Below are 57671 nucleotides of genomic sequence, written 5' to 3' on the forward strand. Positions count from 1 at the left end.
GCACGTCACGCCCGGATTCAGCCGGCCCTGCCGCGACCTGCTGGCCTCCGACATGACACCGTGGATGGCCGGCCGGACGCGGTCCTTCTTCGACTCGCGGATCGCCGCGCAGGGCTGCGAGCTGCTGCTCCAGCACGTGACCGGGTGGCCGCGGACAGGGTTCCTGCACGCCGCGTACCCCGATCTCAAGGTCGTCAACGTGGTCCGCGACGGCCGCGCGGTGGTCAACTCGTGGCTGCAGATGGGCTGGTGGGACGGCTGGCGCGGGCCGGAGAACTGGTACCTCGGCCCGCTGCCGCGGCCGTTGCACGAGCGGTGGGAGACCTCCGGGCGATCGTTCCCGGTGCTGGCCGGGCTGGGCTGGGCGATGCTGATGAGCGCGTACGCCGAAGCCCGCGCCCAACTGCCCGGCCAGTGGCTCGACATCCGGTACGAGGACCTCGTCCTCGACCCGCGCAAGGAGCTGACCCGGGCGTGTGAGTTCCTCGGCCTCGACTGGACCCCAAGCTTCGAGCGGGGCTTCCGCAAGCACGAACTGCACGCCGGCCGGGGCGACGCGTACCGCCGCGAACTGACCCCTGACCAGGTGGCCGACGTCGAAGCCGTGATCGCCGACCACCTGGTCCAGTGGGGTTACCCGGCCTGACACCGCCAGCCACCGGCTCGTCGCCGACCGTGTCGCCGTCGGTGAAGACGGCGGGGGCACCGCTCGGACACGGCGACTTCGCGCTGATCCGCGCCCGTCGGGGGAGTCAACGACGAGGTCCGGGGCGCGTTGGTTAGCCTTGACCGGAACACCCGACATGAACTAAGAGGAGCCACTATCGTGTTGCGTACGCACGAGGCCGGGGCACTCCGGGCCGAGCACGCCGGGCAGACCGTCACCCTGACCGGGTGGGTCGCGCGGCGGCGTGATCACGGTGGTGTCATCTTCATCGACCTGCGTGACGCCAGCGGCATCGCCCAGGTGGTCTTCCGCGAGGGCGAGATGGCCGAGCGCGCGCACAAGCTCCGTTCGGAGTTCGTGGTCAAGGTCGTCGGCACGGTCACCCCGCGGCCCGCCGGCAGCGAGAACGCCGATCTGCCCACCGGCGACATCGAGGTCTACGCCAGCGAGCTCGTCGAGCTCAACGAGTCGGCTCCGCTGCCGTTCCAGATCGACGATCACATCGAGGTGGGCGAGGACGCCCGGCTGCGCTACCGTTACCTCGACCTGCGACGCTCCGGCCCGGCGCACAACCTGCGGCTGCGCAGCGAGGTCAACCGCCTCGCGCGGGAGGTGCTGCACGCGGAGCGGTTCGCCGAGATCGAGACACCCACGCTGACCCGGTCGACGCCCGAGGGCGCGCGTGAGTTCCTGGTGCCGGCGCGGCTGCGACCAGGCTCCTGGTACGCCCTGCCGCAGTCGCCGCAGCTGTTCAAGCAGCTGCTGATGGTCGGCGGCCTCGAACGCTACTACCAGATCGCGCGATGCTACCGGGACGAGGACTTCCGCGCCGATCGGCAGCCGGAGTTCACCCAGCTCGACATCGAGATGAGCTTCGTCGAGCAGGAAGACATCATCGAGCTCGGCGAGAAGATCCTCACCGCGGTGTGGAAGGGCACTATCGGGTACGAAATCCCCCGGCCGTTCCCGCGCATCACCTACGCCGACGCGATGGCGAAGTACGGCTCGGACAAGCCCGACCTCCGCTTCGACCTCCAGCTCACCGAGCTCACCGACTACTTCAAGGACACGCCGTTCCGCGTGTTCCAGGCGCCGTACGTCGGGGCGGTCGTCATGCCCGGCGGCGCCGAGCAGACCCGCCGCGCGCTCGACGCCTGGCAGGACTGGGCCAAGCAGCGTGGCGCCAAGGGCCTGGCCTACGTGCTGGTCAACGCGGACGGCACGCTCGGTGGCCCGGTCGCGAAGAACCTGACCGACGCCGAGCGTGACGGGCTGGCCAAGGCGGTCGGCGCGAACCCCGGTGACTGCGTCTTCTTCGGCGCGGGCGATCCCGACGACGCCCGGTCGCTGCTGGGCGCGGCACGGGTGGAGATCGGCCGCCGGGTCGGCCTGATCGACGAGAGCGCCTGGTCGTTCGTGTGGGTCGTCGACTTCCCGATGTTCGAGTCCACCGCCAAGCTGGGCTCCGAGGACGTCGCCGTCGGTGGCGGCAAATGGACCGCGCTGCACCACGCGTTCACCTCGCCGACACCCGAGTGGATCGACCGCTTCGAGGAGGACCCGGGTCGCGCCCTGGCCTACGCCTACGACATCGTCTGCAACGGCGCGGAGATCGGTGGTGGATCCATCCGTATCCATCGCGCCGACGTGCAGCAGCGAGCCTTCAACGTGATGGGGATCGGCCCGGAGGAGGCGCAGGAGCGGTTCGGCTTCCTGCTCGACGCGTTCAAGTTCGGCGCCCCGCCGCACGGCGGCATCGCGTTCGGCTGGGACCGCGTCGTCATGCAGCTCGTCGGCACCGAGTCGATCCGCGAGGTCGTCGCGTTCCCCAAGAGCGGCGGCGGCTACGATCCGCTGACGGCGGCCCCCACTCCGATCTCCCCGCTGCAGCGTAAGGAAGCCGGCGTCGACGCGAAGCCCGAACAGAAATAGGGTCTGGAGTCCGACAACGCCCCGGCCCACGGCCGGGGCGTTGTTCGTCGGCCGTCGGTCGTCTGTTCCTTGGCCGGCCGTCCGGGCGTACGCCAGGGAGGTCGACAGTGGATCGAAGGGCGATACATGATCGGTGTAGGGTCACCGGCACCAGTGGCGTCGCCGTCATGCAGGAGGTTTATCCGTGGAAAGCCGCGACCAAGATACTTCCGGACTGCGAACCGACGTGGCGCACGGCGCACGCATCTACGACTACATCCTGGGCGGCAAGGACAACTTCGCCGTCGATCGTGAGGCGGGCGAGAACTCGCTGCGGATCTGGCCCGCGCTGCGGGTGCACATGCAGGCCAACCGCTCGTTCATGCACCGGGTCGGGCGTTACCTGGCCGACGAGTGCGGGATCCGGCAGTTCCTCGACATCGGCACCGGGCTGCCGACCTCACCGAACCTGCACGAGATCGTGCAGTCGGTCGACCCGGCCGCCCGGGTCGTCTACACCGACAACGACCCGCTCGTGCTGGCGTACTCGCGCGCTCTGATGCTCGGGTCGGAACAGGGCCGCACCGCCTATGTCGCGGCCGACATGCGCGACCCACAGTCGATCATCACCTCGCCGGAGTTCGTGCGGACCCTCGACGTCACCCAGCCGGTCGGGCTGCTGCTGATCGCGATCGTCCACTTCATCCCCGACGACGCCGAGGCACTGCGGGTGGTGCGGCAGGTGCTCGACGTGCTGCCGTCGGGCAGCTACCTGGCCATGTCGATCGCGACCGACGACTTCGACCCGGTTCCGCTGGCCGAGGTCCAGCGCGAGTACAACCGGCTCGGTGAGACCCTGTTCTTCCGCGACCGCGCCAAGGCGCTGGCGTTCTTCGACGGCCTCGAGCTGGTCGAGCCAGGTCTGGTCCAGGTCCACAAGTGGCGGCCCGACGGCTCCGACGCGACCGAGATCGCCGACAAGGACATCGCCATGTACGGGGCGGTCGCGCGCAAGCCGTAACCCCGGCCGCTCCGCATCGAGGGCGTAGCCCCGCAGCACGTCGAGGGCGACGACCCGGCCTGGGCACCCAGCCCACGGCGTGATCCTCGCTCGCCCCGGAACCAGTCCGGGGCGGGCCTTCGCCGGCCGTCACCGGCTTCTTCACCGACCCGGTTCCCGGCGTCCGGCCGAACCGTCGGATCACAGTGCATCCAGGGTTCAGGTTCGTGGCGTCGCACACACCGCCGCGCAATCGATGATCATCACACATAGTCTGGAACGCCCTGGATTGCCGCCTGTCGGGAGATTTGTTCATGGTCGCCGCCGCCACCAACCGAGACACCAGGCTCGGCCGGCGTGTGCTGCGTCGGAACCGGATCGCCATCAGCGCCGCGTTCATCATCGCCGGGGCGGCGATCGGCAGCTGGACCGGCCGCATCCCCGCCGTTCAACACGACCTCGGCCTGACCGACGACCGGCTCAGCATCGCGCTGCTCGCGCTGGCCGGTGGGGGACTGGCCGGGATGCGCCTGGCCGGGCGGCTCGGTGACCGCCTCGGCCCGTCCAGGGTCATGACCGTCGCCGCGCTCGCAGTCGGCGCGACGCTCACCGCTACGGCGTTCGCCCGGGACGTGTGGTCGCTGAGCGTCGCCCTGGTGATCTTCGGGGTGGTGCACGGCGCCCTCAACGTCACGATGAACGCCGCCGCGGTCGTCTGCCAGAACGGCTACCAGCGGCCGATCATGACGTCGATGCACGCCCTGTTCAGCATCGGCGGGGCGATCGGCGCCGGAGCCGCGGCGGTCTGCGCCCACACCGGCCTCGACCGCATCGCCACCTTCGGCATCGTCGGCTTCGCGCTCACCGTGGCGGCGGCCTGGCTGGCCCCGCGGGCCCGGCCACCCCGGGCTCACGTGCGCGGCGTTCAGCACCCGCCGGAGCAGGCCGGCGCGGCACCGACCGGCGTCGGCCGCCGGGTCTGGCTGCTCGGCCTGCTCGCCTTCTGCGCCCTGCTCAGCGAGGGCGCGGCGGCCGACTGGAGCAGCGTCTACCTGGACCGCATCGAGGCCGGACCGGCGGCCGCCGCCACCGCGTACGCCGCCTTCGCGGCCGCCATGACCATCGGGCGGCTGGCCGGCGACCGTCTCGCGACCGCGTTTCGCCCGCACACCCTGCTCCGGGTCGGCGGGCTGATCGCCGGCGTCGGCATCGGCGCCGGCGTCCTGGCCGGGACACCGGTCGCCGCGATCGCCGGGTTCGGCCTGCTCGGCGTGGGCCTGTCCTGTGCCATCCCGCAGCTCTACAGCGCCGCCGGTAACCTGCACCCGACCCGGCCCGGCGCCGCCCTGTCCCGGGTGGCGGCGCTGGGATACCTCGGCTTCGTCACCGGGCCGGTCGCCATCGGCGGCGCCGCGGCGCGGGTCGGCCTCGACCGGGCGCTGCTGCTGCTTCCCGTCCTCACGATCTTCCTGGCCGCCGCCGCCCACGTGATCAAACCCGCCGCAACGGCCGCCGTGCCGCCGGCCGCCGTGCCGCCGAGCGCGCCGCCGGGAGAGCGGGCGGGCGTGCCGGCGGGAGAGCGGGCGGGAGAGCGGGCGGGCGTGCCAGGGCAGTCTGACGGAGCCGCGGGCGCTGAGCGGGGGCGGCCAGCCGGAGCTCCGGCCGCTGAGCCGGGGAAGTCGGCCGGTTCGACCGACAGCCAGCCCGGGGACGCGCCACCACCGATGCTGGGCTCGTCGCCGGCTGGAAAGACCTCCGGGTGAGGGCCGGTGCGGAGCGAGCGGAGATGGTCAGCGCGGGGTGAGGAGCGGGCGGCGACGGTTGGCGGGGGTGGGTGAGGGGCGGACGGGTGCGGAGCGAGGGGCGACGGTTAGCGCGGGCCGGTCCGCTGACGCCGTGGGTGGCCGTGCCGTCGGGGTGCGGAGCGGGCGGTCACAGCCAGCAGGGTGCGGAGCGGCCGGTTACTGCCGGCGCGGGGTGAGGAGCGGGCGGCATTACGGCTTGCGGGCGACGGCTCCGTAACCGTCCACCGCGACCGCGTCGTCCGACTCCGGCCGCCACCGGGAGATCGACACCAGGCCGGGCTCCAGCATCTCGAGGCCCTCGAAGCACCGGCCGACCTGCTCGGGGCTGCGCAGCTTGTAGGGAATAGCGCCGGTGTCGTCGTACCCCTGCTGCGCCTCGTCGAAGCCTTCGCTGGTGGCGGTGCTGTCCCAGCGGACCAGATAGCTGCCCGGCGGCACCGCGGCCATCATTCGCGCGATGATCGACAGCACCTCGTCGTCGTCCTCGACGTGCCCGAGGACTCCCATGAACATCACCGCGACGGGCTGGCCGAAGTTCAGGATGTTGCGCGCGTCGGCCAGCACCCGATCGGGGTCACGCAGGTCGGCGTCGACATAGTCGGTCACCCCCTCGGGGGTGGTGTTGGTCAGCAGGGCGCGGGCGTGCGCCAGGACCAGCGGGTCGTGGTCGACGTAGACGATGCGCGCGTCCGGTGCCGCCTGCTGCGCCACCTCGTGCGTGTTCTGCATGGTGGGCAGGCCGGTTCCGACATCCAGGAATTGGCGGATGCCGACCTCGGCGGCCAGGTGGTGGACGGCGCGAATGAGGAACCGCCGGGACTCTTTGGCCAGCGGGACAATGCCGGGGAACGTCTTCACATAGGCGTCGCCGGCCTCACGGTCGGCCGCGAAGTTGTCCTTGCCGCCCATCCAGTAGTTCCAGACGCGGGCGGAGTGCGGCACCGAGGTGTCGATCCCGGCGGAGGCCGGCAGGTCGTCGGTCACAGCGATCTCCTCAGGACGGGCGCCATTCGTTGCCGGGAACAGCCTACACAGTGGATCTTCGATCGGGACGGCCGAGAATGAGCGACCGGGACGACGATCAAGTACCTTGGTGCGGACCTGCGCAAGCGGACCGAGGAGACGCGTCGTGGGTGCACCGCGGCCGGACGGGGGCGGTCGCTGCTCGCGGGATACTGCGCGACCTCGGCTGAACCGGGCGGCGCCTGTGCCCACGGCGACGGTGAGGGCGAGACGCCGATGGTCAGGGCGGCGCCGGTCAATGCGGGGCGGCGACGGCGCTGCGACGGTCAGCGTGGGGCGGGGCGGTGGTGAGGGCGGCGGTCAACGCGAGGCGGCGGTGGTGAGGGCGGCGCCGGTCAGCGTGGGGCGGCGACGGCGCTGTGACGGTCAGCGTGGGCCGGGGCGGTGGTGAGGGCGGCGGCGGTGAGGGCGGGGCGGCGCGCGGGGATGCGGGCCAGGGCGGTCGCGGCGGCCAGCAGACCCGCGGCCCCGGCCAGCACGAAGGCCGCCGACGGGGTGGTGGCGTCGGTCAGGGCGCCACCGGCCGCCGCGCCCAGGGCCGAACCGACCGCGGTCGCGGTGGCCAGCCAGGAGAACGCCTCGGTGGCCGTGCCGGCCGGGGCGGCCGTCGCCGCCATGTCGTAGGCGCTGGCCAGGATCGGGGCGATCATCGAACCGGCCGCGGCGATGACGAGCGCGAAGACGGTCAGCGACAGCGGGCCGGCCAGCAGCGCGAGGTGACCGGCGCCGAGGCCGCCCAGCAGCAGGGCGAACCCGCGCCCGGCGGCCGCGCCCCCGCCCAGCCGGGTGGCCACCACCCCGCCGGCCAGGGAACCGACGCCCCACAGGCCGAGCAGCAGGCCGGCCGACGGACCGGCCGCCGCGGCCACGCCGACCTCGGTCGCGCCGAAGACCACGCCCACCGCGACCAGCACCGCCACCAGCGTGCGCATCGCAGGGGCGGACAGCGCACCGGCCCGGCGTGGTCCGGCCGCCCCGGGGCGCCAGGTGCGCGACGCCGGGGCCAGGGCGAACAGCGTGGTCGCCACGGCGACCACGGCGGCGGCGAAGAGCAGGGCGGCGCCCGAGCCCGCCGCCGCGCCCAGGGCCAGGGCCAGTGGCGGGCCGAAGACCCAGGTCAGCTCGGTGGCGGTGGCGTCGGCGGCGTACGCCCGCCGAATCGCCGAAGGCGCCTCGAAGCGCAGCGGGATCAGTGTGCGCATGCACGCGCCGACCGGCGGGGTGGCGAAGCCGATCACCGCGGCCAGGAGCAGCAGCGGCGGCAGGGGGGTGCCGACCGGCAGCGTGGCCACGACCGTCAGCGCCGCCCCGGAGACCAGTGCCGCGCCGAGCAGCGGCTGCGTCTGGCCGCGGCGGTCGACCAGGCGGCCGAGCAGCGGGCCACCGGCGCCCTGGGCGACGGCGAGGGCGCCCGAGACGGCTCCGGCGGCGGCGTACGAGCCGGTCAGGTGGTGGGCGTGGACGAGCAGGCCGATGCCGAACGTGGCCAGCGGCAGCCGGGCGAGGACCGGACCGAGGTGGAGAAGAGCATGTGGCTACCGTCCCGCCGAACTGGTACCAAGGACAGGTCCAGTCACACCATCGAGGAGGGGTCCAGTTGGAGTTACTCCTCGCGGTGTCGCGCGAACGGCCGGGCACCTTGCGCAGCCAGGTGGAGAACGACCTTCGAACGGCCGTGCGCGACGGCAGCCTGCGGGCCGGGGCCACGCTGCCCTCGACCCGCGACCTGGCCGGGCAACTGGGGGTGTCCCGCAAGATCGTCGTGGACGCGTACGCTCAGCTCGCGGCCGAGGGCTACCTGGCCATGCGGCAGGGCGCGCGCCCAACGGTGGCGTCCGGCGCGAACCGGCCGGTCGTGGCCCCCGAGCCGGCCGGCCCGGCCGAGACGATCCGGTTCGACTTTCGGCCGTCCCGCCCGGACGTCTCCGGGCTTTCCGCGCGAGGCCTGGTCACGCTGCTTGCGCGAGGCGGTCGGGGAGATCAACACCGAGGAGCTGGGGTACGGGGACCCGCTCGGCGTCCCGGCCCTGCGTGGTGTGCTGGCCGACCATCTCGGGCGTACCCGCGGGGTCGTGGCCACACCCGGCACGACGGTGATCACCCACGGCTACCGGCACGGCCTGGGCCTGATCTGTCACGCCCTGAAGGCCCGCGGCGCCCGCACCGTCGCCGTCGAGCACCCGAGCAACCCGGAGCAGGCGGCCATCGCCGAGCGCGCCGGGCTGACCGCCGTCCGCGTGCCGGTCGACGAGCTCGGCCTCCGGGTCAGCGACCTGACCGACGCCGACGCGGTCGTGCTCACCCCGGCGCACCAGCACCCGACCGGCGTGGTCCTCGCTCCGTCCCGCCGGGCCGCCCTGGTCACGTGGCTCCGCGACCGGCACGCGCTGGCCGTCGAGGACGACTACGACGCCGAGTACCGCTATGACCGGCCGGCCGTGGGCGCGCTGCAGGGACTGGACCCGGCCCACGTGGCCTACTGCGGCACGACCAGCAAGGTGCTCGCCCCGGCGCTGCGGCTGGGCTGGCTGGTCGCGCCGCCGTGGCTGGCCGCCGCCCTGCGGACCGCGCCCGACCTGGGCTCGCCCCGGGTCGAGCAGCTGGCCCTGGCCCGGTTCGTCGAGCGCGGCCACCTCGACCGGCACCTGCGCCGGATGCGGCTGAGCTACCGCCGGCGCCGCGACGCCATGGTCTCGGCCCTGGCCCGGGCCCTGCCCGGGGCCGAGATCGAGGGCATCGCCGCCGGCCTGCACGTGAGCGTGACGCTGGCCGCCGGTGTCGACCCGACGGCGCTGCGGCGCGCCGCCCGTTCCCGGGGCATCGCCCTGGACACGCTGGCCGACTACGACATGGTGTCCGACCGGCCGACGCTGATCCTGGGCTACTCGCAGATGGCGGAGTCGCGGATCACCGCGGGAATCACCGAGCTGGCCGCGACAATCCAGGGATGCCCGCAAGCACCGTCGTGACCGTCCTCGAACTCGCCGGCCTCTACGTCTTCGCGACCTCCGGCGCGCTGCTGGCCATCCAGAAGGGCTTCGACCTGGTCGGCATCCTGATGCTGGCCCTGCTCACCGCACTCGGCGGCGGCATCGTCCGCGACCTGGTCATCGGGGCGGTCCCGCCGGCCGCCTTCACCCAGGTCTCGTACCTGGTCATCCCGCTCGTCGCCGCGACCGTGACGTTCTTCGCCCACCCCCTCGTGCAGCGGCTGAACTTCATGGTCCTGGTCTTCGACGCGGCCGGGTTGGGCCTGTTCTGCGTGACCGGCACCCTCAAGGCTCTCGAATTCCACCTCGGCGCGATCCAGGCCGTCCTGCTCGGCATCACCACCGCGGTCGGCGGCGGCGTGCTGCGCGACATCACCGCCCGCGAGACCCCGAGCCTGGTCCGAACCGATTCCGATTTGTACGCTATCCCGGCCGCGTTCGGCGCGACGCTGGTGGTCATCGCCGACCGCCTCGACCTGTCCATGCCGGCCGTGGCGGCCGGGGCGGCGATCTTCGTCTTCGTCCTGCGGGTGGTGGCGATGGTCCGGCACTGGCGCGCACCGCACGCTCGCCTGCGGTCGCTTTAATGGGCGCGTGGCTGACAAGGTTCTGGTGACCGGTGGGTCCGCCCGCTGTCCACGCCGTACCGCCGGTCGAAACCGATCGCCGAGCGCGCCGCCTGGGACTTCATCGCGGCCGAGGGGCGCGGCACCGAGCTGACCACGGTGTTGCCGGGCTGGGTGCTCGGGCCGTTGCGGCCGCCGGTCGGCCCCCTGGGCTCGGTGCAGGTCGTGCAGCGGCTGCTGAGCGGGACGATGCCGGGGGTGCCTCGGGTCGGGTTCGAGGTGGTCGACGTCCGGGACATCGCCGACCTGCACGTCCGCGCGATGGTCGAGCCGGCCGCGGCCGGTGAGCGTTTCCTCGGCACCGGCCCGTTCCTGTGGCAGGTCGAGATCGCCGAGATCCTGCGGTCCCGGCTCGGCGAGCGGGCGGCCCGGGTGCCGACCCAGCCGATCCCGGACGAACTGGTCCGCGCCGCGGCGGCCACCGACCCCGACCTCGGCACGATCGTCGTCAACCTGGGCCGCCGCCGGATCCGCTCCTCGGCCAAGGCGCAGCGGCTGCTCGGCTGGACCGTCGGCGACCCGGCCGACGCGATCGAGGCCAGCGGCCGCAGCCTGATCGAACTCGGTCTGGTCTGAACCCCGGCCGGCGACGTCGACGGTCATGACGGGCCTGGCGGTGACCGCGCTCCTGCTCGCCGGCCCCGCACCGCCGTCGGCGCTGCGCTACAACGACCGGGAGGTGACCTCCCGGCCGGCGTCGCTCGACCTGTTCGTGCCCCGGGGCCAGGCCGACGACCGCCTCAGCGACGATCACCGGGGGACCGGCGATTAGCATGGCCGGATGCGCGAGCCCAAGATCGGCCGGGTAGCCGCCGCGGCACTCTGCGTCATCGCCCTGGTCGCCGGATGCGACTCGTCGGACGACGCACCCGATCCGCCGGACGGCGGGAACGTCTCCGTCACGACCATGCGCGGCGCGCTGCTGCAGGCCGGTGACCTCGGCGGCTCGTGGGCGGCACCGGAGGCCTCCAGCGACCCGCAGCGGCTGGTCGCGCTGTGTGGCGGCGTGGCCACCGCGCCGCCGGTGCCGCCGGGCGCCGAGGTGGTCAGCGCGCCGCTGGCCGACGAGGGCCAGCAGGGCGCGCAGACGCTCAACCAGACGGCGCTGGTCTACCCCGACCCGACCGGCGCCCGGGCCGCCCTGGCGTCGCTGCGCGCGGTGGCCGACAAGTGCCCGGCCTCGGTCGAGCAGGGGCAGCAGACCACGGCCGAGCGCAACGAGCCGGCGTACACCGAGACGGCCAAGACGCTGGAGATGAGCGAGGGCGGCTGGACCGGCTTCATCGTCACCCGGCACAAGGCCTACGAGTCGAAGCACCCGGGCACCGCCGACACCGCGGTGTCGGTGGTCAGCAAGGCCAACGTGGTGATCGTGGACGCCTACGCCGTCTATCGCCTGGGCAACGCCAGTGGCTCGCCGCAGTTCGACGAGGACTGGAAGAAACTTCTCGGCACAGTACTCAACCGGGTGGGATAGACAGCGCGGAACCCGGTGGTCTAACGTGGCTGCAACGCCGTTGCGAGTTCTTCCCCCGTGGAATTCGCAGCGGCGCCTTATTTTCCCTGGCGACGCAATGGCGATGTGCGATCTTCAGTTGGTGCGTACGGGCATCGCGGTGAAGCCCCGAAGCGTCAGACTGTCCCGCCGGGTGGGCTCCGACGCAAGATCCAGATGGGGGTACGCCGCGCGGATGGCGGGAAACGCGATCTGCGCCTCCAGGCGGGCCAGCGGCGCACCCAGGCAGTAATGGATGCCGCCGCCGAACGAGAGCGGGCTGTTGTCCGTACGCCGAAGATCAAGGGTGTTGGGGTCGGTGAAGCGTGTGGCGTCGCGATTGCCGGCGCCGAGGTAGGCCACCACCCGCTCGCCCGGCTCGACCGTGACGCCGCCCAGCTCGACCGGCTCGTAGACGACGCGTGACACCAGCTGCACCGGGCTGTCCCAGCGCAGCAGCTCCTCGGCCGCGAGCGCCGGATCGGTGATCGTGGCGGCCGGGTCGGCCAGCAGCGCCACCAGACCGTTGGCGAGCAGGTTGGTGGTCGTCTCGAAACCGGCCGCGAACAGGAACGCCGCCATCGTCAGCAGCTCGTCCTCGGTCAGCCGGTCGCCGTCGGCCTCGGCCGCGACCAGGGCGCTGAGCAGGTCCTCGCGGGGGCGGGCGCGGCGCTCGGCGACCAGATCGGCCAGGTACGCGCGCAGCGTCGACGCGGCCGGATCGGCCTTGGCCACTACCTCGGGCGTGACCGTGTCGAGCAGCGCCGACCAGTCCCGGATGAGCGACTGGAATTGGGCCCGGTCGGCCGCCGGGATGCCGAGCAGCTCGCCGATCACGTTCACCGGCAGCGGGAAGGCGAACGCCTGGATGAAGTCGCTCACACCGGCCATGCCGTCGAGGAGCTCGGCCACCAGCTTCTCGATCGACGGGCGCAGCGCCGCCACCCGCCGGGCGGTGAAGGCCGAGCTGACCAGCCGCCGCAGCCGGGTGTGGTCCGGTGGGTTCAGGGTCAGGACGCTGGTGAACAGCATGTAGGTGCCGGGGTGGTCGGCCCAGTCCTCGAGGCCGACGAGCCCCAGCATCGTCTTGGGGAAGTGCCCCAGCCGGCCATCGCGGACCACCGTCTGGCAGTCGTCGTAGCCGGTCACCACGAGCGCGCCGTCGTCGGCCCGGATCAGCCGGGAGATCTCGCGCAGGCGGTCGTAGCGGGGGTACGGATCGTCCCGGCCGACGCTGCTGGTGAGCTCGTCGAGCAGGCGGTGCGTTTCGTCGGTCTCCACAATGGCAGCCACGATCTTCAGGCTAACCGTGCTCGCACGTGCTCGGAGAGAGCGCATTCCACGCAATACAAATCTCACACCTGTGGAATTCGACACCGGCTGGTATTCGTCGGCGGAAAGGTCACCTAGCCTTCGGTTCCCGGGGCGTGAAACCGACCGTGCCGGGGTAATCGAAACCCGGAGGTGCATCCGCATGGAGGGCAAGGGACCGGCCGACAAGTTCGTCTACGACTTCGCCGAAGGCAACAAGGACCTCAAGGATCTGCTCGGTGGCAAAGGCGCCAACCTCGCCGAGATGACCAACCTGGGGCTGCCCGTGCCCGCCGGGTTCACCATCACCACCGTCGCCTGCCAGCGCTATCTCGCCTCCGGGGAACACGTCGACGGGCTCGACGAGGAGATCACCGAGCATCTGGAGAAGCTCGAGGAGGCGATGGGCCGCAAACTCGGCGACCCGGCCGACCCGCTGCTCGTCTCGGTCCGCTCCGGCGCCAAGTTCTCCATGCCCGGCATGATGGAGACCGTCCTCAACGTCGGCCTCAACGACGAATCCGTGGCCGGGCTCAGCGCCCAGGCCGGCGGCAACGACCGGTTCGCCTGGGACTCCTACCGCCGGCTGATCCAGATGTTCGGCAAGACCGTGTGCGACGTGCCCGGCGACGAGTTCGAGCAGGCGTTGCACAACGCCAAGACGGCCAAGGGGGTACGCGACGACACCGACCTGGACGCCGACGACCTCAAGAAGCTGGTCGGCGTGTACAAGGAGGTGTTCGCCAAGCACGTCGGGCACGACTTCCCGCAGGACCCGCGCGAGCAGATGGACCTGGCCGTCGCCGCCGTCTTCCGGTCCTGGAACGCCGACCGGGCCGTCCTCTACCGCCGCCAGGAGCGCATCCCGGCCGACCTCGGCACCGCGGTCAACGTGGTCGCGATGGTCTTCGGCAACCTCGGCGCCGACTCCGGCACCGGCGTCGCCTTCACCCGCGACCCGGGCACCGGCGAGCAGGGCATCTACGGCGACTACCTGCAGAACGCGCAGGGCGAGGACGTGGTCGCCGGCATCCGCAACACCGTTCCGCTGCAGGACCTGGAGCAGATCGACAAGAAATCGTACGACGAACTGCTCGGCATCATGGCCACGCTCGAAGGCCACTACCACGACCTGTGCGACATCGAGTTCACCATCGAGCGCGGCAAGCTGTGGATGCTGCAGACCCGGGTCGGCAAGCGCACCGCGGCGGCCGCGTTCACCATCGCCGCCCAGCTGATCGACGAGGGCGTGATCGACCTCGACGAGGCGCTGCGGCGGGTCACCGGCGCCCAGCTGGCCCAGCTGATGTTCCCGCGCTTCGACCTCGACGGCGAGCCCGAGGTGCTGACCCGGGCCGTCGGGGCGTCGCCCGGCGCGGCGTACGGGGAAGTGGTGTTCACCTCGGAGAAGGCCACCGAGCTGGCGGCTCAGGGCAAGAACGTGATCCTGGTACGCCGGGAGACCAACCCCGACGACCTGCCCGGCATGATCGCCGCCCAGGGCATCCTGACGGCGCGGGGCGGCAAGACCAGCCACGCCGCCGTGGTGGCCCGCGGCATGGGCAAGACCTGCGTCTGCGGCGCCGACCAGATCGAGGTGTCGCCGTCGTCGTTCACGGTCGGCGGGCACACCGTCAACGAGGGCGACGTCATCTCGATCGACGGCACCACCGGGCGGGTCTACCTGGGCGAGGTGCCGGTCCGGCCGTCCGAGGTCGTGCAGTACTTCGAAGGCGACCTCGACCCCGCGCTGGCCAACGAGCCGCTGGTCGCCGCCGTGCACCGGCTGATGACGCACGCCGACGAGCGGCGGCGGCTGGCCGTGCGTACCAACGCCGACACCGGCCCCGACGCGGCCCGCGCCCGCCGCTTCGGCGCCCAGGGCGTCGGCCTGTGCCGCACCGAGCACATGTTCCTCGGCGACCGTCGCGAGCTGGTCGAGCGCCTGATCCTGGCCGAGGGCGGCAAGGAACGGCAGGAGGCGCTGGACGCGCTCAAGCCGCTGCAGCGGGCCGACTTCCTCGCACTGTTCCGCGAGATGAACGGGCTGCCGGTCACCGTCCGGCTGATCGACCCGCCGCTGCACGAGTTCCTGCCCTCGCTGGAGGACCTGGCCGTGCACGTCGCGGTGGCCAAGGAGCGCGGCGAGAGCGCCAAGCGGTCGGAGAAGATGCTGGCCGCGGTGCGGCGGATGCACGAGCAGAACCCGATGCTGGGCATGCGCGGGGTGCGGCTGGGACTGGTCGTTCCCGGGCTGTTCGCGATGCAGGTGCGCGCCATCGCCGAGGCCGCCGTCGCGCTGGCCGAGGAGGGCGGCCGACCCCGCCCCGAGATCATGGTGCCGCTGGTGGGCGCGGTGCAGGAGCTGGAGACGGTACGCACCGAGGCCGAGAAGATCATCGCCGAGGTGGTCGGCGACGCGCCGGTCGAGATCCTGATCGGCACCATGATCGAGGTGCCGCGGGCCGCCCTGACCGCCGGGCAGATCGCCGAGGCGGCCGAGTTCTTCTCCTTCGGCACCAACGACCTGACCCAGATGGGCTGGGGCTTCTCCCGCGACGACGTCGAGGGCGCGTTCTTCTGGCGCTACCTCGAACTGGGCATCTTCGGCATCAGCCCGTTCGAGTCGATCGACCGCGAGGGCGTCGGCCGGCTGGTCCGCATCGCCAGCGACGAGGGCCGGGCCGCCCGCCCCGGGCTCAAGCTCGGGGTGTGCGGCGAACACGGCGGTGACCCGGAGTCGGTGCACTTCTTCCACGAGGTCGGCCTGGACTACGTGTCCTGCTCGCCGTTCCGCGTACCGGTCGCCCGGCTGGAAGCGGCGCGGGCCGTGGTTCTCGCTCAACCGGCCGGCTGATCAGCCGATCACCCGGCCGCGTCACGTCGGCCGCGGCGGATGGCACGCCGGTCGCGAACAGTCTCGCGGCCGGCGTGCCCCTTTTCTCGCTCGCCGATAGCCGCCCGGGCCCGCCGCGCCGTCACGTCGGCCGTGATCGCCCGCGGGCGGTGAGCACCCGGGCGACATGGCCGGGGGCCAGCATCGCGGACGCCGGGTCGAGCATGTTCGCCACCCGCAGGAAAGTGCGCGCGAGGACCGGATCCGACCATGCCGCGGCCCGGTAGCGGTCCAGGTAGCGGCCGATCACCCGGTCGGCCCGGCCGCGCGGCCCGGTCACCCCGGGGAAACGCAGATCGCTGCCGGCGGCCAGGATCCAGGCGTCGTCCACGATCCGGGCCGCCGCGCGGTAGAAGCGGCCCGGCAGGCCCGGCCCCGGCGTGGCGGCGAGCCGGCGCAGCGCCAGAGCCTCCATCGCGGCGACCGAGATGCCCTGGCCGTAGGTCGGATTGAAGTGGCACAGGGCGTCGCCGACGACCAGGTGGCCGTCGAGGTGGGAGCGCTGCCGCTCGAAATGCCACCGCTCGCTGGCCGGATAGCGCATCTTGACCGCGGCACCGACCGGCTCGGCCGCCCGCAGCAGATCCGCCACGTCGGGGACCGGCAGGGATTCCGCGTACGCCAGCATGCCCCGCTCGTCGGCCGGTGGCTCGGTGCCCAGCAGCCCGAACAGCACGACCGCCCACCGTTCGTCCTCGACGCGCATCACGGCGGCGCCCCGGGGGCAGCCCGGGAACGGGACGATGACCAGGCCGTCCAGGCCGGCCAGCTGACCGGGCCGCCGGTGGCAGAACCGGGTCACGTAGACCACGTTCGCGCGGACCCGGGACACCTCGGGCTCCCCGGCGCCGTGCCCGGCCAGCCAGGCGCGGGCGCGTGAACCGGTGCCGGCGGCGTCCACGACCAGGTCGGCGGGCAGATCGCCGTGCGGTGTGCGTACCCCGGTGATCGCTCCCGCGGCCGCGGTCAACCCGATCGCCTCGCCGTGGACGACGCGCACGCCCGGCGGCCGGCCGGTCCAGGCCCGGATCACGTGTTCGAGGGCCGGCCGGGTGACGCCCCACCCGAGAACGCCCGGCTCGGCGGCAGGCACCGGCCGGCCGTCGACGTAATACCGGGTGCCGTGGAAGATGTCGACGCGGTGCGCGCCGGCCGCCGCCAGCTCGGTGCCGAGCCCGGGGAACAGCTCCTCGAGCGCCTCCGAGCCACGAGCCAGCAGCACGTGCAGCTGCCGGCCCTGCGGGACACCGCGGCGAGGTGCGGCGGTGTCCGGCAAGGTGTCGCGTTCCAGGACGGTGACCCGGTCGTACGTCTCGCACAGCGCCCGCGCGGCCGAACAGGCCCGCCATGCTCGCGCCGATGACCACGGCTTCCACAGTCACCCATCGTTGCGTGACGGGAAGGTCACTTCAAGTAGCGCCGCGCCGGGTGGACAGCTGGTAGCGCTTCACCTGGTGGACAGCTGGTAGCGCTTCACCCGGTGAACAGCTGGAAGGTGAACAGGGCGGCCTGCACGCCGATGGCGTTGCCGCCGGCGATCAGCAGCAGATTGAGCGCCGGTGACGCCCGTCCGGGCCCCTCCGCGCCGTGCCGCTCGCGGGTCACGTCCCTGAGCAGGGGGACCACCAGGGGCCAGCACAGGGCGACCGCGACCAGCGTCATGAGGGTCACGGTGTCGCTCACCGTGCCGAGGAGTTCGGGGAAACCGTACCGGGACGGGTCACGCCCGGCCTCGGCGAACAGGTGCGAGCCGACCCGGAAACCGAGCGTCGTGCCGAGGATCGCGCCCACCGCGGAGAAGCTGCCGATCGTGGACAGAAATCTCTTGGCCGACGGCGACGACACCGAGAACATCAGAATGCTGGTCAGCTGGGTCAGGGTCGAGACCGACAGGAAGATCACCACGGCGGCCAGAAGCGCGGCCGGGATCCGCCACGGGCCCGGAATGGTGCCCGGATCGGCGACGTATCGATAGCCGAGGTGGCCGCCGACGATCAGAAGGGTCGCCAGGACCATGATGGCCAGCCGAGCCGGCACTTCGGGGTAGCGACCGCTCGGCTCGGGGATGGTGGGCGGTGCCGCGGGCGGCGGCGTGGATCGGGGTGTGCGCTCCCCGGCCCGAGTTCGCCGTTTTCGGGAAGCCATGAGGCCAGCCTAGGCGGGTGCGGCAAGCGGGCGGCGGCATACGTTAACATCCGTCAATGCGTAGTCGCGCTCTGACCGTGCTTCTCCTCGTGCTCGCCCTGCTGACGCCGGCCTCGGTCGCGTCCGCCCGCGGTGGTGCCGATCTGGCGGCGCGGCTCGCCGCGATCCCGGGCCTGACGGTCGTGTCGCGGACCGCACCGGCCGGCTACCAGTTCTTCGTGCTGACCTACCGGCAGCCGGCCGACCACCGGCACCCGGGCGCGGGCACCTTCGAGCAGCGGCTGACTCTGCTGCACCGGGCCGGCGACGCGCCGGTCGTGCTCGCCACCGGCGGGTACGGGCTGCCGGCCACGCCCACACCGTCGCGTACCGAACCGACCGCGATCCTGAACGCCAACCAGGTCTCGGTCGAGCACCGGTTCTTCAGCCCGTCGCGACCCGCCCCGGCCGACTGGTCCGACCTGGACATCTGGCAGGAGGCAAGCGACGAGCACCGGATCGTCCAGGCCCTCAGGAGCGTCTACGCCGGAAAGTGGATCCAGACCGGTGGCAGCAAGGGCGGCATGACGTCGGTCTACCACCGCCGCTTCTATCCGGACGACGTGGACGGCGTGGTCGCGTACGTCGCCCCCGACGATCCGGTCAACGACCTCGACGGCGCGTACGACCGGTTCTTCGCCACGGTCGGCGACGCCGCCTGCCGCGGTGCGCTCGACGGCGTGCAGAAAGAGGCGCTGAAGCGTCGCGACCGGCTGGTGCCGATGCTGGCGGCGGACGCCGCCGCGAACGGGTGGACGTTCACCCGGACGCTCGGCACGGCCGACCGGTCGCTGGAACTGACCGTGCTGGACACGGTGTGGGCGTTCTGGCAATACCTCGGGACCTCGTCGTGCGCCGGCGTGCCGCCCGCCACGGCCACCGACCGGGAGCTGTACGACTGGATCGACGCGGTCGCGAGCTGGTCCTTCTACACCGACCAGGGCCTGGAATACTACTGGCCGTACTACTACCAGGCGGCCACCCAGCTCGGCTGGGCCAGTCTGCGCTTCGACCACCTGCGCGGCCTGCGCCGGTATCCCGGGCTCTACACCGCCAACTCGGCCCTGCCCGCGGAACTGCGCCGGGCGCACCACCCGCTGCCGATGATCGACGTCGACCTGTGGGTGCGTACCCTCTCGCAGCGCATGATGTTCGTCTACGGCCAGAACGACCCGTGGAGCGCCGAACGCTTCACGCCCAGCCGCCGTGACTCCTACCTGTACGTCGCTCCGGGCGCGAACCACGGCGCACGGATCTCCGGCCTGAACCCGGCGGACTCGGCGGCGGCCACGGCCACGCTCCGGCGCTGGGCCGGGGTCACCTCCGCGACGGCCGAGCTCCGCACCGCGCCGCTGCCACTCGACGACATGCTCCCGCCGCGCGGCGCCCGCCGATGACCCGGGGGACGACGCGGGTCATGCTCCGGCGAGGTACGCCGTGACGTAGGCCAGCGGCGCGTTCCACCGGATGCAGACGTCGTTGGTCGTCTCGGAGGTGTCCTCGTCCAGGTAGCGGCACTGCGCCGGCCGGCCGGCCAGCCTCGGGTCGTCCGGCCAGCCCGGCGTCGGAATCGAGTTCGCGCCGCCGACCACCGCCCCCGGGCCGTCGAGCTTCTGACGGGTACGCGGGTGGGCGGTCGCGTCGGCGCCGTAGCCGGTGACGTAGCACTGCCCCAGCGCGTTACGCCCGAACAGGTAGTCGACCCCGGACACCAGGCCGTCCCAGTACCGCCGGTCGCCACTCGCCTCGTGCGCCCGCGCCAGGACGACCAGGTTGTTGAGGAGGCGGCCGTTGGAACCCCAGTGCCAGCCCTGCTCCGGGGCGTAGGGCTGACCCCACGGCTGCCGGCTCCGCAGGTCGAGCAGACGATCCGCGTACGGCCGGACGTCCACCCCGGCGTCCAGCATCGCCGGCAGTGCCACCCGGTCGAAGTCGAAGCCGTCCAGGTCCCGTGGCGGCGCGATGTCCGTTCCGGTCGCCCAGGCGAAGTCGTCACTCAGGTCCGGATCGCCGTACGGGCCGCCGCCGAACCGGCCCTCGTCGTCCGGGGCGATCAGGTCCGGGTGGTCCAGCGCGGCGCGCACGGCGGCGTCGGCGGTGGCGTGGTCGCCGGCTTTCCGGCACACCGCCGCCAGGTGCAGGGTGGCCGCGGTGGAGGGCCGGTGCAGCACCCGCGTCGTCGGGTCGTCCTCGGGGCGGCCGGGGATCGGCGACCATCGCGTGCCGTGCACCCGATGAAAGACCATTCCCGGGTACGCGTGACCGCCCGGCACCCGCATGCGCCGCAGCCAGTCCAGCTGCCACCGGCACTCGGCGGCCACGACTGTCGCGTCCCGGCCGCGTGCCTCGAGCATCCGGGCCAGGTCGAGCAGCTGCCACAGGGCGATCGCGCCGCTGACCGCGTACTTGCCGTAGTCGCCGGCGTCGTACCACCCGCCGGACACGTCGAAGACGCCGTCCTCACGCCAGCCCGGGTACAGCCGCTCGGCGTCCGGTCCCGTCCACGCCGGCACCGCGACGTCGCCCGCGTGCCGGCAACGCATCGACGTGAAGAATCGCAGCGCGTCGACGCTCAGCCTGGCGTAGAGATCCGCCGCCACCCGGAACGGATGGCTGCGCTGACCACCGGCCACCACCCGGTAGCCCTCGCCCGGCGGCAGGTCGCCCAGGTCGAGCACGTGCACGTTGAGGCCCGAGGTCGGCTCCGGCCGCTGGTGCCACGGTGTCGATCGGCCACGCGTCCTCGTCTCGCCCCCGGCGTCGACCACGGCGAACGGCTCCGCCCGGCCGGAGTGGTCGACCCAGGTGGCGTGCTGCGGGGCGCCCGGCAGGTAGCCCACCTGATTGATCCGGATCCGCGGCCGGGCCGTCTCACGCATGCCCGTACGGTCGCACGAACCGGCCGCCGTCACATCGCGGCGTCACCCCGCCGGTCCTGATCCCACCGGCGTGGGGGCCCGGCGTCGGTGGGCAGCAGCAGCTGTTCCAGGTCCGGGGGAGCGACCCGCCCGACCATGGCGCGTAGCGTCCCGGCCGGAGCGGCCCCGCCGACCAGGGCACCGCCCAGGATCTCGCCCGTCTCGGGAGTGAGCACCACCTTGGCGTAGCGGTCGCCGCCGTCGGTGAAGGTGATCTCGGACGCCATGGTGCCGGGGTGGCCGACGCCGGCCGTGGTGACCCGGATGCCGGCGACCTTCAGGTTGACCGCGGCGCCGGTGCCGTCGAACGGCTCGGCCGGACGGCCGGTCAGCTGGCGGGCCACCGAGTCGGCCATGCGGAAGCCGGCCGCGACCAGACCGTGGCAGCGGCCCTCGACGGCGGCGCAGTCGCCGGCCGCCCAGACGTCCGGGGCCGAGGTGCGGCAGTGAGCGTCGACCAGGAAGCCACCCCGGTCGCCGCGGGCCAGGCCGCCCGGAGCCGCGGCGGCCGCCAACTCGTCCCGGGGGCGGACGCCGGCGGCGAAGACGACCAGGCCGGCCGGGAGCAGCTCGCCGCCGGCGAGGCGGACACCGGCGACGCCGCCGTCCGCGCCGGCCTCGACCGAGGTGAGCGATGCGGGGCAGCGGACGCGCAGACCGGCGTCGCTGGCCAGGGCCCGCAGAACGCGCGCGGCCTCGGCGTCGAGCTGGGCGGGCATGAGGTGGGGGGCGTTCTCCACGACGGTCGTCGGCCGGCCGAGCAGCTTGAGGCCGTTGGCCGCCTCCAGGCCGAGCAGGCCGCCGCCGACCACCACGGCGGGGCGGCCTCGGACGGCGTACCCGCGGATCTCGTCGATGTCATCGAACGTGCGGTAGACGAAGCAGCCGGGCCGATCGTGCCCGGGCACCGGCGGGACGAAGGGCCGGGCGCCGGTCGCGAGCACCAGCGCGTCGTAGCGAAGCACGTCACCGGCGGCCGTCCGGACCAGCCGGGCGCCCGTGTCGACGGCGACGGCCGGACAGCCGAGCCTCAGGTCGACCGGGGGCGCGTCGGGCGGGCCGGGCGGGGGCAGGGTGAGATCGGCGCGGCTCTTGCCGTCCAGGTACGACGACAGCGCCACCCGGTCGTACGCGGGACAGTCCTCCTCGCCCAGCACCACGACGCTCCACCGGCCGTCCCGGTCGAGCCGGCGCAACCGGTCGACCAGCCGGTGCGCCACCATGCCGTACCCGGCCACCACCAGTCGCCGGGTCACGCCTCCGCCTCCGTCAGCCAGCGGGCGCACCACCGGTCGATCTCGTCCCGGCAGCCGCCGCATCCGGTGCCCGCCCGGGTGTGGCCGGCGAGCGCGTCCCGGCCGCGGTGACCCGATCGCCAGGCGGTGTGCAGCCGCGCGCGGGTCACGTTGTTGCACACGCAGACCAGCGGCTCGGGGCCGGGCGCGCCGTCGTCACCGCGCGTGGCCGGAAGGTCGAGCAGCAGCCCGAGGCGGTCCGCGGGCATCGGCCGCCCGTATCGGTAGCCGTGCGCGACGAGGGCGGCGGCGCGGGGGAGTCCCAACAGGACGGCCGCGACGACCCGGTCGCCGTGCAGGGTGATCCGCGCATAGCGGCGCCCGCGGCGATCGGCCAACCGGATCGTCCGCATTCCGGACTCGGGGCGCTGGTCGACGTTCCCGGCCACCGGCGGGCCGGGGCGGGCCAGGTCGGCATGGTCGGCCATTGGCGGGCCGAGGCAGGTCAGGTCGACGTTGCCCGCGCGCAGCCGCAGGACGTCGGCGGCGACCGGTGCGGGCGGGCAGCCGTGGGCGATCAGACCGGCCAGGGAGTCGGCCTGATCCCACGCCTCGATGGCGCCGACGGGCGGCCGGCCGGGGCGTTCGGCGCATCCGCCGATCGCGTGGATCCGGGGATCGCTGGTCCGGAAGGCGTCGTCGACGAGCACGCCGCGCCCGACGCGGAGCCCGGCGGCGTGCGCGAGCCGGATGTTCGGCCGCGGTTCGGGACAGCGCAGCACGGTCCCGGGGCCGGCCGTGCCCGTGCCCGTGCCCGTGCCCGTGACGACGGTGGCCGGGATGGTTTCGGCCAGCATCGCGGCGCAGCCGTCGTCGATCCGGTCGGCCATCGGGTGCGGACCGGCGCAGACCAGGGTCACCGCGGCGCCCCGGGCGGCCAGCCGAGCCGCGGTCCGCACAGCGGCAACCCCGTCACCGTGGACCGTGACCGTGGCAGGAACCGGGCCGGGATCCGACGTGGGAACCGGGCTGGGATCCGACGTGGGGACCGGGGCGGGAAACGGCGTGGGGATCGGGCTGGGATCCGACGTGGGGACCAGGGCGGGAAACGGCGTGGACGGCCGGCGGTCGGGGCCGGTGGCCAGGACGAGCAGGTCGTAGGCGTACCCGGAACCGTCGCCGAGCAGGACCCGCCGCCCGGCCCGATCGATTCCGCGGACCTCATCGCCGGCCAGGTCGACCCGCCCCGCGTACCCGTGGTGCACCAGCATCTCGGCGAACCGCCGCCCGAGCGGACCACCACCCGCGACCACCACCGCGGCCGGGCCGGTCACGCCGTCTCCGGTTCGAGGCGGACGGCGCAGACCTTGAACGCGGGCATGCCGCAGGCCGGGTCCGTCGCCGGATCGGTGAACAGGTTGGCCCGGCCACCGGCGGGGAAATGGAACGGTACGAACACCGTGTCCAGCCGCATGCCGGCGTCGCAACGGACCCGGGCGGTCATGGTGCCCCGGGCCGAGCGGACCCGGGCCAGGCCGTGCTCGGTCAGGCCGCTGCGCGCGGCGGTGTCCGGATGGACCTGGACGAACGGCTCGGCGAGAACCCCGGTCAGCTCGGCCACCCGCCGGGTCTGCGTACCGGACTGGTAGTGCGCGAGCACCCGGCCGGTCGTCGCGTACAGCGGGAACCGGTCGCTGGTGGGCTCGGCCGGGCCCCGGTGCTCGACGGGCACGAACCGGGCCCGGCCGCCGGGGTGGGCGAACGACTCCAGGAACAGCCGCGGCGTGCCGGGGTGCGCGGTGGCGCCGTCGGGGCAGGGCCAGTGCAGCGCCTCGCCCGCGTCCAGCCGGTCGTAGCTGATGCCGGAGTAGTCGGCCCGGCCGCCGCGCGAGGCCGCCCGCAGTTCGTCGAACACCGGCCGGGCCGTGGCCGGGAACCGCTCCGGCGGCTGACCCAGCCGGGCGGCCAGATCGTGCAGCACACGCAGCTCGTCGCGGGCCTGGCCGGGCGGCGGCAGCAGCGCGCGGCGGCGCAGCACCCGGCCCTCGAGGCTGGTCATAGTGCCCTCCTCCTCGGCCCATTGGGCCACCGGCAGCACCACGTCGGCCAGGGCGGCGGTCTCCGACGGCAGGAAGTCGGCGACCACGAGCAGATCCAGCGAGCGCAGCCGGCGGGTGATGTGGGCGGCGTGCGGCGCCGACACGGCCGGGTTCGATCCGAAGACCAGCAGCCCGCGCGGTCCGCCGTCGCGGCCGAGACTGTCCAGCAGCTGGTACGCGCCGACGCCGGCGCCCGGCAGCCGGCCGGGGTCGACGTCCCACACCCGGGCGACGTGCTCGCGGTCGGCCGGGTCGGTGATCGAGCGGTAGCCGGGCAGCTGGTCGGCCTTCTGCCCGTGCTCCCGGCCGCCCTGCCCGTTGCCCTGGCCGGTCAGGCAGCCGTAGCCGCTTCCGGGAGTGCCGGGCAGCCCGAGCGCGAGGGCCAGGTTGATGAAGGCGGAGACGGTGCCGGTGCCGTCGCGGTGCTGCTCGGCGCCGCGCCCGGTCAGGATGTACGCGTTGCCGGCCTCGGCCAGCAGATGCGTGGCGCGCTGCAGGTCGGCGGCGGGCACACCGGTGACCTGCTCGACCCGTTCCGGCCACCACGACATCACCGGCCCGGCGGCGTCGGCGAATCCCTGCGTACGGCGCCGTACGTACTCCTCGTCGACCAGCCCGTCGACCACCGCGACGTGCGTCAGGCCGAGGGCCAGGACCAGATCGGTGCCGGGCGTGTTCCGCAGGTGCAGGGCGGCCCGGGCGGCGGTGGCACTGGGGCGCGGATCGATCACGACGAGGGCGGCCTGTTCGAGGTGCTGCATCAGCGGCGGCATGGTCTCGGCGACGTTCGCCCCGGCCAGCAGCACGGCCGACGCCCGCCCGAGGTCGGTGATCGGGAACGGCAGGCCCCGGTCGAGGCCGAAGGCGGCGTTGCCCGCGGTGGCGGCGGCCGACATGCAGAACCGGCCGTTGTAGTCGATGCGGCTGGTGCCCAGGGCCACCCGGGCGAACTTGCCCAGCAGGTACGCCTTCTCGTTGGTCAGCGCCCCGCTGCCGAAGACCGCGACCGCGTCCGGGCCGTGGTCGGAACGCAGCCGCAGCAGCCGCTCGGCGACCAGGTCGAGCGCGTCGTCCCAGGACGCCGGGCTCAGCCGCCCGGTCCGGTCCCGCAGCAGCGGCCGGGTCAGCCGGTCCGGTGCGCGGAGAACCTCGGGCGCGGTCCATCCCTTCTGGCACAGCCCGCCGCGGTTGACCGGGAAGTCGGCCGGCCGGACGGCCACCGTGGCCGTGTCCGTGCCGCTGATCGTGGTCCCGCACTGCAGGGCGCAGTAGGGACAGTGGGTCGCGATCTCAGACATGGCTGGTCTCCCGGGCCGGTTCGGAGGCACGGTCCGGCCGTTTCCGCCGCAGGTACACCAGCCGGAGCACGGCCACGCAGAGCGCGTAGTAGCCGAGGAATCCGAGGAACGCCGGGATGCCGGATCCCCGGGCGTAGGCGGCCTTGAAGCAGAGGTTGATCGCCGCGCCGCCGAGCGCGCCGACCGCGCCGGCGAGGGCGATGACGGCCGCGGACAGGCGTCGGGCCCAGGCCCGGGCGTCGGCTGCGCCGGTCCGCACGGCCGTCCGGGCCCGGTGGGTGAAGGCGGCCGGGATCATCCGGTACGTGGAGCCGTTGCCGATGCCGCTGAGCACGAACAGGGCGGTGAACCCGGCCACGAAGAGGCCGAACGAGCCGGCCGCGGCCGCGCCGATCAGGACTGTGGTACCCGCCGCCAGGCCGAGGAAGGTCCACAGGGTGACGCGGGCGCCGCCCCAGCGGTCGGCGGCGAGCCCGCCGAGCGGCCGGCACAGGGCGCCGAGCAGGGGTCCGAGGATGGTGTGGGCCACGGCCTGGCGCGGCGACGCCCCGAACTCGTGCCGCAGCACCAGCCCGAAGGCGAAGCCGTAGCCGATGAACGAACCGAACGTGCCGATGTAGAGCAGGGAGATCCACCACGTGTCGGGATGGCGCAGGGCGTCGCGCAGGGCGCCCGGTTCGGAGCGTACGGCGGCCACGTTGTCCATCCGGCGGGCCGCCACGACGGTGGCGATGACGATCAACGGCAGATACGCGTACGCCAGCAGCTCGGGATGCCCCGGCCCGGCCACGCCGACGACGGCCAGCCCGGCCAGCTGGACCGCGGCCACGCCGAGGTTGCCGCCGCCGGCGTTGACGCCGAGGGCCCAGCCCTGGGCCCGGTTCGGATAGAAGGCGGCGACGTTGGTCATCGACGACGCGAAGGTGGCGCCACCGACGCCGGTCAGGGCGGCGACCACGAGCAGGATCCCCATCGGGGTCCGCGGCCGGGCCACCACGACGGCCGCGAGCAGCGTGGGCGCGGTCAGGGCCAGGGTCGAGACGACCGTCCAGGTCCGGCCGCCGAACCGGACCACGGCCCGGCTGTACGGCAGCCGCAGCAGCGCCCCGACGACGGTCGGCGTGGTCACGAGCAGGAACAGCTCCCCGGGCCGGTGGTGGTAGCCCAGTTCCGGGGTCATGAACAGGACCAGCACCGACCACAGGGTCCAGACCGAGAATCCGATGTGCTCGGTCAGGACGGAGCCGGCGAGGTTGCGGCGGGCGACGAACCGGCCGTGGTCGTGCCACGCTCGTTCGTCCTCGGGATCCCAGCCGGTCAGCCAGCCGGTCGGGCGGGTGGGGGCCGCGGGCATGGTGCCTCCGTTGGTCGGGATGTGCGTCGCCGGCGCGCGAGGATCGCCCGCGCGCCGGCGACGGGTGTGACCCCGGTCAGAAACTGAGATCCAGGGCCTTGACCCGGTCCCTCGTGCGGTCCGGGTGGCTGTCCGAGAACACGAAGCACCGCGTGTTCCGCAGCTGGTCGTCGACGACGTTGGCGGTGGAGAAGATGACCACCGGGACGCGGGCGCCCTTGTTCAGGAAGTCGGCCCGGAAGTCGATGATCGGCGCGTCCTCGCCCCAGCGGCCGAGGAAGTCCTCGACGACCTCCTGGTCGGCGTAGATGTGGCGGATGTGGTGGCCGACGTACGACTCTGGCCGTTCGGTCGCACCGACCAGGGCGATGTCCTTCCAGTTGGCGTACGCGACGGTGCCGTCCTGCTCGATCAGGTGGATGGCGACCGGGCAGTGGTCGTAGTACGCCTCGAGCAGCGGCACCGCCTCCGCACCGACCGGCCGGTAGCCGGCGTCGGGCCGGTCCACCCGCGCGATCCAGGCCCGGGCGGTCGAGGAGCCGTCGGCGGTGGTCGGTGACGGCGTCGGGTGGGTGGTCTCCGGGCGCAGCGCCCAGAAGGCGTAGGACCGGCCGTCGACGGTGGCGAAGCCGATGTTGGCGTACCCGGCCGGGAAGTCGGTGCCGGCGAACGTCACCGGCTTGTTCTCGACCGGGGTGCCGGCCGCCAGCAGGGCCGGGAAGTCGGTGATGCCGAGGGCCGCGGGCAACGCGCTGTCCGCGGCCGCCCCGGCGCCCAGCAGCTCGCCGGCGGCCTTGTTGGCGAGCACGACCGATCCGTCGGCGCCGGTGACCAGCATGCCGGGGGAGGCGTTGTTGAACAGGTCGATGAGCTGGGCCGGGGTGGGGTGGTGGGCCATGACTGCCTGCCTTTCCGAAGGTGGGTCAGAGGGTCTTGCGGCTGTAGTTGAAGACCTGGCCGGTGGGTCCGTTGGCCGGGAACTCGGCGATGGTGGCGATCCACGCGGCGACGGTGCGCGCGGGCTTGAGCCAGTCGATGCCGAAGCCGGCGTTGAGCGCGGCCAGGACCTGGTCGCCGGCCGCCTCGTTGAGTCCGGCCATGGTCATGGCCGTGGCCACCGGACCGGGCCGGACCTCGTTGGCGATGATCCGGTCGGCCGCGAACTCGACCGAGCAGGCCCGCATGAGCGTGGTCAGCGCGGCCTTGGCGGCGGCGTAGGCGAATCGTTCCGGCGCCTGCCCGTTGGCCAGGCTGGCGCCGACGAACGTGTACGAACCGCCGCCCGCCCGCCGGAGCAGCGGCGCGGTGCACTGGACCAGGGACAGCGCGGTGCGCACGTTGTCCTCGTACGCGTCCGCGGCCAGTGACCAGGGCAGCTCGCTCAGCGGACGCGGTCCGGGCGAGACACCGGCGTTGGCCACCACCACGTCGACCCCGCCGCCGGTGATCGGGGCCGCCCGGTCCAGCGCCGCCTCGACCGAGCCGGGGTCGCGCAGGTCGGCGCGGGAGTCGGTGTACCCGCGGTCGGTGGTGAGGGCGGTGTTGCCGCGCCGGGACAGCCCGATCACCTGGTATCCGCGCTTGAGCAGTTCCACGGCGGTGGCCGCGCCGATGCCCGAGGACGTGCCGGACACCACCGCGACCCGGGCGGGCTGGGCGGGCATCAGGCGGCCTGGAAGACGGACTGGTCGATGGCCGCGAGCGAGCGCATCGAGGAGATGGTGATGACCGCCGGGTCGAGTTTGCGCCCGTGCAGCCGCTCGATCTCGATGACCATCTGGACGAACTGGAGGCTGGTCAGCAGTCCGGCGTTGATCAGGTCGGTGTCGGCCGCGATGTCGACCGGCTGCTCGTGCAGTCCGGCGACCCATTCCCGCAGCGCCGCTACCTTGTCGGTCATGTCGGTTCTCCTCTCATCGGGCGCGGAACTCGACGGTGAAGCCGGTCGGCCGCGCGAAGGACTGGCTGGTGGTGCGGTGCTGGTCGGGTCCGAGGACGATGTCGGAGCAGCGTTCGGCCAGCGCCTCGAGCAGCAGCCCGAACTCGGCCCTGGCCAGCGGCGCGCCCGGGCAGGCGTGCGCGCCCGCGGCGAACGGGATCGCTCCGCGCTCACCGCGGCCGAGGCGCAGGCGGTCGGGCTCGGCGAAGACGCGCGGATCGCGGTTGGCCGAGGCGATCGAGATCAGGACCGCGGTGTGCCGGGGTACGGGCACGCCGGCGATCGTGACGTCGTCGGTGGCGAAGCGGACGACCGTCTGCACCGGCGGGCGCAGACGCAGCACCTCGTCGACGAATGCGTCCCGGACCGTGGGGTCGAGCAGCTCGCCGAGCGGGACGTCGCCACCGGCCAGGGTGTAGACCAGCGACGTGATGAAGGCGCTGCTGGTTTCCGTACCGGCCAGGAAGAACAGCAGGGCGGTGGCGCGTACCTCGTCGTCGGTCAGCGAGATGCCCTTGCGGTCGCGGGTGCGTTCGATCGTGGCCAGCAGCGAGCGGTCGCCGGGGCCGGCCGCGGTGCGGTGCCGCTCGATCAGCCGCAGGAGCTCGGCGGTGTCGGTGTGGGTGGCGTCCGTCTCCTCGGTCGGCAGGTCGAGCAGGCCGGCCAGCGGGCGGGTGAGCCGGTGGAAGGTGCCGGCGGCGGCGGTGCCCACGCCGAGCAGTTCACCGACGATGCCGTACGGGACCACGTGCGCGTACCGGCCGTGGAAGTCGTCGGTGGTGACCCCGGCCAGCCGGTCGGCCAGCGACCGGACCAGCGGCGGCATCAGACCGGCGCGATACTCGGCGATCCGTCCGGCGGCCAGGATCGGCGCCATCAGGACCCGGAAGGCGCGGTGCCGCGGGCCGTCGGCGTCCAGCACGTTCGGCCCGAGCACGCGGGCGCTGGCCTTGAGCGGGTGCTCGGCCAGCACGGCGGGGTGGGTCAGCGCCTCCCGGACGGCGGCGTGCCCGGTGACGGCGACCAGCCCGGTGCCCAGCGCGTGCACGTCGGTGCCGGCCGGCAGCCGGCGGTACCAGGAGGGTTCGGCGAGCAGGGCGGCCGGTGGGCCGGTCCCGGTGGTCACGGACATGTGAGCCGGCCTCCCGCGCCGAGCGCCGCGATCCCGGCGAGCAGGGTGAGGGCGTTGCGCCACTCCTCGGCGGTGCGGCCGGCGGGGTCCGGCACCCGGTAGCCGGCCGACAGGGTCGCCGGCACGCCACCGGTGATCTCGGCCCGGAACGTGGTCTCGGCCGGTTCCGGGGTGTCCGGGCCGAGCACGGCCGAGCCGAGGTCGAGGCGGACGTCGGGTGCGAAGTTGCGGCGGATCAGCTCGTGCGTCAGGCGCAGCCGGGCGACCGGGTCCCGCTGGTCGGCGAACCGGTCCAGCAGTGCGGTGGCGGCGGCGACGGTCAGTTCGGCGCGGCGCTTTCCCTGAATTGATTCCAGGGCGATGGAGAATTGTTCGTCGGTGCGTTCTGGTACGGGCACGGTCGAGTCCTCACCGTAAGCGGAATCGGTGAATTGCGAGAGCGGAAAATCAGTGCGGGTAGCCGAATCGGGCGGCGAGCGCGCGCCGGTCCACCTTGGTGTTGTCGAGCAGCGGAATGGTGTCGACGAAATGGATGTGCGAAGGCATCATGTACGCCGGCAGGACAGCGGCCAGCCGGGCGCGGAACTCGGCGTCGTTCACCGCGCCGGCGATCTGCGCAGCGTCGTTCACCGTGCGGGCGGTCTGCTCGGCGTCGTTCACCGTGCGGGCGGTCTGCTCGGCGTCGTTCACCGTGCGGGCGGTCTGTTCGGCGTTGTTCGGTGCGTCGGTGCTCCGCTCGGCGAACAGGATGATCCGCGGAGTGCCGGAGCGGTCCGGGATCGCCGAGACCACGCAGCGGCCGGCCCCCGCGGCCCGGGCCGCGGCCTCGACCTCGGCCGGTTCGATCCGGTGTCCGGCGATCTTGAGCTGGGCGTCGGCGCGGCCGGCGAAGTGCAGTGCGCCGCTCGGGTCGAGGTGGCCGCGGTCGCCGGTGAGGTAGACCGGCACGGTCCGGGCCCCGGCCACGATGCCGGTGAACGCGGCCTCGGTGGCCGCGGCGTCGTCGAGATAGCCGAGGGCCACGCCGGTGCCGCCGATGGCGACCTCGCCGGTCTCGCCCGGTGCGACGGTCACTCCGTCGCGGACGATGTGGATCTCGGTGCCGGGCACCGGTTCGCCGGCCGGGACGCCGCCGGGACCGCCGGTGTCCTCGATCGTGATCCGCCGGGTGGTGGCGAACACGCAGGACTCCACCGGGCCGTACCCGTTGTAGAGCTCGATGTCCGGGTGGGTGTCGAGCAGGCGGCGGCAGTTCTCCGGCGGTGGCCGGTCGCCGCCCAGCAGCAGGGCCCGCAGGCCGGCCAGGCAGTCCAGGTCGCCGCCGGCCAGGACGTCGAACAGGGCCGGGGTCAGGAAGAGGTGGGTGGCGCCGTGGTCCTTGATGTAGCCGCGCAGCGCCGGCGGGGTCAGCAGGTCGTCTTCGTGGACCAGGGCGGTGCCGCCGAGCAGCAGCATCCCCCACAGTTCGAGGGTGAAGGCGTCCCAGGCGACCGCGGCCGCGTTGACCATCACCGGGGCCGGGCCGAAGCGGATGAACGGCTCCGGGGTGAAGAGCCTGGTCGTGGCCCGGTGCGGGGACAGCACGGCCTTGGCCCGGCCGGTGCTGCCGGAGGTCCAGAAGACCGTGGCGCAGGCGTCCGGCGTGACGTCGGGAAGCGACCCGGCCGGCCCGCCGGTGTGCTCCAGGTCGGCGAAGGCGAGGTGGTCGCACCCGGCCTCGTCCAGGGCGGCCGAGCCCGGGCCGTCGGCCAGGACCACCGGGGCCCGCATCGCGGTGACCAGCCCGTGGAGGCGGCCGGCGGGCCAGCGGACGTCGAGCACGGCGTAGGCGGCGCCGGCCCGGAGCACGCCGAGCAGGACGACGGCCAGGTCGGCCGAGCGGCGGGCGGTGACCGGGACGACGTCGCCCGGCCGCACGCCCCGGTTCCGCAGGTGGTGGGCCACCCGGCCGGACCGGTCCATGAGTCGCGCGTACGAGATGTGGTGGCGCCCGGAGATCAGCGCCGTCCGGCCGGGGCACCGCCGCGCGACCCGCGCGACGGTGCCGTGGATGGTGGCCGGTGGTGCGGGTCTGCCGTACCAGCTGCTCATCGTCGTGGCTCGTCAGTCGTCGAAGACCATGGACGACGGGAGGATCGAGCCCGGCGCGAGGTCGAGCCGGGCCGGCGCGGAGAACTCCATGAGCACCGCGCCCTCCGGCCCGACGTACGTGGCGGTGTGCCGCTGACGAGCCGGGATGAACGCCACGTCGCCGGCCTCGAGCTCGTACTCCGTGCCCTCGCAGACGAACCGGATGGAGCCCTCGGTGACCACCACCCACTGCTCGTTCTCGTGCCAGTGCGGCGGCATGTTCAGGTCGCCGGAGCGGTCGGCCACCACCTTGAGGCAGGACATCTGCTGCCCGTACACGAATCGCCGGGAAAGAGCGATCCCCTCTGCCTTGAGTTCCTCGTGCTCAGCCCAGTTGATCTTCACGACGGCCCCATTTCAAAGAAAATGTGAAAGGGATGGTGAAATCGACGGGCAAATAGTCCACCGTCACGAGGGCCGACGTTTTCCGGGCCGATTCGAACGCTACCTATCCGCTCGATAGCATTCAATGTATTTCTCAGATTATGGGCGAGTGTGATTTATGCCGGAAGGGGTTGCGCGACGCGGTCCCGCAAGCGCATGGCGAGCGCCACGCAAACCGCGAACGCGGCGACCAGAACCCAGAAGGTGGTGCCGAGCCCGGCGGCGTCCGCGAGCCATCCGAAGGCGGGGGAGCAGAGGCCACCGGCGGCCATGGCCAGGCCCAGGGTGAGCCCGCTGGCCGTCCCGGGCCGGTTCGGCAGATAATCCTGCGCGAGGGTGACCTGGGCGGCGAACGGCAGGAACATGGCGGTGCCGAAGAGGATCACGCACGCCGTCAGGGCCGCGAACGAGGGTGCCCAGGCGATCCCGGCCAGCGCGGGCAGCGCGACCAGGTAGCCGGCCCGGACCGCGGTCATCCGGCCGTACCGGTCGCCGATCCAGCCGCCGAGCAGGGTGCCCACCGCGCCCGAGGCGGTGTAGCAGGTGAGCACGGTCGCGCCGGCCGCCGCCGATTCGCCCAGATCCCGCTGCGCGTGCAGCGAGATGAGCGAGGTGACGGTGACGAACGGGATCGACCACCCGATGATCACCGCGACCAGACGGGTGAAGGCCCGCCAGTCGTCGGTGGGCACCGGGCCGGCCGCCCCGGCCGCCGCCTCGGCCGGGGCGCCCCCGGTGGCCGCGGCCACCGGAGTCGGGGACCCGGGCTCGCCGGGGGGTGGAGCGAGCCCGGGTGCGGCGGGGCTGGTCGGCATCACCCCGCCGGCCCGCGGCCCGGCCTGACGCCGGCGCTGGGCCACCCAGAGCAGTGCCATGACGGCGGCCGGCACCGCCAGCAGGACGCTGCCCTCAAAGCCGATCCGGCCGATCACGAAGGTGACCAGCCCGGGTGCGAGTGCGCCGCCGAGCGTGCCGCCGACCGAGAACACGCTCATCGCCCGCTGCGACGAACCGCCGGCCGCCCGGGCCTGGCTGGTGGCCGGTGGGTGATAGGCGGCGATGCCGATCCCCGCCAGCGCGAACCACAGCCAGGTCAGCGCGTACGAGGAGGAGAGTCCGGCGGCCACCACGCCCAGTGCCGCCGTGCCGAAGCCGGCGGGCACCAGCCAGGCCCGGTTGCCGCGGTCGGCGATGATCCCGAACACCGGCTGGAACAGGCTGGACACCCCGCTGGCGGCGAAGGCGAGGCCGGACACCGCGGCGTACCCGTAGTGGCGCTCGGCCATCAGGAACGGAAGCATCGCGGGGATGATGCCCTGGTAGAGGTCGTTGACGGTGTGGGTGCTGGTGAGGAAGGCGATGCGGCCACGTTGCATTTGTCTGCTCCTCGGCAGGAGTGGGCTCAGGCGCCGGCACGGTTGACCGCGGCCATCACGCCCTGCATCGAGGCGGCCAGCAGCGAGGTGTCCCACCCGGCGCCCCAGCGCACCAGGCCGTTGACCCGGCACTCCAGGTAGGCCACGGCCGGACTGTCCGGGCCGGCGCCGGCCGCGTGCTCGGTGTAGCTCAGGACGTCGACGACGAACCCGGCGCCGCGCAGGGCGTCGGCCATCGCGGCCAGCGGACCGTTGCCGGTCCCGGCACACGGGACCTCGCGGCCGTCGATCCGCAGGGTGGCGGTGAAGGTGTGCGTACCCGGCGCGGTCTCCGAGGTCCGCCAATCGGCCAGCGTGACCGAGCCGGCGCGGCCCGGGTCCAGGTAGGTGTGGTCGAACAGGTCCCGCAGCTCCTTGGCCGGCAGCTCCTGGCCGGTCGCGTCGGTCACCTGCTGGACCACCCGGGAGAAGTCCGGGCGCATGCGCTGGGGCAGGTCCAGGCCGTAGTAGGTGTTGAGCAGGTGGGCCACGCCGCCCTTGCCTGACTGCGAGTTGATCCGGATGACCTCCTCGTAGGTGCGGCCCAGGTCGGCCGGGTCGATCGGGAGGTAGGGCACGGCCCAGGGCGCGGTCTCCGGCGGTACGCCGTCGTCGGCCGCCCGCTTGGCGTGGTGGGCCAGCCCCTTGGCGATGGCGTCCTGATGGGTGCCGGAGAAGGCGGTGTGCACCAGTTCGCCGACGTACGGATGCCGCGCGTGCACCGGCAGCCGGTTGCAGTACTCGACGACCTCGCGGATCGCGTCGATGTCGGAGAAGTCGACCATCGGGTCCACGCCCTGGGCGTGCAGGTTGAGGGCGAGCGTGGCCAGGTCGACGTTGCCGGTGCGCTCGCCGTTGCCGAACAGGCAGCCCTCGACCCGCTGGGCGCCGGCCAGCACGGCCAGTTCGGCGCAGGCCACCCCGGTGCCACGGTCGTTGTGCGGGTGTACGGAGAGGATGACGCTGTCCCGGCGGGCCAGATGCCGGTGCATGTACTCGATCTGGTCGGCGTACACGTTGGGGGTGGCGACCTCGACCGTGGCCGGAAGGTTGTGGATGACCGGCCGGTCCGGGCTCGCCTGCCACAGCTCGGTCATGCTGTCGCAGATCTCCAGGACGTAGTCCGGTTCGGTCAGGTTGAAGACCTCCGGGGAGAACTCGAACCGCACCGCCGGCCCGCCGCGCCGCTCGGTCCGCCGCAGCAGGTGGGCGCCGGCGTCCAGGATCAGCCGGTGCACCTCGGCCCGGGACCGGCTGAGCACGACGTCCCGCCAGGTCGGCGCGGTCGCGGTGTAGAGATGGATGACCACCCGGGGCAGTCCCTCGACCGACTCCACGGTGCGGTCGATCAGGTCCGCCCGCGCGGCGGTGAAGACCGAGATCGTGACGTCCCCGGGCACCGCGTCGCTCGTCGCCAGGTGCCGGACGAAGTCGAAGTCGGTCTGGCTGGCCGACGGGTAACCGACCTCGATCTCCTTGTAGCCCATGGCCACCAGCAGGTCGAACATGCGGCGCTTGCGGGCGGTGTCCATCGGCTCGGCCAGCGCCTGGTTGCCGTCGCGCAGGTCGACCGGCACCCAGAGCGGTGCCTGGGTGAACCGGGCGGACGGCCAGGTGCGGTCGGTCAGCGGCAGGGCGACCCGGTCCTCGACCGGGCGGTAGCGGTGCGACGGCATCCGGCTCGGCTGTTGCCGGTTCCAGGCCGGGGCGCCGGCCGGAACCTCGCCGTCGGGCGTGCGCAGGGTGGGGAAGGTGGTGCGGGTGATCGTCATGATGGAAGCTTCTTTTTCCTCGGGTCGGCTGGCGACCGGCAGGACCTGGCACCCGCTGCGGGACGCCGGTCGTTTCAGATCCCGTAGCGGCAGGCGAGGAGGAGGCCGAGCTCTGGCATGCTCGGTACGCTAGTCGACCACAACTCCTCAGACAAGCTGATAAGTGAAGGAGATCCTTCATGGCGCTCGACGCCCTTCGCCCCTCGCCTCTGGTCGAGCAGGCCACCGAGCGTCTGCGGGACCAGATCACGGGCGGGCAGTGGGGGATCGGCACCAAGCTGCCGGGCGAGACGACCCTGGCCAAGACGCTCGGCGTCGGCCGGTCGACCGTCCGGGAGGCGCTGCGGGCCCTGGCCGGCGCCGGTCTGGTGCAGGCGCGGCAGGGCGCCGGGGTGTTCGTGATCGCCACGCTGCCGCAGGAGGACTGGGCCGCCGGCATGCGCCGGGCCGCGATCACCGACGTGTACGAGGTCCGCATGCTGGTCGAGGTCGAGGCCGTGCGACTGGCCGCGGCCCGCCGTACCGCCGACGACGTGACAGTGATCCGTGCGGCCCTGCGCCGGCGCCAGGAGGCGGCCGGTGAGGGCGACGCGCCCTTCGTGGACGCCGACATCGCGCTGCACGCGACGATCGTGGCGGCGGCCCACAACCCGGTCCTGACCAGCCTGTTCACCGAGTTCCGGCCGGTGCTGCGCCAGGGCCTGATCGACATGGTCGAGCTGCTCGGCCTGCGCGACGCGCACTCCGACCCCGGCGCCGACGCCCACGCCGTGCTGGTGGAGGCAGTCGCCGCCGGTGACCCGGACGCCGCCGGTCGGGCGCTGCTGGAGGAACTCGAGCGGACGCGGGCGCGGTTGGAGCGACGGTGAAGCGGGGTCTCTGTCCCAGATTGCGGGAAGCGGCCGGATGCCTTTCCCGCCCGTTGTTGCTCCCTGTTTCTCCTCGGTAACGCAGCGCGAGGCCGGGTTGGCGCGGACCACCCCGGCGTCCGGTCGCCGGGTCGAGTCTTGTCGGTCGCCGTCGTTCGCTCCTAAGCTCCCCGGCGACGGTGAAATCGATTGAATTTCGCGTCCACGAAACGGGGGGAGCGGGTCCGTGCCCGCGCATTCCCTCCGGTAGTTCTTGCAGCTCACAGCCGCTAAGAATGCTCAATGCCGAGCTCCCGGCTGCCATTTTCCAGCCAATTACGGCGTGAGCGAATCCTGCGTTGAGCGTGAGGTGACGCGTGCCCGGAAAACAAGATCCCCTATTCGAGGTGGCGGCGGAGTCGTTCGTCGCGGCCAGCCCCGGTGATGCCTACCGGGTGTTCTCCGATCTGCGGAACAGTCCGCTGTGGAGCATCGAGTGCACCGGTGGCGACTGGACCGGCGGTGAGCCCGGCGCGGTCGGTTCCGTCTTCCGCGGCGACAACGTCCGCTCCGGCGACGTCGTGCCCTGGGCGCCGGTGGTGCGCGGGCGCTGGTCGACGTACGCCGAGGTGGTCGCCGCCGTCCCGGGCCGGCGGTTCGCCTGGGCCATGCGCGACGACGCCGGCCGGGCCCAGGACAGCGTCTGGTCGTTCACCGTCGCCGCCGCGCTGGGCGGATGCCTGCTGGCACACCGCTTCCGGATGGGCCGGCCGACCGAGGGCATCCGGAAGATCACCGCCGGGATGACCGACGCCGACCGCGCACGCTTCTTCCGGGAGTGGGCGGCCAAGCTCGCGCACGACCTCTCCGAGACCGTGCACCGGCTCAAGGCGGCCCTCGAGCGGCAGCCCGCGACCGTCCCGGCCGGAGCGACCCTCGGGCTACGGTCCGCGACCGGCACCGGGGAGGCGTAACCGTGCTCTTGCAACGGATCGGCAACCGCGGCATCGGCCTCGGCACCCTGTTCGACCGCGCCGCCGCCCGGCATCCCGCCACCGTCGTGGTGCTCGACCACGACCTCGACGTCGCCACCGGACTCGGCCGCCGGTTCACCGTGGCCGAGATCACCGACCTGGTCGACGACCTCGCCGCCCGGCTGTGGGCGGCCGGCGTGCGCCCGGCCGAGCGGGTGGTCGTGCACAAGTCCGACGGCTTCGACATCCTGCTGCTCGCGGTCGCGCTGGCCCGCGTCGGTGCCGTGCCGGTGCTGCTGTCGGCGCAGCTCGACGGGGCCACCGCGGTCGAACTGCTCCGCCGCGCGGCGCCGGCCCGGCTGATCACCGACCCGGGCAAACTCGCTCACGACCTGCCCGGCGAGGTCTTCACCGCCGCCACGGCCATCCTGGTGACCTCGGGCCGGCAGGACCGTGCCACCAGCCTGGCCGAGCTGGCCGGGGCGCCGCGGGTGCCCTCCGTACCCATGCCGCCCGGACATCCGGCCCTGATCACCCACACCTCGGGCACGACCGGCATCCCCAAACTGGCCGTGCACACCGGGTACACCCTGCTCGCCCGCTACCGTCCGCAGGCGTCGGCGGCGGCGCTGGTCCGGCGCCGGGAACCGGTGGTGATGCACGTGTCGTTCGTGCACTCGCGGGCGTTCAGCGCCACCGCCATCACCATGCTGCGCGGGGTGCCGCTGATCGTCCTGGCCGACGACGACCCGGCCCGGGTCGGGCCGCTGCTGGCCCGGATGCGGCCGGGCGTGATCGAGGCGCATCCCAACACCTTCATGCGCTGGGAGGAGCTCGCCGACGACCCGCGGGGCCCGCTGGCCTCGGTCAAGTACTTCAGCAGCACGTTCGACGCCATCCACCCACGCACCATGCGGCGCATGCTGGCCGCCTCGCGACGTTCCAACCCGCTGTTCCTCCAGCTCTACGGGCAGAGCGAGACCGGACCGGTGGTCGGGCGCTCGTACTCGCGGCGCGGCCTGAGCGGCGATGACGCCGGCCGGTGCGTCGGGATGCCGTTCCCGGGGATGACCGGCGTACGGGTGGTCAGCCGCGACGGGCGCCCGGTCACCGCCCGTTCGCCCGGGCACATCGAGGTACGCAGTGACGGCCGGGCGGTGACCTACCTCGGCGACGACGAGCTGTACCGGCGGCAGTGCGCCGACGGCTGGTGGCGGATGGGCGACCTCGGCTACCTGACCCGCTGGGGCTGCCTGCACCTGCTCGACCGGGAGATCGACCGGATCCCCGGCTTCGGCAGCACCCTCGCGGTCGAGGACGCGCTGCTCACCCGGCTGCCCGACCTGACCGAGGTGGTGATCCTGCCGGACCGGCACGGCCACGCCGTACCCGTGGTCTGCACCCGCGACGACCGGCCGCTGGACCCGGACCGCTGGCGTACCGCGGTGGCCGGCCTGCCGGCGATGGGCGTGCCCCTGCACCGGCGCCTGGCCGACCTGCCGCACACCGCCACGACCAAGGTCCGACGGACCGAGCTGGCCCGGCTGCTGGCCGAGCGCGACACCACCGCCGGGGAGCCGTCGTGAACGACACCTTCACCGCCAAGGTCGCCGTCGTGACCGGCGCGGCCGGTGGCATCGGCGCCACCGTCGCCGCGGCCCTGGCCGACCGGGGCGCGACAGTCATCGCCGTCGACCGGGACGCCGACCGGCTGGGCCGGGCCGACCGGCGGCTGATCGCCATGCCGGCCGACGTCACCGACGCCGGGCAGGTGTCCGCCCTGGTCGACGCGGCCGAGCAGCGGGTCGGCCCCATCGGCCTGCTGGTCAACGCGGCCGGGGTGCTGCACCCCGGGCGGGCCGTCGCCCTGGCCGACCGGGGCTGGCGGGAGACGTTCGCCGTCAACACCACCGGCGTCTTCCTGATGTCGCGAACCGTGGCGGCCCGGATGGTGCCGCGCGGCACCGGCGCCATCGTGACCGTCGGCTCCAACGCCGGCGCCACCCCTCGCGTGGGGATGAGCGCCTACGCGGCCTCCAAGGCGGCGGCCGCGATGTTCACCCGGTGCCTGGGCCTCGAACTGGCCGCCAGTGGCATCCGCTGCAACGTGGTGGCGCCCGGCTCCACCGACACGGCGATGCTGCGCGCGCTGTGGGCGAACGGAGGCGACCGCGCGGCCACCATCGACGGCTCGCCCGACGACTACCGCCTCGGTATCCCGCTGCGCCGGCTGGCCCAGCCCGCCGACGTCGCCGAAGCCGTCCTGTTCCTGCTCTCGGACCGGGCCCGGCACATCACCATGCACGAACTGACAGTGGACGGAGGCGCTTCCCTCGGTGTCTGACCAGCTGACTCCCACGACCGGAATTCCCGTCATCCAGCCGTACCCGATGCCGGTGGCCGACGCGCTGCCGCCCAACACCGCGACCTGGACGCCGGATCCACGCCGCGCGGTCCTGCTCCTGCACGACCTGCAGGAGTACTTCCTGAGCCCGTTCCCGCCGGGCACCTCGCCGGTGAGCGAGCTGGTCAGCAACGCCGCCGCGATCCGGCGGCGCTGCGCCGACCTCGGCATCCCGGTCGCGTACACGGCCCAGCCGGGAGCGATGACACCGCACCAGCGCGGCCTGCTCAGCGACTTCTGGGGGCCGGGCATGACCGCCGGACCGGCCCACCGCGACATCGTCGAGCCGCTCGCCCCGCGACCGGGCGACTGGCGGTTCACCAAGTGGCGCTACAGCGCCTTCCACAACTCGGAACTGCTGCTGCGCATCCGGGGCAGCGGCCGGGACCAGATCATCGTGTGCGGGGTGTACGCCCACGTCGGCATCCTGATGACCGTCAGCGAGGCATTCGCCCACGACATCGAGCCGTTCCTGGTCGCCGACGCGGTGGCCGACTTCAGCGCCGAGGACCACCACATGGCCCTGCGCTACGCAGCCCGGCGCTGTGCGGTCGTCCGGACCACCCAGCGGCTGCTCGACGAGCTCGGGCCGGCCGGGGGCCGGGCATGAGGGAGGCGGCGCGGATCCGTGAGGTGCTGGCCGCGCTCCGCTCGCCGGAGCCGCCGCCGTTCGCCGTACTGCACCGGCCGGAGTCCGCCGCCGACGAGGTGACGGTGCTGCTCGGTGCGGTCGCGGCGGTCGACCGGCTGGCCGACCTGCCGGTGCCCGGCGGCGCCGGCGGCCCGGCCCGGCACGATGTGCTGGCGGTGATTCCGTACCGGCAGATCGCCGAGCGCGGGTTCCCGGCGCCGGACGACGGCGCGCCGCTGCTCGCGATGACGGTGCACCAGCAGGTGACGGTGCCGCTCACCACCTTCCTGGGTGTCGTCGGCGACGCGCCGATCGAGGTCGGCGAGGGGGAGTACGACCTGGACGACGAGGCGTACGCCGGACTGGTCGAACGGATCCGGGAACGGGAAATCGCGGCCGGGGCGGGCGCCAACTTCGTGCTGCGGCGTACCTATCGTGCCGTGCTCGGTGGCCGGCCCGCGTGCACCGGCCTGACCCTGTTCCGCCGGCTGCTCCGCCGGGAGAACGGCGCCTACTGGACCTTCTGCGTGCACACCGGCGACCGCACGTTCGTCGGCGCCAGCCCCGAGCGGCACCTGAGTCTGTCCGGTGGTGTGGCCGTGATGAACCCGATCAGCGGCACCTACCGGTACCCGCCCGGTGGGCCGGTCCGCTCCGGCCTGCTCAGCTTCCTGGCCGAGGCCAAGGAGTCCGAGGAGCTCTGGATGGTGCTGGACGAGGAACTGAAGATGATGTCCCGGATCTGCCCGGACGGCTGCCGGGTCCGCGGGCCGTTCCTGAAGGAGATGGCGCGGCTGGCGCACACCGAGTACCTGATCGAGGGGCGCGCCGGCGGCGACGTCCGGGACCTGCTGCGGGAGACCATGTTCGCGCCCACGGTGATGGGCAGTCCGGTGCAGAGCGCGGCCGAGGTGATCAGCCGGTACGAGCCCGGCGGGCGCGGCTACTACAGCGGGGTGCTGGCGCTGATCGGCCGCGACGGCCGCGGCGGGCGCCGGCTGGACTCGAGCATCATGATCCGTACGGCCGACATCGACCGCCGCGGGCAGGCGCGGATCGCGGTGGGTGCCACGCTGGTACGCCATTCCGACCCCCGCGCTGAGGCGGCCGAGACCCGGGTGAAGGCGGCCGGGCTGCTGGCCGCGCTGACCGACACTCCGGTCGTACCCCTGGGATCCGATCCGGACGTACGCCGGGCCTTGCACGACCGCAACCGGACGCTCGCACCGTACTGGTTCGGCGCGGAATCGGGCGGTCCGCGGCCGTCACCGGCGGCGGCCGGCCGGCGGGTGCTGGTGGTGGACGCCGAGGACACCTTCACCTGGATGCTCGCCCGGCAGGTGCGCTCGCTCGGCCCGCGGGTCACGGTCCGGCGCTACGACGACGCCGGCGACCTGCGCGACAACGACCTGGTGGTGCTCGGCCCGGGGCCGGGTGACCCGCGGCGGACCGGCGACCCCCGGATCGCCCGGCTCGAGGAGATGGTGCGGTCCCTGCTGGCGGCCCGGCATCCGCTGCTCGCGGTGTGCCTGAGTCATCAGGTGCTGGGCCGGGTGCTCGGGCTCGACGTGCGTCCGCTGCCCGTGCCCAATCAGGGCGTACAGGGGGAGATCGAGCTCTTCGGCCGGCGCCGGCGGGTGGGTTTCTACAACTCGTACGCCGCCCGGTGTGATGCCGACCTGCTCACCTCGCCCGCGTTCGGCGAGCCGGTCGAGGTCGCCCGCGACCGCGCGACCGGGGTGGTGCACGCGTTGCGGGCCCGTGGGCTGCGTTCCCTGCAGTTCCACGCCGAGTCGGTGCTGACCCAGGACGGGTTCGGCATCGTCCGGGAGACTGTCGAGGGTCTGCTCCGCGCGCGGGATAATTCTGGACATGTAACATCCAGAATATGCGGATGACGGAGAACGTCGAATGGAGCGCGCACTGCTGCGTGACCCTGGCCTGGCTGGGCGACGAACCCGTACCGGCCGGCATCCTCGCCCGCTTCTTCGACCTCCCCCGGGCCTACCTCAACAAGTGCCTGCAGGCGCTGGTGCGGGCCGGGCTGATGAGCTCGGTCAGCGGCCCGCGCGGCGGGTTCCGGCTGGCCCGGCCCCCGCAGCGGATCACCCTGATGGACATCGTCGTCGCCCACGAGGGCCGCGAGGATGCCTTCCGGTGCACCGAGATCCGGCAGCGCGGCGAGGGGAACGACCCGGCACTGCCGGAATTCCGCACCCCGTGCGCCATCTCCACCGCGATGCGCCGGGCGGAACTCGCCTGGCGTCGCGACCTGGCCACCCAGACCGTGGCCGACCTGATGGCGGCCGCACCCCCGGCCGCCGCCGAACGTGCCCGCGAGCGTCACCGCCGGCTGCGTGGCTGATCGGCCGCCGCCCCCACAGCGAACCACGAGAAGGATCGACCATGTCCGACGTCTCGGCCTCGGCCGGACCCCGGGCGGACACCCGCCCGCCCACCATCGCATCCAGCGGCCTGCGGTCCACCGCGGTCCTCGCCCTCGGCACCTTCGCGGTCGGAACCGACGCCTTCGTCGTCGCCGGATTCCTGCCCGCGATGTCCGCGTCACTCGGCGTCTCCGCGGCGACCGCGGGGCAGTCGGTGACCGTCTTCGCCCTGTCGTACGCGGTCCTCGCCCCCGTCGTCTCCACCCTGGCCGCTCGCGTGCCGCGCCGGCTGCTGCTCGTCACCGCCCTGCTCGTGCTGGCCGCGGCCAACCTCGGCTCGGCGCTCGCCCCCACCCTGCCGGTCCTGCTGGCCACCCGCGTGCTGGCCGCCGCCGGTGCCGCCGGCTACACCCCCAACGCGGGCGCGGTCAGCGCCGCGCTGGTCCGCCCGGAACAGCGCGGCCGGGCCCTGGCCGTCGTCATCGGCGGCCTCACCGTGGCCACCGCGCTCGGCGTGCCGTTGGGCACCCTGCTCAACCAGATCACCGACTGGCGTACCGTCCTCGCCGCCGTGGCCCTGCTCTGCCTGCTCGTCGCGGCCGGGGTCCGGCTGGTGATGCCGGCCCTGCCCGGTGCTCCGCGTACGCCGTTCCGGCAGCGACTGGCCGTGCTGCGCCGGCCCGCCGTGCTCGGCGTCCTGCCCCTCACCACCCTCGGCATGGCGTCCTGCTACACGATCTACGCCTACAGCATCCCCGCGTTGCAGGCGGCCGGATCGCCGGTCGGCTGGGCCGGGCTGATGCTGTTCCTGTATGGAGCGGGCGCGGTCGCCGGCAACCTGTACGCCGGCTACGCCATCGACCGCTGGGGTCCCGTCCCGCTGCTGACCGGCGCCTACGTCCTGATGGCGGTCGTGCTGGCCGCCGGCGGCGCCCTGGCCCTGGCCGGCTCGCGGCTCCCGCTGGTGGTGGCCGCGATCGCCTTCGGCTGGGGTGCGAGCAGCTGGTCGCAGACCCCCGCGCAGCAGCACCGGCTGATCGCCGCCGCGCCCGGGGAGGCGCCGCTGGTCGTGTCGCTCAACTCGTCCGGGATCTACCTGGGGATCGCGCTCGGCACCGCTGTCGGTGGGGCGGCGTACGCCACCGGCTTCCCGGCCATGTACGCCACCGGTGCCGCCGGGGCCGTCATCGCCCTGCTCTTCCTGGTGCTGACGGCCCGGCGGACCGCGACCGGAAAGGCCTGAGGCTCCCGCCGTGCCGCCCACCATGCCCGCCGCCTACGTCGAGGAGCTGGGACCACCCGGCCTCATCCGGTACGGGGACCTTCCGGTGCCCCGGCCCGGCCCCACCGACGTCCTCGTCCGGGTCGAGCTGACCGTGGTCAACCGGGTCGACACGTTCGTCCGCTCCGGCGTCTTCGGCACGCCGGTCACGTTCCCCTTCGTGATCGGCCGGGACTGCGTCGGGACGGTGATCGAGGCCGGTCCCGGCGCGCCCCGCTTCGACGCCGGCGACCGGGTGTGGTGCAACAGCCTGGGCCACGGCGGCCGGCAGGGACCATCGGCGGCGTACGCCGTGATCCCCGCCGACCGCCTCTACCACCTGCCGCCGCGGGCCCCCGCCGCCGACGCCGTGGCCGTGGTCCACCCCGCGGTCACGGCCTACCTGGCGCTGCACGTCCACGCCGGCGTCCGTCCCGGGGAAACGGTCCTGGTGGCGGGCGCGGCCGGCAACGTCGGCAGTGCGCTGACCGTCCTGGCGGCGCGGGCCGGCGCCCGGGTGATCGCCCTGGCCCGCCCGGCCGACGAGGCGTACTGCCGCTCGCTGGGCGCGGCCGAGGTCCTCGACTTCACCGACGACCGCCTGGCCCGCGGTTGCGGTGCCGGGGTCGACGTGTGGCTCGACACCTGGGGGTCCGCCGACCTGGAACGCGCCGTCAACCTGCTGGCCTTCCGCGGCCGCGTGATCCTGCTGGCCGGTGTGGCCGACCGTCCCGTCCTGCCCGCCGGCCCGCTCTACATGAAGGACGCCTCGGTCCGCGGTTTCGTCATCTCCCACGCCACCACCACCGAACTGGCCGAGGCGGCCGTCGCGGTCAACGACCTCCTGTCCACCGCCCGCCTCCGCCCCCGCCGGCTGGAGACCATGCCGTTGTCCGCCGCCGCCGAGGCCCACCGCCGCGTCGAGAGCGCCCCCCTGCACGGCACCCGCCTGGTCCTGCAGATCGACCCTTGATCCGCCGCCTCGTCAGGTGCCGCCCCCTTGCTCAGAGAAGCGCCCTGACGGTCAGGCCGCGCAGACCGTGGAGCAGGTGGTTCAGCAGCCACGCGGGCTCCGAGACCAGATCGAACTTCCGCACCCGTTCAGCCAGCGCGGCGATCAACGACTGCCCTTCCAAGGTCGCCAGGTTGGCTCCGGCGCACAGGTGGACACCACGTCCGAACGCGAGATGGTCCCGAGGATCGCGGGTCACATCGAAGCGGTCCGGATCGGCGAACTGGCGCTCGTCCCGGTTCGCGCTGCCGTACATCAGCAGGACCCGCGTCCGAGGCGGGATCTCGACACCGCCGACATCGACGGCGGCGGTCGTGGTCCGGGTGAAGTAGTGCACCGGGGTGTGCATCCGGATGACCTCGTTGAACGCGGCGGGGATCAACGACCGGTCGTCCCTGAGGCGTTGCCACTGTTCAGGGTGGCGGCCGAACAGGTAGAGGGCGGCGCTGAGCGCGTTCACCGTGGTGTCGATCCCGGGGAAAACGTAGTAGGCGAGGCTCTCGAAGCTGCCGGCGGCGGCCAGTTCGGCCGCCCAGCCGTCGGGTGCGACCCGGCCCGGCTGGGCCAGCTCGGCGATCCGCCCGATCAGGTTCTGCGTCGCCGTCATGCCCCGCGCCGAACGTTCACCGGCCGGTCCGTACTGGTTGAACGATTCGACGCCCCAGGCGGACAGGTTTTCCCGGCCGCGCTCGTCGATGCCGAGCAGATCGCACAGGACCGAGACGCCGTACGGCCGGGCCAGGTCCGTCACCACATCGAAGGCGTCCCGCTCGACCACATCGTCGACGAGCGCCGCCGCGGTGCGTTCGACCCGGGGTGCCACCGCGGCCACGCCCCGGCTCGAGAGATGACCGACCAGTGGCCGCCGAAACGATGTGTGCTCGGGCGGATCGCTCTTGAGGATGTTGGGCGGGCTCGCGGCGTTGAAGCCCGGATCGACGCCGACGCCGGTCGCCGACGAGAACGTCCGCCAGTCGGTGAGAGCCTCCCGCACCTCACTGAACCGGGGTAGCGCGACCATTGAGTGCTTGGCCAGCCACACCGCCGGCGCCTGGTCGCGCAACTGCCGATACGTCGGGTACGGGTCATTCAGAACGTCATCCGACCACAGGTCGACGTCCGACGACGCACCGACGATGTCACCAAGCTCTGTCACGCCCTGAACCTCCGGCCTACCCGCGTCGCACTCGCCCGCACCTCTCAACGGATCCGAGAACCGGCGGTTCACGTCAATTCGTCAGACATCAGACCTTCGGCAGCACCGGCGACACGAACACAAGAACGCGAGGGTTGACCTCTCAAGTGGCGGCTGGTGGCACCGATGGTTGCGCACAACGGATGAGAGGAGTTCCGGTGTTCGGTTCCAGCAAGCGGGCCGCTATTCAGCAGCTCGACGCCGACCTGGCGGAAGCACGGGCGGATGTGCAGGCGGTCACCGCCATCATGCGGGCGATGGACGCGGCCACCTCGCCCGAGCAGGCTATCGGCGCAGCCTTGGAGCTGGTCCGCGACCTGTTCGGGTGGGCGTACGGGTCGTACTGGCAGCTGGACCGGGCGGATCAGGTGCTGCGGTTCTCGCAGGAGAGCGGCACGGTCAACGAGGAGTTCCGGCGGGTGACCTTGCAGGCCGCCTTCGCCGAGGGTGTCGGCCTGTCGGGGCGGGCCTGGCGCAGTCGCGACCTGGTCTTCGTGAGCAACATTGCCGACGTCAGCGACTGTGTCCGCGCCCCGATCGCCGCCCGGGCCGGTGTGCGCAGCGGCGTCTGCTTCCCGCTGGTGGAGGACGGCCGAGTCGTCGGCACCATGGACTTCTTCGCCACCGAGGAACTGGCGCCGTCCGAGGAGCGGCTGTCGGTGCTGCGGGCGGTCGGCCAGCAGGTCTCGGGGGCGCTGGCGCGCCTGCACGAGGCGGTACGCCAGGAGAAGGCGGCCCAGGACGTCGAGGCCGTCTCGACCGTGATCCGCAAGATGACCCAGGCCACCAGCCGCGACGACGCCCTGCGCTCGGCCCTGGAGACGATCCGCGCCGACTTCGACTGGCAGTACGGCTCGTTCTGGCAGCTCGACAGCGACGCCGACGTCCTCCGGTTCGCCTTGGAGTCGGGTGACGCGGGGGCCGAGTTCCGCCAGGTGACCATGTCGGCGTCGTTCGCCAAGGGCGTGGGGCTGTCGGGCCGGGCGTGGGCGCGCGGCGATCTGGTCTTCGTCGAGGACCTCGGCGAGCTGACCGACTGTGTACGCCGCCCGGCCGCCCAGGCCGCGGGCGTGAAGTCGGGTGTGTGCCTGCCCATCCGGGTCGGCGGTCAGATCATCGGCACGATGGACTTCTTCGCCACCCGGACGCTGATCATGTACCCGGGCCGGGAGAGCGCCCTGCGGAACACGGCGTTCCTGGTCGGCCAGGCGCTGGAGCGGTTCGCCTCTACCGAACAGTTGCACACCGCCGGGCGTACCCTGCTGGAATCGATCGGCGAGGTGGAACGCAACGTCACCTCGGCGGCGACCGTGGCGGCCCGCGGCGAGCAGCTCACCGTGGAGGCCAACCAGCAGGTCGCGGCGCTCGGCAAGGCCAGCGCGGAGATCAACGAGGTGGTGAAGGCGATCCAGTCGATCGCCGCGCAGACCAACCTGCTGGCGCTCAACGCGACGATCGAGGCGGCGCGGGCGGGCGAGGCCGGCAAGGGGTTCGCCGTGGTCGCGGGCGAGGTCAAGGAGCTGTCGGGCGAGACTGAGCGGGCCACCACCGAGGTGAGCACCAAGGTCAGCACCATTCAGGCGCGGGTCGACGCGGTGACCGCTTCGCTCGCGGAGATCCACACCGCGGTGGAGGAGATCAACGAGACGCAGAAGCTGATCAGCGGCGTGCTGACCGAACAGGTGGCGGTGACCGATGCCATCCTCAACTGAGCGCCGGCCGTGGGAGCAACTGCTCGACGGCAACCGGCGCTGGGTCGAGGAGTGCAGCACGGCCGGCACCGGCCGCGGCGCCGCTCGCCGGTCCGGCACGGCGCTGACCCAGCATCCGCTGGCGGCCATTCTCGGCTGCTCCGACTCGCGCGTGCCGGCCGAGATCCTGTTCGATCAGGGGATCGGTGACCTGTTCGTGGTCCGGACGGCCGGTCACGTCATCGACACGGCGGTGCTGGGTTCGATCGAGTACGCCGTCGAGGTGCTCGGCGTGCAGCTCGTGGTCGTGCTCGGCCACGACGGCTGCGGCGCGGTCGCGGCGGCCACCGGTGTCGTCGACGGTGGGCCGCTGCCGCCCGGCCACATCCGCTACGTCGCCGAGCGCATCGCACCGCACGTGCGGCGGGCGCGGCAGGCCGGAGCCGTGACCCCGTCCGAGGTCGGCGGCCGGCACTCGGTGCTCACCGCCGAGCTGCTGCGGAAGCGGTCGGTGGTCGTCGGCGACGCCGTCCGCCGGGGAACGCTGAGCGTGCTGGCCGCGCAGTACGACCTCAGCGCCGGCACGGTCAGCGAAGTGGAGCGGGTCGCCGCGTAACCTCCGGTGCGGCCGGTGTCGTGGTCCGGCCCGGCCGCCACCAGTTCCAGCGTCCGAGCAGCGACATCGTCGCCGGCAGCAGGAGCCCGCGGACCACTGTGACGTCGAGCAGCACCGCCACGGCCATCCCGACGCCGATCTCCTTGACCGCGACCAGGTCACCGAGCACGAAGCCGAGGAAGACGATGCCGATGGCCAGGGCGGCCGTGGTGACCACACGGCCGCTGGCGGTGATCCCGGCCAGCACGGCGCGGTCGCTGGCGGCGCGGTCGGTGGCCGTCCGCCGGTCCCATTCCTCTTTGATGCGGGCCAGCAGGAACACCTCGTAGTCCATGGAGAGGCCGAAGGCGAAGACGAACAGCAGCAGGGGAGTGGTCAGGTCGAGCGCGCCCCACGGTTCGAAGCCGAGCACCCCGGCCCCCCAGCCCCACTGGAACACGGTGACCAGCACGCCCATCGTCGCCAGCAGGGTGAGCAGGTTCAGGGCGATGGCTTTGACGGGTACGACCACCGAGCGCGTGAGGGCGAACAGCAGCACCCCGGTGGCCAGCACGATGATGGCCAGGGCGACGGGCAGGCGTTCGGTCACCGACCGTTTCTCGTCGACCAGTTCGGCGGCGGGACCGGCCACCAGAACGGGGGCGGGCGCGTCGAGCGACCGCAGGTCGGTGACCAGGCGCTGGGCCTCGGGGCCGTCCTCGGCGCCGGTCGGGGTCACGTCGGCGATGGTCACCCCGGGCGGCAGGTACGAGCGTACGAACAACTCGGACACCCCGGGCCGATGCCGCATGGTGTCGAGCAACTTCTCGACCTCGGGGCGGGACCGGTCGGCCTCGACCACCACGGTTAGCGGCTGTTTGGGCGGGTCGGCGAAGTCGTGCTGGACCGCCTCGTACGTCTGCCGGGCCTCGCTGCTCAGCGGCAGCGCGCGAACGTCGGAGTTGGCCAGGTTCAGCGAGATCAGCGGTGCGCTCAGCACCAGCAGGCCGGCCGCCGCGGCCAGGGCCACCGGGGCCGGGCGGCGCTGGGCGAACGCGGCCAGCCGGGCCAGCAGGCCGGGGCCTCGCCGCGGCTGGGCGGTTCGCCGCCGGCGGTCGGCGGGCGGGATGCGCCGGTGGGCCACGGCGATCAAGGCCGGTACGAGCGTCAGCCCGGTCGCCGTGGCCAGGACGACGACCAGCGCCCCGCCCAGCGCCATGGCCGCCAGCAGGGGGTCGCCGAAGGCGAACAACCCGACCAGGGCGGCGGTGACGGCCGAGCCGGAGATCAGCACCGCCTTCCCGGCGGTGCTCACCGTGCGGGCCGTCAGCTCGGCCACCGTCGCGTCCGGATCGGCCGCCCGCTCCTCGCGGAACCGGGCGATCAGCAGCAGGCTGTAGTCGACCGCCAGCCCGATCCCGAGCAGGCTGACCACATTGACCGTGTACTCGCTGACCGGCAGGAACCGGGTCAGCCCGGTCAGGGCCAGCAGCGTGGCGGTGATCGCACCGAGGGCCGCCGCCAGCGGCAGCAGCCCGGCGACCAGTCCACCGAGCACGAAGATCAGCAGGATCGACACGCACACCAGGGCCACGGATTCGCCGACGGCCGCGTCCCGGACGGCCAGGTCACCGAATTCCTTCTCGGCGAACATCTCGCCACCGACGCGGATCCGCGGCGCGTCGATGCGCATCAGCGCGGCCCGGACCTGCTCGGCGACTCGCAACGCCTCCTCGTCACTGAGCCCCGGTTTGAGCTCGATCGTGATCAGGGAGCTGCGGTTGTCGCTGGAGATGACCCGCATGGGCGAGGTGTACGCGTCCTCGACCTCGGCCACGCCCGGGATCCGCCGGATCTCGAAGGCGGTCCGGGTGACGCTGTCGACCAGGGCGATCGACCCGAACTCACGCCCGGAGACGACGGCGACCATGTGCTTGCCCTCGGGCGCCAGTTTGTCCAGTTTGGCCTGCGCGAGCGCGGCCGGGGCGCCGACCGGGAGGTTGTCGATGGTCTGCGTCCGGTCGTAGACGCTGCCCCCGATCACCCCGCCGGCCACCGCGACCACCACCAACACGGCGATGACGAGCAGCCGCCACCGGAACACGGCACGACCCAGAGCAGCGAGATCGAAGACCCTCAACACGCGATCACTCTACGGCCGGCCCGGCTTTCACGGCTGGCAGGATGGCGGCATGAGTTACGAGGTGCGGCCGCTCGGGCCGGGGGAACAGCGGCTCGCCTGGGACCTCGCCAGTCTCACGTTCGGCTATCACGACCGGCCGATGCCGGACGGCTGGACGTCGGATTCCACGGGCCGGCGGACGCTCGGCGTCTTCGACCCGGACGGACGGCTGGTCGCCAAGGCGGTGGACCGCGAGCAGGGCCAGTGGTTCGGCGGCAAGGTCGTGCCGGCCTGCGGCGTCGCCGGTGTGGCCACCGCGGCCGAGCTGCGCGGGCGTGGCCTGGGCCGGCTGGTGCTGACCGGCCTGCTGCGGGGCGCCCGGGAGCGCGGTGCGGTGATCAGCACGCTGTTCGACACCACCCCGGCGCCGTACCGGGCGTTGGGCTGGGAAGAGGTCGGCGCGCTGGTCTATCACCGGGTGGCGACCCGCGTGCTGGCCGGAACCCGGCCCGACCCCACGATCACGTTGCGGCCGGCGGCCGAAGCCGACCTGCCGGCGGTGGCCGAGATCTACCGCGTCGCCGCCCGGACGGCCACCGGGATGATGGAGCGTTCCGAGCCGACCTTCGGGCTGGCCGACCACGACGGCTTCACGGTCGCGGTCGATGAGGGCAACACGATGGTGGGGTACGCCAGCTGGAACCGCGGCCCCGGCTACGACGCGAGCGGCCGGCTCACCGTGGACGACCTGATCGGACTGACCCCGGAGGCCACCCGTACCCTGGTGTCGATGCTCGGCGGCTGGGCCAGCGTCGCGCCGACGGTGCTGCTCCGGCTGGGCCCCGCCGATCCGGTGTGGTCGCTGCTGGGCCGGGCCGACGCCACGCCCGAGACCGCGCAGCCGTGGATGCTGCGGGTGGTCGACGCGCCCGCCGCGATCGCTGCCCGGGGCTGGCCGCGGCACCTGACCGGCCGGGCCGACCTGGAGCTGACCGACGACGTGTGTCAGTGGCAGCAGGGCCGCTTCCGGCTGATCGTCGAGGACGGGAACGGTCGGCTCGAGCCCGGCGGCGCGGGCACCCTCCGGCTCACCCCGCGCGGCCTGGCCGCCTGGTACGCGGGCGCGGCCACACCCCAGCATCTGCGCCGCGGTGGCTTCCTGACCGGCGGCGACCCGGACACCGACGAGTTCCTGCGCGCCGCGACCGCCGGCCCGGCGCCGACGCTGCACGATTACTTCTGATCCGGCGCACCCCGTCTTCTGCCTCGGCGCACCGCCTCTTTCTGATTCGGCGCATCGCGTCGTGAGAGGGTGAGGCCGTGGAACCGCAGACGCCCAGCACGGCCCGCATGATCGACTACTGGCTCGGCGGGAAGCACCACTTTCCGATCGACGTGGCCGCCGCCGGCGCGTTCGAGGCGGCGTACCGTCCTTGCGCCGACATCTTCGGTTCGGTCCGCGCCTTCTCCGGCCGGGCCGTGCGCCACGCCACCGCGGCCGGCATCGACCAGTTCCTGGTCTTCGGCGCCGGCCTGCCGACCCGGTCCAACGTCCACGAGACCGCACCGGGCGCCCGTGTCCTCTACACCGACCTCGACCCGCTGATCGTCGAGGCCGGCCGCCGGATCCTGGCCGGTTCGGAGCACACCGGCTACGTCCACGGCGACGTGACCGATCTGGACAGCATCGACCGCGCCGACCTCGACCGGGTGCTCCCGGACTGGAACAGCCGCCCGCTCGGCGTGGTGCTGTTCGGGCTCCCGGCCTTCTTCGACGACGCGACCCTGGCGGCAACCCTCGACGCCCTGTATGAGGCCGTGCCCACCGGCAGCCGCCTGCTCTTCGACTTCGACGCCACCGAGCTCCAGGACTACCCGCGGGCCCTGGCCATGATGGGCCCGTCCTTCCACATGCGCGAGCCGACCCGCTTCGCCGCCCTGCTCGGCCGCTGGACACCGACCCCCGAGGGGATCGTGCCGGTCGCCCACTGGCTCCCCGACGGCCGGGCCGAGGACGTCCCCGACGCCTTCTGGGGCGGCGTGGCCGTCAAGTGATGCGGCGGCACGCGGCTCCGGTCACCGCCGTGAGGGACCGCGGTAATACCCGGCGTGCTGGTCGAACTCTCCGCCGACCGTTCCGACGATCTCACCGTGATTGCCCAGGGCATTGACCGTGACGTAGTCGGGGATCCCGCGGGTGGTCAGGTCGATCATCCGGCCGCCGCGCCAGAGGAAGGGGTGTACGCCGCCGGCCGCGGTCTCGCTGAGGCCGAGAATCTCGCCGCGGTCGTTGATGTCGACGACGGAGGCGTTGGGTCCACCGAGGGTTCCCAGGTCGAGGAACCTGCCGGAGCGCCGCAGGAAGGCCCGGCCGGTCATCGAGCCGCCGTTCCCGACGATCCATCCCCGCTCGTTGATGGCGATCGGCCGCCAGTCGTCGAGTCCGGGCGGAGCGCCGAGGTCGTACACCCGGCCGCGGTACCACATCGTGGCCCCGCTCCCGCCCATCTGGTTCTGGCCGATGACCTGGCCGTGGTCATTGATGTCCCACGCATATCCGGTGCCGAGGTCCGTCATGACCCCGCCCTGCCAGCGGAAGGCGTGGGCGCCGCCGGCGGTGTACCGGTTGCCGACGACCTGGCCACGGTTGTTGATGGCGGTGGCCGCGCTGTCGAAGCTGGTCGTGTCGATGTCGCTCAGCACGCCGCGCTGCCACCGGAAAGCGTGCGCGGCGGACTCCTCCGGATCCCCGCGGAACACGCTGAAACCGGCCACCTGGCCCCGGTCGTTGACATCGGTCGCCCGTCCGTACTCCCACTCGCCGGGTGCCAGCACACCCAGGTCGGTCACCTTGCCGCCGGACCAGAGGAACCCGTGCGATCCCTGAGCGCCGGAGCTGAGCCACCCCTCGCCGACGACCTGTCCGTGATCGTTGATCGCACGCGCCTCGCCCTCGAAACCGAACGAGACGGCACGGTACCCGCCCGACGCCGCGGCGGGACCGCAGGGAACGGCGAACAACCCCAGTACGGCGGCGGTCGTCGCGGCCAGAACCCGGCCCTTCTTCATCAACATCACCATGCCCCCTTATCCTTTTTCTCGTCTTAGCGTCCGCGGCGGACGAGGGGCCAGAGTCAGAGGTAACGACGTGCCGGGCCGAACTTCCCGCTCCGCCCGGATCAGCAGGCCGGCGCCACGAATTCGGGGCGGCTCGCGGTGGTGTAACGGCAGCCGAAGCGGGGGGCGGCGACCGCACGCCGGTCCAGGATCGCGTCGCCGCCCGGGCGGTGGCCGGTGCGTACCCAGCTCACCAGGTCGTCGAAGCCCTGCCGCAGTTCGGCCTGGGTGAAGTCGCAGTGCCCGACGCCGCGGACCGCGCGGGAAACGAACAGCCGGGACCGGCCGTTCGCGGCCGCGCGCTGGGCGTACACCTGCTCCATCGAGAACGGTACGAACAGGTCGCCGATGTCGTGCATCGACAGCACCGGCACCGGCGGCCGGCCGTTGACTCGGGGGACCCCCTGGAGGCCCGGGCCGGCCGCGTCGGTGCGCCGCACCCGCAGCACCTCGGCGTTGAGCCGCCACTCGGCCGGGGCCGGCCACAGCCGGTCGGTGCTGCGGTAGACGGTCAGCCGGTTGTCGGTGACGTTGCCGTCGGCGATGTTCGAGGTGCCGCCGGTCAGACCCGGGTAGAGGCCGAAGAGGAACGGCAGGTCGTCCAGCGGGGCCAGGGAGGGCGCGGTGTTCCAGTACGCGAACGAGCCGTCGAAGCCCGGGCGGTCGCCGCCGGTGCGCCGTTCCACCACTGCCGACCAGGTGCGCCCGGCCGCGGTCAGGGCCGGCGGCCGGCCGGTGGTGACGCCCAGGGCGGGCAGCATCCGGTTCACCTGGGCGCGCCACCGGTCCTGGTAGCCGGCCGGAGGGGCGAGGGGAAATTCGATGGGTACGCCGGCCAGCGCGGCCGCGGTGACGTTGGCGTCGAGGAAGTAGTCGAACAGCCTGGTGTCACCGAGCACACCGCAATAGGGCATGGCGCCGGCGTACGCGGACGGATGTTTCTCGATCGCCACCGCCGTGACGTGGCCGCCCATCGAGGCGCCGGTCTGATAGACGTGCCTCGCTCGTCGCCCGGTGACCTGCCGGAAGACGTCGATCAGGGCGTACGAGTCGCGGACGCCCTGGCCCACGTCGTAACCGTTGGTGGCGTAGCTGGAGGCGGCCCAGGCGAACCCCCGGGCGATGTAGTGCGCGCGCAGCGCCGGGTTGTCGACGTAGACCACCGTGCCGGTGCCGCGGTAGCCGTGGGCATAGTCGACGAGCTCGCCGTTCCAGTGCTCCGGGACCTCGATCCGGTAGGCGGCGCCCTCGTGGATGCCGGTGTGGACCGTGGCGCCGGGGAGCGCGCCGAACGGCGTACCGTCCGGATCGCATCGGGGGTCGGCGACCAGATAGCCGGGCTGGGTGGTGCTGGGCACGGGCGCCGCGCACACGGTCGCCGGGGCGGCCCCGGCGACCGGAGGAACCGCCAGAACCACTGCCGCGAGCAACGCCGTGATCATGATGTTACCTCCAAGTAACATCACACCGTCCACGAGCGACGGATGTCAAGGCGCTGTGCACGTCACACGAAGAGCGGCTCCAGCTCGCGCCGGGACGCCAGCTCGTCCATCGTCTCGTCGGCCGGGCGCGCCTCGAACCGCTCCGCCGCGTCGAGCAGCCGGGGCAGGATCTCGACGTCGCCGGTGGTCAGCAGGAAGGCGTCGGGGCGGCCGAGCACCCAGTGCACCGCCAGGTCGATGTCGGCCTGGTCGCGCAGCGGTTCGTACCAGGTCGACGCGGTCGCCGGCCGGCCCTCCCAGCGGCGCAGGGCCAGGCTCTTGATGGTCTGCAGGGCGACCCGCCGTTCGGCGCACACCGCGGCCAGCGCCTCGAACGTCCCGGCGTACCGCTGATCGCGCATCTGCACGTAGTTGTAGGGCGCCAGCACCGAGTCGAACGCGAACCGCTCCAGGCTGCGCCGGTGCATCTCGGGCACGGTCAGGCCGTGCCCGGTGACGCCGATGAAACGGACCAGCCCCTCCTCGCGCGCCTCGATCGCCGCCTCGAGGGCGCCCTGGGGTCCCAGCGCGGTCTCCCACTCGATCACGTCGACCAGGTTGTGCAGCTGGATCGAGTCGACCCGGTCGACGCCGAGGCGATCCAGGGAACGGCGGATCTCGTCGCGGGCACCCCGGTAGGTCCGTTCACCGGTCTTGGTGGCCAGGAAGAACTCGCCGGGGTGGCGGCGCAGCCACGGAGCCACCCGCAACTCGGCGTCGCCGTAACTCGCGGCGACGTCGATGTGGTTGACCCCGTGCCGCAGAAGCACATCGAGCGCCCGATCGGCGTCACCCTTGGTGACGCTGCCGAGGGCCGCGGCCCCGAAGATGACGCGGCTGGACTCGTGCCCGGTCGCTCCGAACGGCATGCGAGGAATCATGGTCGGAGCCTAACCCCGGCGCCGGGACCATCGGCCGCAATCGTCGCCGACCCTGATTCGATGATCCGGGTATGTCCCGATAGCTGCCCGGGGCCGGCCCGCTGGAGCATCACCTCATGACGAAGCGGTGGCGGCGGCTGACGGTGTGGTTGCACATTCTGACCTCGGTGGGCTGGATGTCCCAGGCGTTGGCGCTGTGCGTGCTTCTCTCGGCCGGGTACGCCGCCGACGACCCGTCGGTCCGGGACGCCGCCACCTCGATGGCCCACGTCCTCGACACCCGCCTGCTCGGCTCGATGGCCGACGCCTCGGCCTTCACCGGGATCATGCTGGCCGCGGCGACGCCGTGGGGCTTCTTCCGGAACTGGTGGGTGCTGGTCAAGCTGGCCATCACCCTGGTGCAGCTCTACCTGGGCATCTTCCTGCTGTCCCCGCAGCTGACCGCGTCGCTCACCACCGGCCCGGCGCCGGCGCAACTGGCCGGCACCGCCCTGATGGCGAGCGCCATCGCCTTCCAGGCCTGGCTCTCGGTGGCCAAGCCGTGGGGCAAGGTCCGCGGCCGGCCCGGCCCGGCCCCCGGCCCAGCACCCTGGTGGGTCTTCGCCGCGACGGTGACGGGCGCCCTGGCCGACCTGGCCTTCGCCGCCGTCGTCGGGCACCCGATGCCGCTGCTGTCCCTGGTGCTGCTGGCCGCCGGGCTGATCCGCCGGCCGCGCTGGGCCCGCCCGGTCTCGTCGACGGCCTAGGTGTGCTGTCCCGTGGATCGAACCTCTGTCTCGGCTGATCCACGGGACACGGTCTAACTGCCGGGGAAGGAGTTGGGGTCGACGTCGCTGGTCGAGGCGTTGCCGCCGACCACCTGGGTCAGGGTGATCGTCCAGATGACGCCGGGCTCGAACTTGAAGTCGTCGTCGAACTTGGTGAACGAGCAGTCGCGGGTGAAGCCCTTCCGGCCGCCGTCCCAGTCCTGGCCGGCCGCGGCGAAGATCTCGTACGTGCCCGACTTGATGTTCTTCACCGTGTGCTTGGCCTTGGCCCGCACGTACACCGTGAAGTTGGGCTTCTTGGTGCCCTTGGGCACCAGGCTGACCGTGGTGTCGCCGGCGCCGTTCTCGATCACCAGGTCGCCGGAGCCGCTGCCCGATTTCTTGGTGACGAACGTGCCCGTGGCCAGGCGGCGGTTCTGTTCCTTGGGCCGGGCCGGGAGGAACGAGCCGATCCGGAAGGTGGCGTCCTTGGCCGCCAGCGCTTTCGCCTGCTCGCGGATGTCCTCGGCCCGGTCCGAGCCGAGCAGCTCGGCCACCGGGGAGGCGGCCGGGCACTTCGGCTTGGCGCCGGCCGCGTCCTCGGCGTCGTCGGCCAGCCCGCGCAGCGCGGTGACCAGCGTGCCGTGGGCGCCGGTGGCCGACTCGGGCGGGATGACCCCGTCCAGTTTGTCGGCGCCCGCGCGCAGGCCGGCGGCCGATTTCGCGTAGCCGATCTGGTCGC

Annotated in this window: 50 protein-coding genes and 1 pseudogene (2 of these 51 only partly in view); 26 read left to right on the forward strand and 25 right to left on the reverse strand. The window is 73.0% G+C overall.

The features are described from left to right. From ACGFIO_RS11850 to ACGFIO_RS11865, 4 genes are all read left to right on the forward strand, one after another. Positions 1-646: the 3' portion of a sulfotransferase family protein gene (locus tag ACGFIO_RS11850; RefSeq protein ID WP_392825337.1), read on the forward strand. Its footprint begins 266 nt before the window's first position; 646 of the gene's 912 nt are visible here — the last part of the coding sequence; the start codon falls outside the window, past its left edge; its stop codon occupies positions 644-646. Positions 647-826: 180 nt separating this feature from the next. After that, on the forward strand, positions 827-2599 hold the full coding sequence (gene aspS, locus ACGFIO_RS11855) for an aspartate--tRNA ligase (protein WP_392825340.1): 1773 nt from the start codon (positions 827-829) through the stop codon (positions 2597-2599). A 184-nt stretch (positions 2600-2783) separates the two neighbouring features. Beyond that, positions 2784-3599, forward strand: a complete 816-nt coding sequence (locus ACGFIO_RS11860; protein ID WP_392825342.1) for an SAM-dependent methyltransferase — start codon at positions 2784-2786, stop codon at positions 3597-3599. A 293-nt stretch (positions 3600-3892) separates the two neighbouring features. Beyond that, positions 3893-5341: an MFS transporter gene (locus ACGFIO_RS11865; protein ID WP_392825345.1), complete on the forward strand. Its 1449-nt coding sequence runs from the start codon at positions 3893-3895 to the stop codon at positions 5339-5341. Between the two features lie 231 nt (positions 5342-5572). Here the strand turns inward: ACGFIO_RS11865 and ACGFIO_RS11870 are convergent, their stop codons facing one another. Both ACGFIO_RS11870 and ACGFIO_RS11875 read right to left on the reverse strand, forming a co-directional pair. Further along, a complete protein-coding gene (locus ACGFIO_RS11870; protein WP_392825347.1) occupies positions 5573-6367 on the reverse strand; it encodes an SAM-dependent methyltransferase in 795 nt (264 codons plus the stop codon). A 374-nt stretch (positions 6368-6741) separates the two neighbouring features. Beyond that, positions 6742-7902, reverse strand: a complete 1161-nt coding sequence (locus ACGFIO_RS11875; RefSeq protein WP_392825487.1) for an MFS transporter — start codon at positions 7900-7902, stop codon at positions 6742-6744. A gap of 155 nt (positions 7903-8057) precedes the next feature. Between ACGFIO_RS11875 and ACGFIO_RS11880 the strand changes: the two are divergent. The 6 genes and pseudogenes from ACGFIO_RS11880 to ACGFIO_RS11905 all read left to right on the forward strand — a co-directional run. After that, a pseudogene (locus tag ACGFIO_RS11880) lies at positions 8058-8213 on the forward strand (GntR family transcriptional regulator); the annotation flags it as partial. A gap of 151 nt (positions 8214-8364) precedes the next feature. Beyond that, entirely contained in the window at positions 8365-9375 is a 1011-nt protein-coding gene (locus ACGFIO_RS11885; protein WP_392825349.1) for a PLP-dependent aminotransferase family protein, read from the forward strand. Beyond that, complete coding sequence (locus tag ACGFIO_RS11890) at positions 9354-9983, forward strand: trimeric intracellular cation channel family protein (protein WP_392825351.1); 630 nt, start codon at positions 9354-9356, stop codon at positions 9981-9983. Before ACGFIO_RS11885 ends, ACGFIO_RS11890 begins: the two co-directional genes overlap by 22 nt. 138 nt (positions 9984-10121) lie before the next feature. After that, entirely contained in the window at positions 10122-10598 is a 477-nt protein-coding gene (locus tag ACGFIO_RS11895; RefSeq protein ID WP_392825353.1) for a hypothetical protein, read from the forward strand. A gap of 25 nt (positions 10599-10623) precedes the next feature. Next, positions 10624-10794: a hypothetical protein gene (locus ACGFIO_RS11900; protein ID WP_392825356.1), complete on the forward strand. Its 171-nt coding sequence runs from the start codon at positions 10624-10626 to the stop codon at positions 10792-10794. Between the two features lie 9 nt (positions 10795-10803). Beyond that, on the forward strand, positions 10804-11499 hold the full coding sequence (locus ACGFIO_RS11905) for a hypothetical protein (RefSeq protein ID WP_392825358.1): 696 nt from the start codon (positions 10804-10806) through the stop codon (positions 11497-11499). Between the two features lie 114 nt (positions 11500-11613). Here the strand turns inward: ACGFIO_RS11905 and ACGFIO_RS11910 are convergent, their stop codons facing one another. Next, positions 11614-12810 carry a cytochrome P450 gene (locus ACGFIO_RS11910; RefSeq protein ID WP_392825360.1) on the reverse strand — a complete coding sequence of 399 codons (1197 nt, stop codon included), beginning with the start codon at positions 12808-12810 and terminating at the stop codon, positions 11614-11616. 181 nt (positions 12811-12991) lie between these two features. Here ACGFIO_RS11910 and ppdK point away from each other — a divergent pair, with 181 nt between their 5' ends. After that, complete coding sequence (gene ppdK, locus ACGFIO_RS11915; RefSeq protein WP_392825362.1) at positions 12992-15685, forward strand: pyruvate, phosphate dikinase; 2694 nt, start codon at positions 12992-12994, stop codon at positions 15683-15685. 121 nt (positions 15686-15806) lie between these two features. On the opposite strand, the gene ACGFIO_RS11920 is transcribed toward ppdK, so the two are convergent. Both ACGFIO_RS11920 and ACGFIO_RS11925 read right to left on the reverse strand, forming a co-directional pair. Continuing rightward, positions 15807-17000, reverse strand: coding sequence for a squalene monooxygenase (locus tag ACGFIO_RS11920; protein ID WP_392825363.1), 1194 nt, complete (start codon positions 16998-17000; stop codon positions 15807-15809). A gap of 197 nt (positions 17001-17197) precedes the next feature. After that, positions 17198-17869, reverse strand: coding sequence for a hypothetical protein (locus tag ACGFIO_RS11925; RefSeq protein WP_392825365.1), 672 nt, complete (start codon positions 17867-17869; stop codon positions 17198-17200). A 56-nt stretch (positions 17870-17925) separates the two neighbouring features. On the opposite strand from ACGFIO_RS11925, the gene ACGFIO_RS11930 reads away from it, so the two are divergent. Beyond that, complete coding sequence (locus ACGFIO_RS11930; RefSeq protein WP_392825366.1) at positions 17926-19305, forward strand: S28 family serine protease; 1380 nt, start codon at positions 17926-17928, stop codon at positions 19303-19305. Between the two features lie 18 nt (positions 19306-19323). Here the strand turns inward: ACGFIO_RS11930 and ACGFIO_RS11935 are convergent, their stop codons facing one another. The 14 genes from ACGFIO_RS11935 to leuA all read right to left on the reverse strand — a co-directional run bounded on the left by ACGFIO_RS11935 (position 19324) and on the right by leuA (position 35584). Beyond that, a complete protein-coding gene (locus tag ACGFIO_RS11935; RefSeq protein ID WP_392825369.1) occupies positions 19324-20787 on the reverse strand; it encodes a glycoside hydrolase family 9 protein in 1464 nt (487 codons plus the stop codon). 29 nt (positions 20788-20816) lie between these two features. Continuing rightward, positions 20817-22082 (reverse strand): NAD(P)/FAD-dependent oxidoreductase, encoded by a 1266-nt coding sequence (locus ACGFIO_RS11940; RefSeq protein ID WP_392825370.1) that lies wholly within the window; start codon positions 22080-22082, stop codon positions 20817-20819. After that, a complete protein-coding gene (locus ACGFIO_RS11945; protein WP_392825371.1) occupies positions 22079-23395 on the reverse strand; it encodes an FAD-dependent oxidoreductase in 1317 nt (438 codons plus the stop codon). Before ACGFIO_RS11945 ends, ACGFIO_RS11940 begins: the two co-directional genes overlap by 4 nt. Then, positions 23392-25458 (reverse strand): molybdopterin oxidoreductase family protein, encoded by a 2067-nt coding sequence (locus ACGFIO_RS11950; protein ID WP_392825373.1) that lies wholly within the window; start codon positions 25456-25458, stop codon positions 23392-23394. The genes ACGFIO_RS11945 and ACGFIO_RS11950 overlap by 4 nt, the downstream gene beginning before the upstream one ends. Continuing rightward, on the reverse strand, positions 25451-26812 hold the full coding sequence (locus ACGFIO_RS11955; RefSeq protein ID WP_392825375.1) for an MFS transporter: 1362 nt from the start codon (positions 26810-26812) through the stop codon (positions 25451-25453). Before ACGFIO_RS11955 ends, ACGFIO_RS11950 begins: the two co-directional genes overlap by 8 nt. 76 nt (positions 26813-26888) lie before the next feature. Next, complete coding sequence (locus tag ACGFIO_RS11960) at positions 26889-27710, reverse strand: PAS domain-containing protein (protein WP_392825377.1); 822 nt, start codon at positions 27708-27710, stop codon at positions 26889-26891. A 25-nt stretch (positions 27711-27735) separates the two neighbouring features. Further along, positions 27736-28476 carry an SDR family NAD(P)-dependent oxidoreductase gene (locus ACGFIO_RS11965; RefSeq protein WP_392825379.1) on the reverse strand — a complete coding sequence of 247 codons (741 nt, stop codon included), beginning with the start codon at positions 28474-28476 and terminating at the stop codon, positions 27736-27738. Next, positions 28476-28712: an acyl carrier protein gene (locus tag ACGFIO_RS11970; protein WP_392825381.1), complete on the reverse strand. Its 237-nt coding sequence runs from the start codon at positions 28710-28712 to the stop codon at positions 28476-28478. The genes ACGFIO_RS11965 and ACGFIO_RS11970 overlap by 1 nt, the downstream gene beginning before the upstream one ends. Positions 28713-28725: 13 nt before the next feature. Next, a complete protein-coding gene (locus ACGFIO_RS11975; protein ID WP_392825383.1) occupies positions 28726-29883 on the reverse strand; it encodes a cytochrome P450 in 1158 nt (385 codons plus the stop codon). Further along, the gene (locus ACGFIO_RS11980) at positions 29874-30281 is read right to left on the reverse strand and encodes a hypothetical protein (RefSeq protein ID WP_392825385.1); all 408 of its coding nucleotides are present in this window, start codon (positions 30279-30281) and stop codon (positions 29874-29876) included. Before ACGFIO_RS11980 ends, ACGFIO_RS11975 begins: the two co-directional genes overlap by 10 nt. Positions 30282-30330: 49 nt before the next feature. After that, positions 30331-31974 carry an AMP-binding protein gene (locus ACGFIO_RS11985; RefSeq protein ID WP_392825388.1) on the reverse strand — a complete coding sequence of 548 codons (1644 nt, stop codon included), beginning with the start codon at positions 31972-31974 and terminating at the stop codon, positions 30331-30333. Positions 31975-31986: 12 nt separating this feature from the next. Next, positions 31987-32358, reverse strand: a complete 372-nt coding sequence (locus ACGFIO_RS11990; RefSeq protein ID WP_392825390.1) for a cupin domain-containing protein — start codon at positions 32356-32358, stop codon at positions 31987-31989. Between the two features lie 155 nt (positions 32359-32513). Further along, on the reverse strand, positions 32514-33773 hold the full coding sequence (locus ACGFIO_RS11995; RefSeq protein WP_392825392.1) for an MFS transporter: 1260 nt from the start codon (positions 33771-33773) through the stop codon (positions 32514-32516). 26 nt (positions 33774-33799) lie between these two features. Further along, a complete protein-coding gene (leuA, locus tag ACGFIO_RS12000; RefSeq protein ID WP_392825394.1) occupies positions 33800-35584 on the reverse strand; it encodes a 2-isopropylmalate synthase in 1785 nt (594 codons plus the stop codon). A 179-nt stretch (positions 35585-35763) separates the two neighbouring features. On the opposite strand from leuA, the gene ACGFIO_RS12005 reads away from it, so the two are divergent. From ACGFIO_RS12005 to ACGFIO_RS12045, 9 genes are all read left to right on the forward strand, one after another. Further along, a complete protein-coding gene (locus ACGFIO_RS12005) occupies positions 35764-36453 on the forward strand; it encodes a FadR/GntR family transcriptional regulator (RefSeq protein WP_392825396.1) in 690 nt (229 codons plus the stop codon). A gap of 356 nt (positions 36454-36809) precedes the next feature. Continuing rightward, positions 36810-37406: an SRPBCC family protein gene (locus ACGFIO_RS12010; RefSeq protein ID WP_392825397.1), complete on the forward strand. Its 597-nt coding sequence runs from the start codon at positions 36810-36812 to the stop codon at positions 37404-37406. Positions 37407-37408: 2 nt separating this feature from the next. Next, complete coding sequence (locus tag ACGFIO_RS12015) at positions 37409-38992, forward strand: class I adenylate-forming enzyme family protein (RefSeq protein WP_392825400.1); 1584 nt, start codon at positions 37409-37411, stop codon at positions 38990-38992. After that, positions 38989-39750, forward strand: coding sequence for a 2,3-dihydro-2,3-dihydroxybenzoate dehydrogenase (gene dhbA, locus ACGFIO_RS12020; protein ID WP_392825402.1), 762 nt, complete (start codon positions 38989-38991; stop codon positions 39748-39750). The genes ACGFIO_RS12015 and dhbA overlap by 4 nt, the downstream gene beginning before the upstream one ends. Next, complete coding sequence (locus tag ACGFIO_RS12025) at positions 39743-40420, forward strand: isochorismatase family protein (RefSeq protein ID WP_392825405.1); 678 nt, start codon at positions 39743-39745, stop codon at positions 40418-40420. Before dhbA ends, ACGFIO_RS12025 begins: the two co-directional genes overlap by 8 nt. After that, positions 40417-42339, forward strand: a complete 1923-nt coding sequence (locus tag ACGFIO_RS12030; RefSeq protein ID WP_392825407.1) for an anthranilate synthase family protein — start codon at positions 40417-40419, stop codon at positions 42337-42339. The genes ACGFIO_RS12025 and ACGFIO_RS12030 overlap by 4 nt, the downstream gene beginning before the upstream one ends. Then, complete coding sequence (locus ACGFIO_RS12035) at positions 42336-42806, forward strand: RrF2 family transcriptional regulator (protein WP_392825410.1); 471 nt, start codon at positions 42336-42338, stop codon at positions 42804-42806. Before ACGFIO_RS12030 ends, ACGFIO_RS12035 begins: the two co-directional genes overlap by 4 nt. A 41-nt stretch (positions 42807-42847) precedes the next feature. Beyond that, positions 42848-44071 carry an MFS transporter gene (locus ACGFIO_RS12040; RefSeq protein WP_392825412.1) on the forward strand — a complete coding sequence of 408 codons (1224 nt, stop codon included), beginning with the start codon at positions 42848-42850 and terminating at the stop codon, positions 44069-44071. Positions 44072-44081: 10 nt separating this feature from the next. Beyond that, entirely contained in the window at positions 44082-45062 is a 981-nt protein-coding gene (locus tag ACGFIO_RS12045) for an NADPH:quinone reductase (protein WP_392825414.1), read from the forward strand. A gap of 31 nt (positions 45063-45093) precedes the next feature. On the opposite strand, the gene ACGFIO_RS12050 is transcribed toward ACGFIO_RS12045, so the two are convergent. Next, complete coding sequence (locus ACGFIO_RS12050) at positions 45094-46257, reverse strand: cytochrome P450 (protein ID WP_392825417.1); 1164 nt, start codon at positions 46255-46257, stop codon at positions 45094-45096. Between the two features lie 197 nt (positions 46258-46454). Here ACGFIO_RS12050 and ACGFIO_RS12055 point away from each other — a divergent pair, with 197 nt between their 5' ends. Further along, entirely contained in the window at positions 46455-48008 is a 1554-nt protein-coding gene (locus ACGFIO_RS12055; protein ID WP_392825420.1) for a GAF domain-containing protein, read from the forward strand. Further along, a complete protein-coding gene (locus ACGFIO_RS12060; RefSeq protein WP_392825422.1) occupies positions 47992-48603 on the forward strand; it encodes a carbonic anhydrase in 612 nt (203 codons plus the stop codon). Before ACGFIO_RS12055 ends, ACGFIO_RS12060 begins: the two co-directional genes overlap by 17 nt. On the opposite strand, the gene ACGFIO_RS12065 is transcribed toward ACGFIO_RS12060, so the two are convergent. Further along, entirely contained in the window at positions 48575-50725 is a 2151-nt protein-coding gene (locus tag ACGFIO_RS12065; RefSeq protein WP_392825425.1) for an MMPL family transporter, read from the reverse strand. The genes ACGFIO_RS12060 and ACGFIO_RS12065 overlap by 29 nt on opposite strands. Before the next feature lie 49 nt (positions 50726-50774). On the opposite strand from ACGFIO_RS12065, the gene eis reads away from it, so the two are divergent. After that, complete coding sequence (gene eis, locus ACGFIO_RS12070; protein ID WP_392825427.1) at positions 50775-51947, forward strand: enhanced intracellular survival protein Eis; 1173 nt, start codon at positions 50775-50777, stop codon at positions 51945-51947. 77 nt (positions 51948-52024) lie between these two features. Next, positions 52025-52759, forward strand: a complete 735-nt coding sequence (locus tag ACGFIO_RS12075) for an SAM-dependent methyltransferase (RefSeq protein WP_392825428.1) — start codon at positions 52025-52027, stop codon at positions 52757-52759. A 21-nt stretch (positions 52760-52780) separates the two neighbouring features. On the opposite strand, the gene ACGFIO_RS12080 is transcribed toward ACGFIO_RS12075, so the two are convergent. The 3 genes from ACGFIO_RS12080 to ACGFIO_RS12090 all read right to left on the reverse strand — a co-directional run bounded on the left by ACGFIO_RS12080 (position 52781) and on the right by ACGFIO_RS12090 (position 56171). Then, positions 52781-53785, reverse strand: coding sequence for a hypothetical protein (locus ACGFIO_RS12080; RefSeq protein WP_392825430.1), 1005 nt, complete (start codon positions 53783-53785; stop codon positions 52781-52783). Positions 53786-53883: 98 nt separating this feature from the next. Next, entirely contained in the window at positions 53884-55263 is a 1380-nt protein-coding gene (locus ACGFIO_RS12085; protein WP_392825432.1) for an alpha/beta hydrolase family protein, read from the reverse strand. Positions 55264-55325: 62 nt separating this feature from the next. Further along, positions 55326-56171: an aldo/keto reductase gene (locus tag ACGFIO_RS12090; protein WP_392825433.1), complete on the reverse strand. Its 846-nt coding sequence runs from the start codon at positions 56169-56171 to the stop codon at positions 55326-55328. 128 nt (positions 56172-56299) lie between these two features. Between ACGFIO_RS12090 and ACGFIO_RS12095 the strand changes: the two genes are divergently transcribed. Beyond that, positions 56300-56929 carry a hypothetical protein gene (locus ACGFIO_RS12095; protein ID WP_392825435.1) on the forward strand — a complete coding sequence of 210 codons (630 nt, stop codon included), beginning with the start codon at positions 56300-56302 and terminating at the stop codon, positions 56927-56929. A gap of 53 nt (positions 56930-56982) precedes the next feature. Here the strand turns inward: ACGFIO_RS12095 and ACGFIO_RS12100 are convergent, their stop codons facing one another. Continuing rightward, positions 56983-57671 carry the 3' portion of a hypothetical protein gene (locus ACGFIO_RS12100; RefSeq protein ID WP_392825438.1) on the reverse strand. Its footprint extends 277 nt past the window's final position, so the window shows 689 of its 966 coding nt (coding positions 278-966); its start codon lies off the right edge, out of view — the gene reads right to left on this strand; the stop codon is at positions 56983-56985.

The organism is Actinoplanes sp. NPDC049265 (genome assembly GCF_043197135.1).
GTDB lineage: Bacteria > Actinomycetota > Actinomycetes > Mycobacteriales > Micromonosporaceae > Actinoplanes.

Bases quoted from the DNA above. Each gene is read 5' to 3' on its own strand.
- ACGFIO_RS11865 (WP_392825345.1), top strand. From the start codon at position 3,893: ATGGTCGCCGCCGCCACCAACCGAGACACCAGGCTCGGCCGGCGTGTG.
- ACGFIO_RS11890 (WP_392825351.1), top strand. From the start codon at position 9,354: ATGCCCGCAAGCACCGTCGTGACCGTCCTCGAACTCGCCGGCCTCTAC.
- ACGFIO_RS11900 (WP_392825356.1), top strand. From the start codon at position 10,624: ATGACGGGCCTGGCGGTGACCGCGCTCCTGCTCGCCGGCCCCGCACCG.
- ACGFIO_RS11905 (WP_392825358.1), top strand. From the start codon at position 10,804: ATGCGCGAGCCCAAGATCGGCCGGGTAGCCGCCGCGGCACTCTGCGTC.
- ppdK (WP_392825362.1), top strand. From the start codon at position 12,992: ATGGAGGGCAAGGGACCGGCCGACAAGTTCGTCTACGACTTCGCCGAA.
- ACGFIO_RS11925 (WP_392825365.1), bottom strand. From the start codon at position 17,869: ATGGCTTCCCGAAAACGGCGAACTCGGGCCGGGGAGCGCACACCCCGA.
- ACGFIO_RS11930 (WP_392825366.1), top strand. From the start codon at position 17,926: ATGCGTAGTCGCGCTCTGACCGTGCTTCTCCTCGTGCTCGCCCTGCTG.
- ACGFIO_RS11935 (WP_392825369.1), bottom strand. From the start codon at position 20,787: ATGCGTGAGACGGCCCGGCCGCGGATCCGGATCAATCAGGTGGGCTAC.
- ACGFIO_RS11950 (WP_392825373.1), bottom strand. From the start codon at position 25,458: ATGTCTGAGATCGCGACCCACTGTCCCTACTGCGCCCTGCAGTGCGGG.
- ACGFIO_RS11955 (WP_392825375.1), bottom strand. From the start codon at position 26,812: ATGCCCGCGGCCCCCACCCGCCCGACCGGCTGGCTGACCGGCTGGGAT.
- ACGFIO_RS11960 (WP_392825377.1), bottom strand. From the start codon at position 27,710: ATGGCCCACCACCCCACCCCGGCCCAGCTCATCGACCTGTTCAACAAC.
- ACGFIO_RS11965 (WP_392825379.1), bottom strand. From the start codon at position 28,476: ATGCCCGCCCAGCCCGCCCGGGTCGCGGTGGTGTCCGGCACGTCCTCG.
- ACGFIO_RS11970 (WP_392825381.1), bottom strand. From the start codon at position 28,712: ATGACCGACAAGGTAGCGGCGCTGCGGGAATGGGTCGCCGGACTGCAC.
- ACGFIO_RS11975 (WP_392825383.1), bottom strand. From the start codon at position 29,883: ATGTCCGTGACCACCGGGACCGGCCCACCGGCCGCCCTGCTCGCCGAA.
- ACGFIO_RS11985 (WP_392825388.1), bottom strand. From the start codon at position 31,974: ATGAGCAGCTGGTACGGCAGACCCGCACCACCGGCCACCATCCACGGC.
- ACGFIO_RS11995 (WP_392825392.1), bottom strand. From the start codon at position 33,773: ATGCAACGTGGCCGCATCGCCTTCCTCACCAGCACCCACACCGTCAAC.
- leuA (WP_392825394.1), bottom strand. From the start codon at position 35,584: ATGACGATCACCCGCACCACCTTCCCCACCCTGCGCACGCCCGACGGC.
- ACGFIO_RS12005 (WP_392825396.1), top strand. From the start codon at position 35,764: ATGGCGCTCGACGCCCTTCGCCCCTCGCCTCTGGTCGAGCAGGCCACC.
- ACGFIO_RS12030 (WP_392825407.1), top strand. From the start codon at position 40,417: ATGAGGGAGGCGGCGCGGATCCGTGAGGTGCTGGCCGCGCTCCGCTCG.
- ACGFIO_RS12035 (WP_392825410.1), top strand. From the start codon at position 42,336: ATGACGGAGAACGTCGAATGGAGCGCGCACTGCTGCGTGACCCTGGCC.
- ACGFIO_RS12040 (WP_392825412.1), top strand. From the start codon at position 42,848: ATGTCCGACGTCTCGGCCTCGGCCGGACCCCGGGCGGACACCCGCCCG.
- ACGFIO_RS12060 (WP_392825422.1), top strand. From the start codon at position 47,992: ATGCCATCCTCAACTGAGCGCCGGCCGTGGGAGCAACTGCTCGACGGC.
- eis (WP_392825427.1), top strand. From the start codon at position 50,775: ATGAGTTACGAGGTGCGGCCGCTCGGGCCGGGGGAACAGCGGCTCGCC.
- ACGFIO_RS12080 (WP_392825430.1), bottom strand. From the start codon at position 53,785: ATGGTGATGTTGATGAAGAAGGGCCGGGTTCTGGCCGCGACGACCGCC.
- ACGFIO_RS12085 (WP_392825432.1), bottom strand. From the start codon at position 55,263: ATGATCACGGCGTTGCTCGCGGCAGTGGTTCTGGCGGTTCCTCCGGTC.
- ACGFIO_RS12090 (WP_392825433.1), bottom strand. From the start codon at position 56,171: ATGCCGTTCGGAGCGACCGGGCACGAGTCCAGCCGCGTCATCTTCGGG.
- ACGFIO_RS12095 (WP_392825435.1), top strand. From the start codon at position 56,300: ATGACGAAGCGGTGGCGGCGGCTGACGGTGTGGTTGCACATTCTGACC.